At 42.6% G+C, this 57671-nt stretch carries 48 protein-coding genes and 2 pseudogenes (1 of these 50 running past the window's edge); 32 read left to right on the forward strand and 18 right to left on the reverse strand.

Features of this window, described 5'->3' with window-relative positions; all coding sequences use genetic code 11:
- The 4 genes and pseudogenes from JMX63_RS09080 to JMX63_RS09095 form a co-directional block, all read left to right on the forward strand.
- Positions 1 to 106: pseudogene (locus JMX63_RS09080) on the forward strand (IS1595 family transposase); the annotation flags it as partial.
- 87 nt (positions 107 to 193) lie between these two features.
- Positions 194 to 1864 carry an alpha-keto acid decarboxylase family protein gene (locus JMX63_RS09085; RefSeq protein WP_201572114.1) on the forward strand — a complete coding sequence of 557 codons (1671 nt, stop codon included), beginning with the start codon at positions 194 to 196 and terminating at the stop codon, positions 1862 to 1864.
- Positions 1865 to 2053: 189 nt separating this feature from the next.
- A complete protein-coding gene (locus JMX63_RS09090; protein ID WP_224737711.1) occupies positions 2054 to 2389 on the forward strand; it encodes a GlpM family protein in 336 nt (111 codons plus the stop codon).
- Between the two features lie 451 nt (positions 2390 to 2840).
- Complete coding sequence (locus JMX63_RS09095) at positions 2841 to 4634, forward strand: potassium/proton antiporter (RefSeq protein WP_102093382.1); 1794 nt, start codon at positions 2841 to 2843, stop codon at positions 4632 to 4634.
- Between the two features lie 14 nt (positions 4635 to 4648).
- Here JMX63_RS09095 and JMX63_RS09100 read toward each other — a convergent pair whose 3' ends face one another.
- Entirely contained in the window at positions 4649 to 5551 is a 903-nt protein-coding gene (locus tag JMX63_RS09100; protein WP_227522927.1) for a LysR family transcriptional regulator, read from the reverse strand.
- A 208-nt stretch (positions 5552 to 5759) separates the two neighbouring features.
- Between JMX63_RS09100 and speB the strand changes: the two genes are divergently transcribed.
- The 9 genes from speB to JMX63_RS09145 all read left to right on the forward strand — a co-directional run bounded on the left by speB (position 5760) and on the right by JMX63_RS09145 (position 17368).
- Positions 5760 to 6728 carry an agmatinase gene (speB, locus tag JMX63_RS09105; protein ID WP_057760617.1) on the forward strand — a complete coding sequence of 323 codons (969 nt, stop codon included), beginning with the start codon at positions 5760 to 5762 and terminating at the stop codon, positions 6726 to 6728.
- Between the two features lie 150 nt (positions 6729 to 6878).
- Positions 6879 to 8225: a purine-cytosine permease family protein gene (locus JMX63_RS09110; RefSeq protein ID WP_201572115.1), complete on the forward strand. Its 1347-nt coding sequence runs from the start codon at positions 6879 to 6881 to the stop codon at positions 8223 to 8225.
- Positions 8222 to 9022, forward strand: coding sequence for a carbon-nitrogen hydrolase family protein (locus tag JMX63_RS09115; RefSeq protein WP_201572117.1), 801 nt, complete (start codon positions 8222 to 8224; stop codon positions 9020 to 9022). The genes JMX63_RS09110 and JMX63_RS09115 overlap by 4 nt, the downstream gene beginning before the upstream one ends.
- Entirely contained in the window at positions 9019 to 9762 is a 744-nt protein-coding gene (locus JMX63_RS09120; RefSeq protein ID WP_201572119.1) for an MBL fold metallo-hydrolase, read from the forward strand. Before JMX63_RS09115 ends, JMX63_RS09120 begins: the two co-directional genes overlap by 4 nt.
- Positions 9763 to 9854: 92 nt before the next feature.
- Complete coding sequence (locus tag JMX63_RS09125) at positions 9855 to 11576, forward strand: 5-guanidino-2-oxopentanoate decarboxylase (protein ID WP_201572121.1); 1722 nt, start codon at positions 9855 to 9857, stop codon at positions 11574 to 11576.
- 105 nt (positions 11577 to 11681) lie between these two features.
- A complete protein-coding gene (dld, locus tag JMX63_RS09130; RefSeq protein WP_201572122.1) occupies positions 11682 to 13514 on the forward strand; it encodes a D-lactate dehydrogenase in 1833 nt (610 codons plus the stop codon).
- Complete coding sequence (locus JMX63_RS09135; RefSeq protein ID WP_201572123.1) at positions 13498 to 14904, forward strand: YjiH family protein; 1407 nt, start codon at positions 13498 to 13500, stop codon at positions 14902 to 14904. Before dld ends, JMX63_RS09135 begins: the two co-directional genes overlap by 17 nt.
- A 117-nt stretch (positions 14905 to 15021) precedes the next feature.
- Positions 15022 to 16533 (forward strand): aldehyde dehydrogenase family protein, encoded by a 1512-nt coding sequence (locus JMX63_RS09140; RefSeq protein ID WP_201572124.1) that lies wholly within the window; start codon positions 15022 to 15024, stop codon positions 16531 to 16533.
- Positions 16534 to 16756: 223 nt separating this feature from the next.
- The gene (locus JMX63_RS09145) at positions 16757 to 17368 is read left to right on the forward strand and encodes a TetR/AcrR family transcriptional regulator (protein WP_102093370.1); all 612 of its coding nucleotides are present in this window, start codon (positions 16757 to 16759) and stop codon (positions 17366 to 17368) included.
- Positions 17369 to 17418: 50 nt separating this feature from the next.
- Here the strand turns inward: JMX63_RS09145 and JMX63_RS09150 are convergent, their stop codons facing one another.
- The 7 genes from JMX63_RS09150 to JMX63_RS09180 all read right to left on the reverse strand — a co-directional run bounded on the left by JMX63_RS09150 (position 17419) and on the right by JMX63_RS09180 (position 25897).
- On the reverse strand, positions 17419 to 18045 hold the full coding sequence (locus JMX63_RS09150; protein WP_102093369.1) for a CDP-alcohol phosphatidyltransferase family protein: 627 nt from the start codon (positions 18043 to 18045) through the stop codon (positions 17419 to 17421).
- Between the two features lie 80 nt (positions 18046 to 18125).
- Positions 18126 to 18758 carry an ATP-binding cassette domain-containing protein gene (locus JMX63_RS09155; RefSeq protein ID WP_102093367.1) on the reverse strand — a complete coding sequence of 211 codons (633 nt, stop codon included), beginning with the start codon at positions 18756 to 18758 and terminating at the stop codon, positions 18126 to 18128.
- Between the two features lie 79 nt (positions 18759 to 18837).
- Positions 18838 to 20601 carry an ABC transporter permease gene (locus JMX63_RS09160; protein ID WP_201572125.1) on the reverse strand — a complete coding sequence of 588 codons (1764 nt, stop codon included), beginning with the start codon at positions 20599 to 20601 and terminating at the stop codon, positions 18838 to 18840.
- On the reverse strand, positions 20598 to 21896 hold the full coding sequence (locus JMX63_RS09165; protein ID WP_201572126.1) for an ABC transporter substrate-binding protein: 1299 nt from the start codon (positions 21894 to 21896) through the stop codon (positions 20598 to 20600). Before JMX63_RS09165 ends, JMX63_RS09160 begins: the two co-directional genes overlap by 4 nt.
- Positions 21897 to 22092: 196 nt before the next feature.
- The gene (locus JMX63_RS09170; RefSeq protein WP_201572127.1) at positions 22093 to 24246 is read right to left on the reverse strand and encodes an FAD-dependent oxidoreductase; all 2154 of its coding nucleotides are present in this window, start codon (positions 24244 to 24246) and stop codon (positions 22093 to 22095) included.
- Positions 24247 to 24503: 257 nt separating this feature from the next.
- Positions 24504 to 24908, reverse strand: coding sequence for a hypothetical protein (locus JMX63_RS09175; protein ID WP_201572128.1), 405 nt, complete (start codon positions 24906 to 24908; stop codon positions 24504 to 24506).
- A 455-nt stretch (positions 24909 to 25363) separates the two neighbouring features.
- Positions 25364 to 25897 (reverse strand): DUF2058 domain-containing protein, encoded by a 534-nt coding sequence (locus JMX63_RS09180; protein WP_102078489.1) that lies wholly within the window; start codon positions 25895 to 25897, stop codon positions 25364 to 25366.
- Positions 25898 to 26218: 321 nt separating this feature from the next.
- On the opposite strand from JMX63_RS09180, the gene JMX63_RS09185 reads away from it, so the two are divergent.
- Positions 26219 to 27082, forward strand: a complete 864-nt coding sequence (locus tag JMX63_RS09185) for a universal stress protein (protein WP_201572130.1) — start codon at positions 26219 to 26221, stop codon at positions 27080 to 27082.
- Between the two features lie 92 nt (positions 27083 to 27174).
- Complete coding sequence (locus JMX63_RS09190; RefSeq protein WP_201572131.1) at positions 27175 to 27852, forward strand: cupin domain-containing protein; 678 nt, start codon at positions 27175 to 27177, stop codon at positions 27850 to 27852.
- A 151-nt stretch (positions 27853 to 28003) separates the two neighbouring features.
- Here the strand turns inward: JMX63_RS09190 and JMX63_RS09195 are convergent, their stop codons facing one another.
- The 5 genes from JMX63_RS09195 to JMX63_RS09215 form a co-directional block, all read right to left on the reverse strand.
- Positions 28004 to 28972: an acyltransferase gene (locus JMX63_RS09195; protein ID WP_102094444.1), complete on the reverse strand. Its 969-nt coding sequence runs from the start codon at positions 28970 to 28972 to the stop codon at positions 28004 to 28006.
- Positions 28973 to 29503: 531 nt separating this feature from the next.
- Complete coding sequence (locus JMX63_RS09200; RefSeq protein WP_201572132.1) at positions 29504 to 30046, reverse strand: peroxiredoxin-like family protein; 543 nt, start codon at positions 30044 to 30046, stop codon at positions 29504 to 29506.
- 187 nt (positions 30047 to 30233) lie between these two features.
- Positions 30234 to 31121, reverse strand: coding sequence for a glutathione-dependent disulfide-bond oxidoreductase (gene yghU, locus JMX63_RS09205; RefSeq protein ID WP_201572133.1), 888 nt, complete (start codon positions 31119 to 31121; stop codon positions 30234 to 30236).
- Between the two features lie 70 nt (positions 31122 to 31191).
- Positions 31192 to 31845: a DsbA family oxidoreductase gene (locus tag JMX63_RS09210; protein WP_201572134.1), complete on the reverse strand. Its 654-nt coding sequence runs from the start codon at positions 31843 to 31845 to the stop codon at positions 31192 to 31194.
- A gap of 110 nt (positions 31846 to 31955) precedes the next feature.
- The gene (locus JMX63_RS09215) at positions 31956 to 32510 is read right to left on the reverse strand and encodes a carboxymuconolactone decarboxylase family protein (RefSeq protein ID WP_201572135.1); all 555 of its coding nucleotides are present in this window, start codon (positions 32508 to 32510) and stop codon (positions 31956 to 31958) included.
- 607 nt (positions 32511 to 33117) lie between these two features.
- On the opposite strand from JMX63_RS09215, the gene JMX63_RS09220 reads away from it, so the two are divergent.
- The 3 genes from JMX63_RS09220 to JMX63_RS09230 all read left to right on the forward strand — a co-directional run bounded on the left by JMX63_RS09220 (position 33118) and on the right by JMX63_RS09230 (position 35841).
- Positions 33118 to 33798 carry a glutathione S-transferase family protein gene (locus JMX63_RS09220; protein ID WP_101205248.1) on the forward strand — a complete coding sequence of 227 codons (681 nt, stop codon included), beginning with the start codon at positions 33118 to 33120 and terminating at the stop codon, positions 33796 to 33798.
- A 186-nt stretch (positions 33799 to 33984) separates the two neighbouring features.
- Complete coding sequence (tnpB, locus tag JMX63_RS09225; protein ID WP_201572137.1) at positions 33985 to 35139, forward strand: IS200/IS605 family element RNA-guided endonuclease TnpB; 1155 nt, start codon at positions 33985 to 33987, stop codon at positions 35137 to 35139.
- A 117-nt stretch (positions 35140 to 35256) separates the two neighbouring features.
- Positions 35257 to 35841: a TetR/AcrR family transcriptional regulator gene (locus tag JMX63_RS09230; RefSeq protein WP_101205246.1), complete on the forward strand. Its 585-nt coding sequence runs from the start codon at positions 35257 to 35259 to the stop codon at positions 35839 to 35841.
- Between the two features lie 115 nt (positions 35842 to 35956).
- On the opposite strand, the gene JMX63_RS09235 is transcribed toward JMX63_RS09230, so the two are convergent.
- Together JMX63_RS09235 and JMX63_RS09240 are read right to left on the reverse strand one after the other, a co-directional pair.
- Entirely contained in the window at positions 35957 to 36874 is a 918-nt protein-coding gene (locus JMX63_RS09235) for a haloalkane dehalogenase (protein WP_102094449.1), read from the reverse strand.
- A gap of 278 nt (positions 36875 to 37152) precedes the next feature.
- Entirely contained in the window at positions 37153 to 38448 is a 1296-nt protein-coding gene (locus tag JMX63_RS09240; RefSeq protein WP_201572138.1) for a siderophore-interacting protein, read from the reverse strand.
- Positions 38449 to 38641: 193 nt separating this feature from the next.
- Here JMX63_RS09240 and JMX63_RS09245 point away from each other — a divergent pair, with 193 nt between their 5' ends.
- The 10 genes and pseudogenes from JMX63_RS09245 to JMX63_RS09290 all read left to right on the forward strand — a co-directional run bounded on the left by JMX63_RS09245 (position 38642) and on the right by JMX63_RS09290 (position 51593).
- Entirely contained in the window at positions 38642 to 39406 is a 765-nt protein-coding gene (locus tag JMX63_RS09245) for an ABC transporter ATP-binding protein (RefSeq protein ID WP_101205244.1), read from the forward strand.
- Positions 39407 to 39523: 117 nt separating this feature from the next.
- On the forward strand, positions 39524 to 40447 hold the full coding sequence (locus JMX63_RS09250) for an ABC transporter substrate-binding protein (protein ID WP_227673300.1): 924 nt from the start codon (positions 39524 to 39526) through the stop codon (positions 40445 to 40447).
- A complete protein-coding gene (gene fhuB, locus JMX63_RS09255; protein WP_102094452.1) occupies positions 40444 to 42621 on the forward strand; it encodes a Fe(3+)-hydroxamate ABC transporter permease FhuB in 2178 nt (725 codons plus the stop codon). The genes JMX63_RS09250 and fhuB overlap by 4 nt, the downstream gene beginning before the upstream one ends.
- A 201-nt stretch (positions 42622 to 42822) precedes the next feature.
- The gene (locus JMX63_RS09260; protein WP_201572139.1) at positions 42823 to 44322 is read left to right on the forward strand and encodes an MFS transporter; all 1500 of its coding nucleotides are present in this window, start codon (positions 42823 to 42825) and stop codon (positions 44320 to 44322) included.
- A 350-nt stretch (positions 44323 to 44672) separates the two neighbouring features.
- On the forward strand, positions 44673 to 45701 hold the full coding sequence (locus tag JMX63_RS09265; RefSeq protein WP_201572140.1) for a TonB-dependent receptor plug domain-containing protein: 1029 nt from the start codon (positions 44673 to 44675) through the stop codon (positions 45699 to 45701).
- A 648-nt stretch (positions 45702 to 46349) separates the two neighbouring features.
- A pseudogene (locus JMX63_RS09270) lies at positions 46350 to 47108 on the forward strand (IS5 family transposase).
- Between the two features lie 169 nt (positions 47109 to 47277).
- Entirely contained in the window at positions 47278 to 48357 is a 1080-nt protein-coding gene (locus tag JMX63_RS09275) for an aromatic ring-hydroxylating dioxygenase subunit alpha (protein ID WP_201572141.1), read from the forward strand.
- A 73-nt stretch (positions 48358 to 48430) separates the two neighbouring features.
- Complete coding sequence (locus tag JMX63_RS09280) at positions 48431 to 49399, forward strand: PDR/VanB family oxidoreductase (protein WP_201572142.1); 969 nt, start codon at positions 48431 to 48433, stop codon at positions 49397 to 49399.
- A 302-nt stretch (positions 49400 to 49701) separates the two neighbouring features.
- Positions 49702 to 50667, forward strand: coding sequence for a PDR/VanB family oxidoreductase (locus JMX63_RS09285; RefSeq protein WP_201572143.1), 966 nt, complete (start codon positions 49702 to 49704; stop codon positions 50665 to 50667).
- Positions 50668 to 50684: 17 nt separating this feature from the next.
- Positions 50685 to 51593 (forward strand): LysR family transcriptional regulator, encoded by a 909-nt coding sequence (locus tag JMX63_RS09290; protein ID WP_102091433.1) that lies wholly within the window; start codon positions 50685 to 50687, stop codon positions 51591 to 51593.
- Positions 51594 to 51723: 130 nt separating this feature from the next.
- Here the strand turns inward: JMX63_RS09290 and JMX63_RS14680 are convergent, their stop codons facing one another.
- From JMX63_RS14680 to JMX63_RS09305, 3 genes are all read right to left on the reverse strand, one after another.
- Positions 51724 to 52209: a transposase gene (locus tag JMX63_RS14680; RefSeq protein WP_201572146.1), complete on the reverse strand. Its 486-nt coding sequence runs from the start codon at positions 52207 to 52209 to the stop codon at positions 51724 to 51726.
- Entirely contained in the window at positions 52184 to 52480 is a 297-nt protein-coding gene (locus JMX63_RS09300) for an IS630 transposase-related protein (protein ID WP_320157865.1), read from the reverse strand. The genes JMX63_RS14680 and JMX63_RS09300 overlap by 26 nt, the downstream gene beginning before the upstream one ends.
- A 99-nt stretch (positions 52481 to 52579) precedes the next feature.
- Positions 52580 to 54397, reverse strand: coding sequence for a sigma-54-dependent Fis family transcriptional regulator (locus tag JMX63_RS09305; RefSeq protein ID WP_102091435.1), 1818 nt, complete (start codon positions 54395 to 54397; stop codon positions 52580 to 52582).
- Between the two features lie 370 nt (positions 54398 to 54767).
- Between JMX63_RS09305 and JMX63_RS09310 the strand changes: the two genes are divergently transcribed.
- The 4 genes in view from JMX63_RS09310 to JMX63_RS09325 are tightly spaced (at most 60 nt apart) and all read left to right on the forward strand, a layout consistent with a single transcriptional unit that may run on beyond the window.
- A complete protein-coding gene (locus JMX63_RS09310; RefSeq protein ID WP_102091436.1) occupies positions 54768 to 55079 on the forward strand; it encodes a phenol hydroxylase subunit in 312 nt (103 codons plus the stop codon).
- A gap of 49 nt (positions 55080 to 55128) precedes the next feature.
- Positions 55129 to 56139 (forward strand): aromatic/alkene monooxygenase hydroxylase subunit beta, encoded by a 1011-nt coding sequence (locus tag JMX63_RS09315; RefSeq protein WP_102091437.1) that lies wholly within the window; start codon positions 55129 to 55131, stop codon positions 56137 to 56139.
- Positions 56140 to 56199: 60 nt separating this feature from the next.
- Complete coding sequence (locus JMX63_RS09320; RefSeq protein WP_102091438.1) at positions 56200 to 56469, forward strand: MmoB/DmpM family protein; 270 nt, start codon at positions 56200 to 56202, stop codon at positions 56467 to 56469.
- A gap of 50 nt (positions 56470 to 56519) precedes the next feature.
- Positions 56520 to 57671, forward strand: partial view of an aromatic/alkene/methane monooxygenase hydroxylase/oxygenase subunit alpha gene (locus JMX63_RS09325; RefSeq protein ID WP_102091439.1) — the 5' portion only. It continues 366 nt past the right edge of the window; 1152 of the gene's 1518 nt are visible here — the first part of the coding sequence; it begins with the start codon at positions 56520 to 56522; its stop codon lies beyond the right edge, outside the window.

A 57671-nucleotide genomic window follows, 5' to 3' on the forward strand; every position in this document is an offset into this window, starting at 1 on the left:
TAATAAGAAGAACTTCCATTTGTTTTTAAAAGAGTGCGAGTTTAGATTCAACTATGGCTCACCATCTAATCAGCTGAAAACCTTGAGAAAATGGTGTGATATTTAATCCTTATCTACTACAGCCCCTTATAATTTAACCGTAATCACATTCACAATTATCAATACTTACAAAGATAAGTCATAAGGATAAAAAATGAGTCAACAATATACCATCGCTGATTATTTGTTTGATCGTGTCGCAGAAGCGGGTGCATCTGAGATATTTGGTGTCCCTGGTGATTTCAATTTAACTTTTTTGGATAACGTACTTGCTTCTGACAAGCTGCGCTGGGTAGGCAACACAAATGAGCTAAATGCTGGCTATGCTGCCGATGGCTATGCACGCGAGCGTGGGTTTGCCGCCATGGTGACGACTTTTGGCGTAGGCGAGCTGTCAGCGATTAACGCAACTGCAGGTTCTTTTGCTGAGTACGCGCCAGTGTTGCATATCGTAGGTGCGCCAAGCACAGCGCTACAAGACTCAAAGCGCCGTATTCATCATTCGCTTGGTGATGGCGTATTCAATCATTTTATTAAGATGGTCGAGCCTGTGACGGTAGCACGAGCGCAGCTTACTCCTGAAAATGCTGCTTCAGAAATCGATAGAGTGATTCGCTTAATTCTCAAAAAGCATCGTCCAGGTTACCTATTGCTATCACCAGACGTTGCGCGCCAGCCTATTTATCCACCAACGACTAAGTTGATCGATAGCCAAGAAGATATTACTAGCCAAGCGGCATTATCAGATTTCAAGCAAGCACTAACCGAGTTTTTACCAAACAAAACCACGACACTAATGGCAGATTTGATGGTGCATCGTTTGGGCTTACAGTCACAGCTCAAAGCACTAATTGCTGATACCGATATTCCTTATACCACGTTATCTTGGGGCAAGACGTTGCTTGATGAAAATAGTGATCGTTGGGCAGGTACCTATGCTGGTGTTGCTTCGCGTCCAATTGTCAAAGATGCGGTAGAAAACTGCGAATGCCTCATCAAAGTAGGGGTGCAATATACTGACACTACTACCGCAGGGTTTAGCCAAGATATCAATGAAGATGTGGTCGTAGACTTGCATTATGAGCGTGCTTCTATCAGGGGTAAGAACTTTGCACCAATTGCGCTAAAAGATGCGTTGCAAGCCCTGCATGAAGTGATGACCTCTGGCATTAACATCGTGCCAAAACCTTTCTGTGAAGAAGTTAAGCCGCACGAACAAAAAGGTAAAGATAGTGAGGCTATCCGCCAAGATGATTTATGGCATATTATCGCTGACCGCTTAGATCACAATAACTTGGTGTTTTCTGAACAAGGGACGGCCTATTTTGGTATCAGTGATGTGCGCCTGCCAGAAGGGGTGACGTCATATGGACAGCCGATGTGGGGCTCAATTGGCTACACGTTGCCTGCCAGCTTGGGCGCGGCAATCGCATCGCCAGATAAGCGCAGTGTGTTATTGATTGGTGATGGTTCAGCATTGCTAACGATCCAAGAGCTAGCGGTCATGATTCAAGAACGCATCAATCCTGTGATCGTCTTAATTAACAATGACGGCTATACGGTAGAGCGCGCGATTCATGGCGAAAACCAATACTATAATGATATTCCTAAATGCGATTGGCAAATCATGCCGCGAGCGTTTGGCGCGACAGAAGAAAATAGCGTATTACTCAAAGCAGAGACAGCAGGCGAGCTAAAATCTGCTTTCGACAAAGCTGCTGCTACTACCGATAAGCTTATAATGATTGAGGTGATTGCAGACAAGCATGATATCCCACCATTGCTAGCAGACATCAGCGCGGCATTAAAGCCAAAAAAGGACTAAGTCATTCGTAAAAGCTTAATGAATAAAAGTAACAGCCCCATTTAGCAACTTAGCTAGATGGGGTTTTTGCATTTTTTTATCATACGGATTAATTAATCAGCGATTGCTCTTATATCAGTTTGCAGACTTTAGTATCATGGCGGATTGAGCTACGTTCAGCCTTGATAGTCAACAGGAGACAGACCCGTCGTGATTTGGTTAAAAATGCTTATCGGCGCATTGATGGTACTGGCGATTCAAATGTTCGCCCAAACCCGATTTTTCTATTTGGCGGCACTTGCGCCACTATTTCCCACTTTTACGTTAATCAGTCACTTTATCGTTGGTACTGAGCGCAGTCCCGCTGATTTAAAGGTCGCGCTGATATTCAGTATGCTTGGCGTCATACCGCATTTGATTTATACCTTTGTGGTGTTTTTTAGCATCAGTTATATGAGTTTATACAAGGCACTGCTATTAGGTGTGGTCGCTTGGACGGTTGCGGCTGCGATTCTGGTACTGACATGGCAATACATTCAAGGTTAATTAATATTAAGACGTAAAATTTTTTAGCACAGCAATGATATTTTATAAGCTTAACTTTAATATTTAAACTTTTTTTATTGAAGTCTTTTTTATTTATCTAGGGCGTGTCTTCAATTCACCCGATAGTCATCTAAATGGGCTAAAAATGGCTAAATCTTGCCAAACAGCGTCAAATAGCTGGTTAATATCCCGATATTATCTGCGCTATTTTTCTTGTTTGACGGCAATTTATCTCATTTTTATCACCATTTTTGAAATGAAGACACGCCCTAGTATTGGCTGCTAGTTCTGATGGTGATGTTAATATCATCATAAATAATTGTCATTCATATTTTGAATAACGGCCGCTTATGATAGGCTCACTGGTGTAATATCTACTAACAGCAAGATAACGAAAACCCCATCGTAATCAATTACTATTCTTAATAATAAAAAATAGGGCTCAAAAAAAATGGATACCTTAAATATCCTGTATCTCGTAGGCGCAGTACTAATTTTCGCCAGTATCATGGCGAGTACATTATCGGCGCGCTTAGGCGTACCATTGTTGTTGCTGTTTTTGATAGTGGGTATGTTGGCAGGCGAGCAGGGTATCTTGGGTATTGAGTTTTCTCAATATGGGCTGGCCAATTTTGTGGGACAAGCGGCGCTGGCTTGTATCCTGTTAGATGGTGGTTTACGTACATCCTTTAAATCATTTCGAGTGGGTCTAAAACCTGCGATTACCTTGGCTACTTGGGGCGTGCTGGTCACGGTTTTGGTGCTCGGGGTATTTGTTACTTGGTTGCTCGATGTCGACTGGCGTTTTGGTCTATTGATGGCAGCGATTGTGGGCTCAACCGATGCGGCCGCTGTATTCTCTCTACTGCGTAATGGCGGGGTCAAGCTCAATGACCGCGTTCAAGCCACGCTCGAGTTAGAATCTGGTGCCAACGATCCCTTGGCCATTTTATTGGTGACGGGGTTAATTGCTCTAAACGTCGACCCTGCTGGTCAGACAGCATTTGGCTTTTTGGTCTTACTGTTTCAACAGTTGAGCTTTGGATTGGGCATGGGCTTGCTCTTTGGTTATTTGCTCTCTCGGTTATTACCCAAGATACATCTGGCAGAGGGCATGTATGCCATTTTGATACTCTCAGCGGGCTTGGCGGTATTTGCTGCGACCAACTTGATTGGCGGTAGTGGGTTTTTGGCGGTGTATCTCACAGGGGTGCTAATCGGCAACCACAAGGTGCGCTCGACAGAGCATGTCATGCGCGTGATGGACAGCTTTGCGTGGCTGTCGCAAGCGGTGTTGTTTGTGGTATTGGGGCTATTGGTCACGCCATCAAACGTTCTTAATGTCTGGCATTATTCGGTGGCGATAGCGGCGTTCATGATCTTCGTTGCCCGTCCTATCGCGGTCTATACTAGTGTGAAACCATTTAAATTTAAAGATCGAGAGATTGGGTTTATCTCTTGGGTTGGTCTGCGCGGTGCGGTGCCCATTACCCTTGCGATTTTGCCCGTCATGGCAGGGATAGATAACGCCTTTATGCTGTTTGATATTGCCTTTGGGGTTGTGGTGCTGTCACTGATTTTGCAAGGCACGACCATTCCTACTATGGCGAATTTATTTAAGGTACGTATTCCAACCAATAAAGATCCCAAAGAAGAACACGAGGTTTGGGTATCGGATAAGGCGAGTATTACTTTGTATGAGTTTGAGGCGCAATCAGGCGCATTTGCTATTGGCCGCCATCCTATGGGAATCTCAAAAGGCATTAGCCCTGATGAGATTAGTATATTTGCGTTGGTGCGCGGTCAACAAATCGTCGTCGTTGATGAAAATACGAAAATAAAATTTGGTGATAGTGTTTGGTACGCCATGCGAGGTAATCACGCTAGCAAAATCGCTAAGATTTTTAATGACACAACGTTAGATCGTAAGGCTATTGATGACTTTTATGGTGATTGGTTGCTATCACCCAGTGTAAAACTCGGAGATTTGCCATTTTTTTCAGAAGCCATGGTCGCCAAACCTTTGGTAAAAACGCTGAAAACGACCGAAGCAGACAGTACCAAAGATATGTGGGAGCAGACAGTCGCTGAGTATGTGACCTCACATTTAGGTACCGCACCCGTTTCAGGCGATACAGTTGTGGTGAACGATGAGTGGTCACTGGTCATCAAGGAAGTAGGTGAAAAAGGTAAGCTTAGAAGCATTGGTCTCAAGCATCAACAACCGTCTGTAGTAGTGCAGTGATATTCGTATTCTCTTTATAGTAAGTTCATCATCTTATTCAAAAAGTCAGCCGCTTGTTTAGGCTGATTTTCTCGATATGCCCAATGGTGCTCGACATCATAGCTTGCCTCATCAGGCAGTAGTATTTTCATCAGGCCCATACCCTCATAACGCTTCGCTAAATCACGCGGCAAGTAGCCAACATGGTGACCTGCAAGGATAAGCTGGGCTGTCGCCTCCATATGATAAGTAGTCGCGCTTAATGTCTTGGGGCGAATATGATTGATATGATGCTCTACCACATAGCCTCTTTTTATCCACGGATAGTTCTGTTCTAAATCATCAAAAGTTAATCCGTCTGAGTTGTAAAACAATCTATGTTCGCGTCCACAGCAGACCACTTGTTTTTCAACAAATGCTGGCTTAAAGGTCAGTAAAGGTGGAAAGCTGCCAAAGTATCCCACGCCAATGTCACTCTCATTACTTAAGAGCTTTTCTAACATGCTCTCAGGGCTTTGTACGTCGATAGAAAAGTGTATTAACGGGTTATTACGGTAGCTGTTGGCTAGACGTTGTCTAAGTGCATCATAAAAAAACTTGGGCATTTGATCAATCAAGCAAAGCCTGATGTGCCCGCCGTGAACTGAGTCTAATTGTTTAATATAATGCAGCTGATGTTGAAAGCTGGCGACTGATTCGGTAAAGCCCAAACATGCCTCGTAAACAGCGGCACCGTCCTCTGTTAGCTTAAATCCTGCTCGACCACGGTGACACAGCGTCATTCCTAAGCGATCTTCTAAGTGGGTTAAGTGTCCACTGATCACAGAAGTAGTGACATTCAAACGCGACTGGGCGGCCGTCACGCCTTGGCACTCTACGATAGCCATAAAGCTGCGTAGTGTTTTGATGTCTATCTTTATCAGTTCATCCAATATCAAAAGCAGCTCCTCATTTATCAATCAATATCATCTTTTAATCGATACTTCTTTTCATAAACTTCTGATAGTGACCTATAAGCGCACTTTACTACGAAAAAATAGAAGTTTACTTCTAAATTTTACCATGGTTCCTTCTCTTATATTTATGTATTGTCAATGGCATGTAGCAAATTGTGTACTTAAACCAAATAGAACAAGGAAGTAACTTATGACATTCAATCAACCATTAAGCGGCAATGATATGCCAAGATTTGGCGGTTTCGCTTCTATGATGCGTCTGCCAACTCAAGCCGATGCTGAAGGGTTAGATGTGGCGTTCGTTGGCGTACCTTTAGATATTGGTGCATCCAACCGTAGCGGTGCAAGATTGGGTCCTAGACAGATTCGTGATGAGTCAAGAATGATTCGTCCCTACAATGTGGCCACTCGTGCTGCGCCTTTTGAGTCATTACAAGTCGCTGACATCGGCGATGTGCCTATCAATACATTCAACCTGCTAAAAAGCGTTGATATCATCGAAAAATTCTATACCGATAAAATCGTCAAACACGGCGCGATTCCTCTAACACTAGGCGGCGATCATACTATCGCGTTACCTATCCTGCGTGCCCTTGCCAAAAAACATGGCCCTGTCGGTATGGTACATATCGATGCTCATGCTGATATCAATGATGATATGTTTGGCGAAAAAATCGCGCATGGTACGCCGTTCCGCCGCGCTGTCGAAGAAAACCTAATTGATGGCAATCGTGTGGTACAGATTGGTCTACGTGGTACAGGCTATAGCGCTGAAGAGTTTGACTGGTCAACTGAGCAAGGATTCCGTGTGGTACCTGCTGAGGAGTGCTGGTATAAGTCGCTAACACCGCTCATGGCTGAAGTACGTGAAAAGCTAGGTGATGGTCCTGTCTATTTGAGCTTTGATATCGACGGTATTGATCCTGCATTTGCCCCAGGTACGGGTACTGCTGAAATCGGTGGTTTGACTTCTACTCAAGGCATCGAAATCATTCGCGGTATGCGTGGTCTAGACGTGGTGGGCGGGGATTTGGTCGAAGTATCACCACCGTATGATCCATTTGGTAATACCTCGGTATTGGCGGCGAACTTATTGTTTGAGATGCTATGTATCCTGCCAGGCGTACGCTATGACGACAAAGTTAAAGCAGTTTATTAATCGTTACGTCTCAACATGATAACCGTATGATAACCCTAAAAGGAATGGGTTATTGACAATCTCTTATTGGTTAGATGTGGAGCATAGAGTAGCTTTATCGGCACCAGTGCAATGACTGGTATTAATACAACTCGGTTAAGGAAGACACTAATGAGTAAACCTTCTTCGTTTTTTGGTCAAGATACGCTCTCTCCAAATGAAGCTGGACACAGTTTGGGTTCAATTGGTACGTTTGCGCTGTGGTTTGGTGCCAATATCGTAGTCACGACCATTTTAACTGGGATGTTGTTGGTACCAGATCTACGATTTACTACTGCTATCACGACCGTACTCATTGGTTCTTTAATCGGTGCAATTCCACTGCTTTTGGTTGGTCTGATGGGCCAACGTACCGGTTTGCCATCGATGGCTCTGACACGTAGAGCTTATGGGCCACTTGGTAGCCAGTTGATTTCATTGGTAAACATGGGTGTGCTCATTGCGTGGAGCTGTATTCAGGCGCTGCTCGCTGGCATGAGTCTGAATTACGCGATTGAGGCGACCACAGGTTATAGCAACCTACCACTATTTGTGATCTTGTGTGAGACAGTCGTGGTGCTAATTGTGCTACGTGGTCACCTCGGTATTGAGCTGGTCGAACGTTGGGCGGCACTAGCCATGGCCGCGCTTACCGTTATCGTGCTCTATCAACTAAACCAACATTATGATGTATCGACCCTGTTTGAGATGCCAGTTGAATCACGTAATGGTATTACGTTAGGTATCGCGTTTGATATCGTTATTGCTACTGCATTCTCTTGGATGTCTTCGGCAGCCGATTACAACCGTAACTGTAAGACTTCAAAGATTGCCGTATGGGGTACTTACTTTGGCTACATTATGGCGGCTATCGTTGCCATGGGTTTGGGTGCGACGATATCAGGACTTTCTATCTTAAACGGTATGGAACAGACTTACGATCCGACTCGTCTGCTTGCTGACTTTGGTTTTGGTTTGCCAGCTGCGCTAGTTATCTTCTTTTCAGTTATGACAACCAATGTAATGGCAGTCTATAGCGCAACGCTATCCTGCATGAACGTTGCTCCTAACATGAGCTTTTGGAAACCTGCACTTATCATTGGTTTGGTCACTATCTTTGGGGCGTTGATACCAGGTATTTTAGACCAATTCCAAAACTTCTTATTGATCGTAGGTGCACTATTTATCCCAGCATTTTCAGTCATGATTGTCGATTATTACCTTGTTGGTCAAGAAGGCTACACCGTAAAGCTGCTTGATTCTACCAAACAGTTAGGTCGTCCTACTGCAAAGATTGCTATCGCAGCCTATCTAATCGGTGCAGCGCTCGCCGCATACTGGACTTTGATAGCGCCTCCATCTTTCGGTGCTTCATTACCTGTCTTTATTATTACTGGTGGACTTTACTGGTTAGGTGCGACTCTGTTCACTCGTCCTAGTAGCGCTGTCACTTCAGCTAAAAAGGAGCCGTCATTATGAAATTGATGATTGCTCAAACCAGCCCTTTACTGGCTGAAACGACGGCCAATCTAGAAGCTTTAGAGTCGCTTTGTCGCCTAGCAGTAGAGGCAAAAGTAGATCTGATCGCGTTGCCAGAGCTTGCATTCACAGGCTACAACATCTTTGAGCATCTTGATCGCTTAGCGCAAACTATCGATGGTTCAATTGTCACTGAGGCAGCGAGACTTGCTGATAAATATAACTTGCATCTATTGTTTGGTCTCGCTGAGCGCCAGTCTAATGATGAGTTAAGCAACTCTGCCATACTGCTAGATGACAATGGGCAACACCTTGCGACTTATAACAAGCGTCACTTATGGGATCGTGAAAACGAGTTCTTTACAGCAGGTAAAAAGTCCTGCGTGGTTGACACTCGATTCGGCAAGTTAGGTTTAATGATTTGCTACGATAATGAGTTCCCAGAGGTAGCAAGAGAACTGGCACAAGCGGGGGCAGAGGTCATCCTGTCACCAACAGCAAATATGTTGCCAAATGCAGAACGTCAAGTGCTACAAATCCGCGCTCGTGCCATGGACAATCAATGCTTTGTTGCTTGTATCAACCGCTCAGGCATAGAAGATACCCTTCATTACTGTGGTAATAGCATCGTTGCTGGTCCCGATGGTGAGGTAATCGGCAGGCTTGGTTTGACCGCTGGCACGATGATAGTAGATATCGATCTCGCCCGTATTGATGAGAGTCGCACGCACCAAAATTATCTTAAGGACCTGCGTGTTCTTAAAGATACTCATGTCGTTAATGGAGCTGACTTATGAGTGAGCAGTCATTACCTCGAATCAAGCCAGAAAACTGGTATCGAACCACCACGCTCAGTGACGGGATCACACTTATTGATGAGCCATGGATTAAGCCGTTTTTTCGCTGTAATTTATGGCACGTACGGGGTAGCGAACGTGATTTATTAGTAGATTTTGGGTTAGGTGCTGTACCATTGCGCCGCCATGTCGCTTTGCTCGCTGATCGCGATATCGTTGGTGTAGCCAGTCATACCCATTTTGATCATATTGGTGCAGCAAACGAGTTTGACTGCTGTCATGTCCATTCTGCTGAAGCACACATTTTGGCTGAACCAGACAATGCTCGTACTTTGGCAGATATATTTGTTAACGATGAGATGTTTGACGCGCTACCGCCTGAACCTTACGCCCATTGCGGTTATAAAATTGCGGCACCAGCGAAAATTATGCAGCTTGAAGACGGTGACGTGATTGATTTGGGCAATCGTCAATTTGAAGTGATTCATACGCCGGGTCATTCTCCAGGTGGTATTGCTTTGTGGGAAGCTGCTAGCGAAACACTGATTTCTGGTGACCTTATCTATGATGGCCCATTAATTGAAGATACGTGGCACAGCAACATGGCTGACTACGCCAAGAGTATGCGCCGTTTAAATGCACTGCCGGTGCGTGTCGTTCATGGTGGTCATTTCCCTAGCTTTTCAGGTAAACGCTTAAACATCATGATTGATGATTGGTTACGGCACCATGACTTGTAATGAATAGCATTTAATAACGATTAAAAATAAACCATTAGCCAATATAAAAATTTTAAATTAATACTAATTATATTTTTTAGGATGACTGATCCATGACCCAATTGACGCAAATGCCTTCTTCTTTGTCTGACACTTCATCACTGACCTGTGGTGAGCTATTGGTGCAGTGGCTAGAGTACTATGGTGTAGAGACCGTTTTTGGTATCCCTGGTGTACACACGGTAGAGCTGTATCGCGGTCTGCCCAATACTAATATCCGTCATGTGACACCGCGTCATGAACAAGGTGCTGGGTTTATGGCAGACGGCTATTATCGTGCCTCTGGCAAGATTGGCGTATGTTTCATTATTACTGGCCCTGGCATGACCAATATCATGACAGCGATGGCGCAAGCACTGGCTGATTCGATACCGATGCTAGTGATTTCTAGTGTCAATAAAGTCAAAGACACGGGTAGTGGCGAAGGGCATTTGCATGAGTTGCATGATCAGCAAGGCATGATTAGCAAAGTAGCGTTGACGAGTAAGACCATTTGGCAACCTGAATCGCTACCGAAAGTCATCGCAGAAGCTTTTGCCTTATTTAACGGTGCACGTCCTGGCCCTGTACATATTCAGCTGCCTATCGATGTCATCACTGCTGATGCCAGCCACGTTGCTAAGCCGCCTAAGTTAAATGCTGTAGCAAATAGCGAAGCTAGTACAAATAATTTGAGCCTACCACAGGTCACAAGACCATTGCCGAATCCTACGCAATTAGACCTAATCGTGCAGTCATTACAAACCGCGAAAAACCCTGTAATACTTTATGGAGGCGGCTGTGTTGATGTCGATCAAGATGCACAACGATTGGTAGAGCTGATAGATGCGCCAACGTTTTTGACGATTAATGCAAAAGGCTTGCTGCCACCTGGTCATCCATTAAGTTTGGGTAGCAACCAGTCATTAGACGCAGGCCGAGCCGTGATTACCGAGGCCGACTGGGTGTTAGCGATTGGTACTGAGCTTGGTGAAACTGACTATGATGTGTTCTTTAATGGTGGTTTCAAAATCAACGGCACGCTGGTACGTATCGACTGTGATGCCCAGCAATTGCAGCGTCCATTTAGAGCAGATATCGCGGTACTGTCCGACGCGCAGATGGCGATTAGTGGTTTATGTAGTCGCTTAGAAGGTCAGACATTCGATCATCAAGCACTGTCACGTGTCAATGAAGCAAAACAAGCCATCTTGAAGGATGTAACGACAGACTTTGCGGGTCAAAATGCATTACTAAAACTGATCAGAGATGAAGTGGAAGACGTCATTTTCGTTGGTGATTCAACGCAGCCTGTCTATAGCGGCAACCTTGGTCTTGAAGCCTTGGCAACGCGTAAATGGTTTAATTCATCGACGGGTTTTGGCACGTTAGGCTATGGTTTGCCTGCTGCTATCGGGGCCATGGTTGGCTCAAACCTACCTGTCGTCAGTCTAATGGGTGATGGCGGTATTCAATTTACGATTGCCGAGCTTATCTGCGCAGCCGAGCTTGAGCTACCATTGATCGTCTTACTATGGAACAACCAAGGCTACGGTGAGATTCGTCGTTACATGGAAGAGGGCGGTTTACCACTGATTGGTGTCAATATCAAAACGCCAAATTTTGAGCCACTAGCAGCAGGATTTGGCGCTGGCTATCGTAGAATAACCGATAAGCAGCAACTGCTAGACGCATTAAAGGCAGACATAAAGGGTAAACAACCAATCATTTATGAGATTGATGAAGCAGACGACTTTCTAAAAGAAATGGCTGAGACAGTGACTTATTTTAGTTAATAGTAATACTGGCTCTAATGCTACGGATAATCACGAGACCGATAGTCACAGTTCTAAAAAACGACAAAAAAATGACAAACGCTGGTTACGCAAGGAAGCACCTTCATGACGCCCAATGCTAGAGAAATGTCAGAAAGTAGGCATGAGCAAATACCGCGTTTGTTGACGGCGCTTGCTATTGTCGTTGGTACGACCAATGTATTGACAAAACCTAGCCAACAGCAGTCTTATGTGCAAGGTGCGATTGAGGCTATCACAGACGCTACCGTCGCAGTTGTGATACCGCACTCTCTTGTGGCACTATGGCGCGTCATTAATATCTGTGCCGCTTTTGATGTGATTATCATTGCTCAAGCGGCCAATACAGGTCTGACAGGTGGCTCAACTCCGAATGGAGATTATGACAGGCCACTAGTCGTGATCTCTATGCAGTTATTGGGCGGCGTGCATTTACTCAACGATGCAGCAGAGCTGATTGCTTTGCCAGCCGCTACTTTGCGGCAATTAGAGTCTACCCTTGCGCCACTAGGACGTGAGCCGCATTCAGTACTAGGCTCTAGTTGTGTTGGCGCCTCAGTGATAGGCGGCATCTGCAATAGCTCAGGCGGTATGTTGGTGCAGCGTGGACCTGCCTATACTGAGATGGCTTTATTTGCCAGACGCAATGCCTCAGGAGCGTTTGAGTTAATCAATCACTTAGGACTGGATTTGGGGTCGCATCCAGAGGAAATACTTGAGAATTTGCAGGCTGGCACGTTCAATGAAAATCTGAATAGTACGAACAGTAAAGCCTGTACCAACCACCGTTATCAGCACAAAGTCCGTGATTGTGAGGCAGAGACACCTGCTAGATTTAACAATGATCCCAACGGTCTGTATGAAGCATCTGGTTCAGCTGGCAAGGTCATTGTATTTGCGGTAAGAGTGGCGACCTTTGCCAAGCCTAAGCGAGAGCAAACGTTTTATATCTCGACCAACGACGCTGATACCTTCACCACACTCAGGCAACAATGGCTAAAAAGCGAGTTGAAATTGCCCGTGTTGGCAGAGTATATGCACAAAGACTATAACAACATCACAATGCACTATGGCCGAGATACTTGCTTAAGCATGCGCTTATTAACCGCTAACAAAATAGGGTCGCTGTATCGAATGCAAGCAAAGATTGGCTACTATCTGGATAAATGGCATCTCCCAAAGACGCTGCCAGATCGGATATTACAGATGACATCTAGGTTTATGCCGCCGTCGTTACCAGCCACTTTGACCACGCAGGCACTCTCATATAACTACCATTTGATTATAAAAGTCGCAGATGGTTTTGTTAATGACTTTGATAATGGCATTAATAAAAATTCAGATAAAGATTCTAATAAAACTGATGGCGAAAATATCGCCGCTGCGCAGGATTTTTTGCAAAACTATCTACAGCAGTATCAAGGTACGCTGCATGTATGCACAGAGCTTGAATCGCAATCGTTATTAATATTTCGCAGTGCCGCGACCGCTGCTATGTTCCGTTATCATAATTTAAATCAAGATAAATTTGGCGAGCTGCTATCGACCGATATTGCCTTACCTAGAAATGCCGTAGATTGGGACGAGACTCTACCTAAACACTTGCAAGAACAAGTCAGTAAAACCTTTTATCTGGGACATTTTTTCTGTCATGTCATGCACCAAGACTATTTATTAAAACCTAAGACCAATGCCAAGCAATTCAAGGAAGACCTGCTGGCATTTTATGATAAGCGTCATATTGAGTATCCTGCTGAGCACAATGTGGGGCATGTGTATCCTGCTAAAGCTGAGCTACATTATTTTTATAAAAAACTGGATCCAACCAATTCGCTTAACCCAGGTATTGGTCAGACAGAGAAATGGAAAAACTGGCAATCATCGCCCATCAAGGAGAAGTTAAATGACGAATACTATTGATAAATCGCAGCAGCCGATTTTAGGAAACAATACTGTCGATCCAGAGACCCCAAAAGCCGCTCAATGGCGTGCAGCTATGTGGAAATTTTTATTATTTTCAGCACTGGGTATCGCGCTGTTTATCATACCGTTTGAGTGGGATGGTAAAGTCACAATTTTATTAGGTGTGTTGACTGATACGCTACAGTCCGTGTTAGGTGGATTTGTGGCCTATATCGCGATGGCGATAGTGACTATCTCCGCTCTTGGTGCGCTAGCAGTCAAAGCATTAAAGCCCAATTTGCATGAAGATTCACTGGTAAAAAAGCTCTTTGATGTTGATTGGTTTTGGCTGTCCACGCGTTTTTTAGGTATGTTGTTTGTTTGGATGATTTTCCTACAAGTCGGCCCTGAGTTTATTATCAATCGTAATACGGGCGGTGTCATTTTTGAAGATTTGATTCCTATTCTGATTCCGTTGTTTTTCTTCGCCATTTTATCGCTGCCATTTTTGACAGACTTTGGTTTGATGGAGTTTTTGGGTACCTTAGCCAGTAAAGTATTTATCAAACTTTTCAAACTGCCTGGTCGCTCTGCTGTCGATGCAATGTCTTCTTGGTTTGGTGCCGCGTCTATCGGCTTGCTAGTTACTATGCAGCAGTATGATAAGAGCTTCTACAGTCAGCGTGAAGCCGCCATTATCGCGACCACATTTTCAGTCACTTCTATCGCCTTTACCTATGTGGTTGCCAAGACCATCGGTGTAGACAATAACTTCGTCTTCTTTTATCTGACCATTGCGCTAACTGGTTTCATCGCTGCGATCATTATGCCGCGTATTCCGCCGTTATCACTCAAGCCTGACACTTATCATTCGGGCAAAAGCATGCTAGATGAAGGCATCCCTGCTGAATACACAACGTACCAATGGGCAGTCAACCGTGCCGTCACTCGGGCGCACTCTATGCCGAGCTTGGGTTATGTGTTCAAACGCAGCGTACACAATCTGTTTGATATCTATTTTGGACTGATTCCTGTTATCTTTGCTATCGGTACCATCGGTCTTGGCCTAGCAGAATACACGCCAGTCTTTAATTGGCTTGCGACACCACTTGTACCATTACTTGAGTGGTTACAGATTCCAGAGGCGGCAAAGGCTGCACCTGCCATGATTATGGGCTTTGCGGATATGTACTTGCCAGCGCTAGTCGGCAAAAGCATTGAAAGTGAGATGACACGTTTCATCGTTGGTGCTGCTTCAATTACTCAGATTATCTACATGTCTGAAGTAGGTGCGCTAATCTTAAAATCAAATATTAAGCTAAATGTATTAGAGCTATTTTTAATCTTTATCCTTCGCACGCTTATCAGCTTGGTAGTTATCACGTCAGTGGCGCATCTACTGTATTAGTGGTGCGTCTAGTATTTATTCACAAGGCATCTAGCCTGACGACCATTTAGCCAATGACGTTACGGACGTTACGCACATAAAGACAATTTGATCAAAAATATAAGGCGATTGACCATTATGGAAATGCTGAACTCTACAGATTTAACCAGAGAAACTGCCATACAAACGGCTCAAAACGAAGTTGTATTAAATGCCGCTTATATCAATGGTGATTGGGTTACGATTGCAGCACCTGTGACCGATTCTAATCATTCAAATAACCATGCGTTGTATGATCCAAATTCAGGCGAGGTGATTGCAACGACACGTCTGTGCACCAGTGCCCATGTAGAGCAGGCAGTTGAAGCAGCTGATGAAGCGTTTGCTAGCTGGTCACAGACTAGTGTAAGTGAGCGCGCCCGCTATCTAAATGCAATTGCAGAGTCTATGGAGCAGCAATTCGATAATTTGGTTGGGCTGTCTGTATTAAACAATGGTAAGCCAATTGAAGAAGCAAAGATAGACGTAGGGGACGCCATTGCTTGCTATCGCTACTATGCCAATCTCATCACAGAGCAAGCAACATGGTCTAAGGTATCAACGCTTGAGTCGGGTATTCGATTGTTAAAGACATACTCGCCAGTAGGTATTTGTGCGCTGATTACCCCTTGGAATTTCCCAATGGTGACGACCTCTTGGAAGTTGGCGCCTGCGCTAGCGGCAGGGTGTACCGTGCTATTAAAACCGTCTGAAGTGACATTATTACCAGAGCTTATGCTAGGTAATATCTTATCGGAAATTGACTTGCCAAAAGGGGTGGTTAATATTTTACCGGGTGCTGCTGAAGTGGGCACTGCTATGACCAGCCATCCGCTGATTGACAAAGTGTCTTTTACTGGCAGTAATATAGTCGGCGAAAAGGTGATGGTTCAAGCAGCAAAAGACATCAAAGACATTAGCCTAGAGTTGGGTGGCAAGTCTGCTATTATGGTCTTCGCAGATGCTGATATTGATTACGCTTGTGATTTAATCATTGGCGGTATATTTACCAATGCAGGTCAGATATGCTCGGCCACGTCGCGTTTAGTTGTCCATCAAGATATCGCTAAACAGCTGTTTGACACATTAAAAGCAAAAACGGAAAGTTTGCAGATTGGTGATGGTTTTGCGACAGAGACGCAAATGGGTCCATTGGTTAGTGAGCAGCAATTGAACCAAGTTAAGAAATTCTTTGATATTGCGACAGCTGAAAATCTAAATTGCTTAACCGGCGGTGAGTTATTAGAAGCATCTGGCTATTTTACGATGCCAACTGTCTATACGAATGTGCCAACGACCAGTCAATTATGGATGGAGGAAGTGTTTGGACCTGTATTAGTCTGTGCAACCTTTACTGACGACGCAGAGGCTATCCGTCTAGCCAATGATAGCAAGTTTGCTCTAGCAGCAACCATCGTGAGCCCCGATGAAACTGCTGCGCTTAAGATGGCGCTACAAATCAAAGCCGGGCATATCTGGATTAACGAGCAACAAATCGTACTGCCAGAAGCAGGGTGGGGCGGGTTCAAACACAGTGGTATCGGCCGTGAGTTGGGCGGTGATGGTTTGTCTGCTTATCAAAAGAGTAAGCATGTATTGCTGACTCATTAACCAGATTTTCACGTTTCTCGCTAGCCGTTATAAAGATTTGCACCTAGCTATCATTAAGGTTGTTGATAGCTAGGTCGCGCTCTAACATTACGTTTGTTTACCAGTGCGTTTGTTATATTAACTTTACTGTTATGCCCATTCAGGATAAAATTGAGCAATCATTCAAGTTTTATAGCCGTGCCCATTTTTATATGAGGTCACGGCTTTTTAAATGGGGCACATTATGTCACGCACCGCACTTTACAACCGTCATGACGCCTTGGAGCGTGCGCTACAGCTTTTTTGGCAAAAGGGCTTTCATGCCACCTCACTGAAGGATATCGAACAAGCGCTTGATATGCGTCCAGGCAGCATTTATGCCGCTTTTGGAAGTAAAGACGGCTTGTTTCAAGAGGCCCTAGAATACTATGCGCGTCTAGGATTGACTGAGCTTGAGCGAGTATTGAGCCATCATGAAACGCCTTTATTAGGACTGGCCGCTTATATACGTCAGCTTGGCGGGATTCGTGATAAAGCGTTACCGAGCCGAGCCTGCATGTTGGTCAAGAGTTTACTAGAGCTGGGCGCGCGTGAGCAGACAGCGTTAACCAAGGTGGAAATGCTGCTGGCAGGTATGGAGACACGTTTTATAGAATGCTTTAAGGAAGCGCAGAATGTCGGTGAGATGGATAGTGAGCTTGATCCGGTTAGGCTTGGACGCCGTCTACAGGCAGAAGTTATGGGGCTACGTGCCTTTGCCCAGCGTGACATAGAGAGCTCGACGGTACACGCCCTTGCTGAAGATATGGCTTTATCTATAGAAGCACTGCGACTCGATGATTCAGTAAATGCTTAGCGGTATGATTATGATGGCTGGGTTTTGATATGGTGTATATCTTCAAATGTTTACTTGGTAGATTCGAGCTCCTTGAGGGTATGATACCCACCATGTATACGAGTAAAAATAGTAACAGCGCAGGCAGTAGCAAAGATACCAGCAAGTAGCACAAAATGCTGAGGCCAAATGCAAAGAGCAATAAAAAGAGCAATAGTTTCGGTGCCTTCGGTGAGACCATTAAGATAGTAAAAGCTTTTATATTTAAACTGCGGCTTGTCCAATTTAAATTTTTCTGCAGAAATTGCAAAGGCCAAAAAGCTCGAACCTGTCCCGATAAATGCCGCTAATAACAACGCACCTGCAATAGCATTTTGTGCAGGGTTGGCCAAAATAAACCCAAGTGGCACAGCGGCATAAAACAAAAAATCAAGCGTGATATCTAAGTAGCCGCCAGCGCTTGAGCTTTGCTGTGCGTAGCGTGCCATTGCGCCATCAAGTCCATCAAAAATACGATTCAATATTATCGCTGCCAGCGCGCCATACCATAGCTTAAACGCGAGTAGTGGTAATGCCAATATACCAACTAAGAATCCAGCTACCGTAAGCTGATCAGCCGTGATGCCGAGCTTATGTAATGTCGCTACTATTGGGGTTAGCAGCGGCTTGATGACGGGCGTAATAAACTTGTCTAGCATGCGAGCTGCCTTTTGTATTTTGCTTGTTTTGATACTTTGTTTGGGTATTTAGCGTTAATATTTGACTCTGATATCTAAAATTATCGTCCTACATAAATAACTTTGCCATTGGCTGCTTCAGCGTCACTTTGGTCGTGCGTGACCATAATAGCAGGCAACTTATGAGTACGAATCTGATCGAATACCAATTGTCGCGTATCCATTCTCAATTGAGTATCAAGTTTGCTAAACGGCTCATCAAGTAGTATCGCTTTGGGCTCACTCAGCAGCGTGCGCAGTAGGGCGACACGTGCTTGTTGACCACCTGATAGATTATCAGGATGACGATCTCCCATCCCCTCTAAACCCACTTGCGCTAAAGACTGCGCTATTTTTTTAACTCGCTGTTTTTTGTTTCCTTTTGGCATGGCAAAAGCAATATTGCCTGCGACTGATAGGTGCGAAAACAGCAGTGCGTCTTGATACAGAACACCAATACGGCGCAAATGCGCAGGCAGGTGAGTCACATTTTTATCGTTTAACCAGACAGTACCCGTCGCGGCAAAATCACTCGCCAAAGTGCCTGTTAGCCAGTTTAGTAAGCTGGACTTGCCACTACCAGAAGGGCCCATCACGGTTAGGATGTCGCCACCAGCGATGTGCTCATTGATACTCAATAACTGCTCGTTTTGACGAAACAGTTGTAAGTCTTTTATCTGTAGAGATGATGGCATCAGGAACCCTTTATTTGTATTTTTCACGACTGATTATTTTAATGTTTGATAACGTTTGCTTTTGTTTGTGACCAGCCTGCTATCGTGCGCCACTTCTAAAAAAATATTTGGGTAGCATCCAAGCCAATATAAAACCTATAAGCGGTAGCGCCATTTGCATAATCGCATAGACAGCACTGGTACGCCGACTGGCACCATTCGCCAGTGTCACTGCTTCAGTCGTGATAGTGGCAATACGTCCGCCACCTGCCAATAGAGTTGGTAAATACTGACCAAAGCTGATCGCTAGACCGAGTGCTATAGCAATCAAAATAGGGGCAAATAGCTGCGGCAGTTTTATCTGAAAGAACACTTTAATTGGTGCAGCGCCAAGGCTGGCGGCCACATGAGCGAAACGAGGATCTAGGCGTCGATAGCTACTGGCCAGTGATAAAAACACGTACGGTAGCACGAATAAAAGATGGGCAAATGCCACATTAAAAAATTCTGATTGATGATTGGCCAACTGCTGTAACCATACTAAGCCGAATAGAAACGCAATACTTGGCACTAGTAGCGGTAAGTAAATAATAAAACTGGTGAAGTGTGACAATGGTTTAGCACTTAATTGCTCAGCTTCCAAGCATAGCAAAGTTAGAAAAACAGCAAATGCAGTACTGACGGCACCAATGCTAAGCGTATTGACCAGTGGTGTGCTCATTTGGGTAAAGGCGCTTTGAAAATGTAGTAGCACGAATTGCTCTGGTAGCATCGCCGGAAACCGCCAAAACCCTGCAAATGCCCATAACACAAGGCCGGCGAGTGACAGCAGCATAAAACCAATCACGCCTACGGTAAGTATAGCGGTGACTTTTTGCCAGATAGTATCTGCATAATGACGCTTGCCATTGATTGACGAAACACTAAACATGGCTTTGATCGTTTTTTCGCCGCCCAGCCAAAAGGCAACTAAACCTGCTGTCAGTACGAGTTGTAATAATGCGCCTGCTGATGCTTTGATACGCAATGTCAGGTCGACATCGTTGAACCATTGTATGATAGAGACGGCAAGCGTTGGCGGTGTATTAGGACCCAATATCAATGGCATCTCGACACTCGCACTGGCATAGGCCAACACGGCCAAAATCGGTAAACGTAGAAAAGGATATAACAAGGGCAAGACCACCTTAAAAAAAGCAGTAATTGGGTAATAACCTAAATTGAGCGCAACAGTATATTGTTGGCGCAATTTTTTGCCAAGTTCAGGCTGAGCAAGCGCGCCCAGTGCCATTAATAATAAAAACGGCAGCTCTTTTAAGGTTAAACCCAAGATGATACTGATACCGTATGGATCATGCGGAAACATACCATCGGGTGCCATCTCCCAACCAGTTAACCACGAAGAGATGAGCCGTGCAAACATGCCTGACGGCGCAATCAAAAACCCAACGGCAATGGCGGCAGCTGCATGAGGAATGACCAAGATGGGGCTTAATAAATGCTCAATACGCTGCAACCAAACACTGTTAAAAAACGCGGCCAATATCATCAGGGCAATGACAAAAGCAAGCAGGGTGCTGATAAGTCCTGTAGCAAGACTTAATGCAGCCATCTGCGTGATACCAGGCGTTTGCCATAGGTCTATAAACCCTTGCAGATTCAGAGTCGTTTTTTCTAGAGCAGGAACCCAGCTCAGGGCAGGCAACAGTACACAGATGAGGCCACAGAGTACCGGTAGTATTAGTATTAGAATTAAGAGTTTGGGACTAAAAGACACGATACGCGTAAACAGATCTTTTTTCTCAAGCGTAATAGGTCTAGGGCTATCACCTTTTTTAGTTATTTTGTCAAAACCTGGGCTCATGGACTCACCCCATAACGTGCTTGCCAGCCTTGCTGGATGGCCTCTACCCAACTTGGATGCGGCTCGCTTACCGTGCGTTTGACACTGTCAAAGGGCAGGGCGCTTGGATGAGGCTGTTTGGTTTTGAATAATGCTTGTTGTGCAGGGCTAAGTGTAGATTGGACCAGTACGCTTTTGTCACCCCATACCGAAGGGGTTTGTTTCTTTGCTTGGGCTTCTGGACTCATTAAGAAGTTGGCTACTAATTGTGCCGCCTGAGGATGACTAGCGTTATAAGGGATAGCGACAAAATGAGTATTGCTTAAGCTGCCGTCACTCATGGCATAGCTGCGAATGCTCTGGGGTAAGTCATAACGCTGTACGGCTGCAGGAACTTCTGGTGCTGAAAAGGTAAAGGCCAGACTCAGCTCAGTATCATCGACCAAGCGCCGCATCTGCGCACCTGTCTGCACGAACTGCTCGCCATTACGCCATAAGGTTGGATGAAAGTCATCCAAAAAAGCCCATAGCGGGTCTAATACGAGCGCGGTGTTTTCTTCAGTAGCTGGGAGACCTAATTGGGCGCTAGTATCCTCACCTGTACTGGCATCTTGTTGCTCATGTAGCATGACTAAGGCGTACTTTAAGAAACTCATACCCAAAAAGTCCGGCGGTTTAGGATAGCTAAAGCGGCCAGGGTTTTTTGCTGTCCAAGCGGTCAACTCATTTAGCGTTGTTGGCGGTTTACTGGTTGATAAGCTGTCGTAATAAAACGTCAGAGAGGCTTGTCCCCAGGGTGCTTCCATCCCATCGGTTGGTACACCAAAGTCAAAATTAACCGTTGGGTTGTTTTTCGGATCTGTCAGCGCAAAATTCGGCAGCTTGTTTGCCCATTGCTTAAGTAACAATGAGTTCTCACTCATGGTGGCAAAGTTAGCACCATTAATCCAGACCAAGTCAACACTGCCTTGATCGTCATTATGAGCAGACTTTTCTGCGAGTACCCGACTGACTGCTTCGCTGGTGTCGCTCAATTTAACATGGACTAAGTTGATATTATATTTATCATCGACTTGATCGGCGACCCACTGTAGATAAGTATTAATCTGTGGATCACCGCCCCATGCATAGAAATAAACGTCTTGATTGCTACCTTGGGCTTCTATCTGCTGCCAAGGTGATAGGTCTTGGCTAATATTAGAAGTAGTAGGTGATGCCGTGCTTGCTGATATACCAATACAAATGCTCATCACCATAGCGTAAGTGCTATAACGCGTAAGACGTTTGAGCATCGGTAAAGCGGTAATAACGTGCATTCAAGTTTCCGTTATGATTTAAATGTTAGTAAAGCCGGTAAAGATCTCGTAGTCTGCCATGTCAAACCAAACAGATACCACAAAATCTAAACCAGCTTTATTGGAGTCTTTTAACACTTTGCTACCAGTCGCGTCATTTAATGACGTTGATCAGCAAACTGTCCTTAATTAACTGATATTAACTAACCGTCATTAACTAATCGCGACGCCAAGTATGGTATTTCTCCAGCCAGTTTAATACGGTCTCAGGGGCATGGGCACGTTTCCAATCACCAGCGGCATATTTGTTGCCTTCTGCCCAAGTAGGGTAGCTATGAATGGTGCCCAATATTTTATTGAGACCCAGACCATGTTTCATTGCTAATACAAACTCAGCGATTAGGTCGCCTGCATGTTCAGACACCACCGTAACACCCAATATTTTGTCTTTACCTTTTGGCGTGATGACTTTGATAAAGCCTTTAGCTGCGCTATCCGTAATGGCACGATCCAGCTCTTCAAACTCAAAACGAGTAATCTCGTAATCGATGCCTTTATCAATGGCTTCTTGCTCGTTAATACCGACACGAGCGACTTCTGGGTCGATAAACGTAACCCACGGAATCACACGATAATCTACTTTAAACTTTTTCAGATTGCCAAATAAACCATTCACGGCGGCGTACCAACCCTGATGGGCAGCGACATGAGTAAACTGGTATGGGCCAACGATATCGCCTGCAGCAAAAATATTAGGATATAACGTCTCGAGATATTCGTTGGTCACGATAGTACGATTGGTTTCGATACCTAGTGCCTCTAAACCATAACCTTCAAGGCGTGCGCTACGACCAACGGCACAAAGTAGCTCATCATACTCGATATCGATTTCTGTTTCATTGTGTTTGACGATAATGTATTTTTTGCCATCACGCATCTCGCAGCGCATTGCTTGATGTGAGGTCAAAATATTAACACCGCTATCAGTAAGCGATTGGTGAGCAAAGGTAGACACTTCAAGGTCTTCTTTACCCATAATGCGATCGCTCATCTCAATTTGCGTCACATTAGAACCCAGTCGAGCAAAGCTTTGTGCAAGCTCGCTACCGATGGGGCCACCGCCCAGTACGACGAGCTTCTCCGGGGCTTCTTCTAGCTCAGCAAATTTGGTCCATAGCGTGTCACTGGTCACGTAACCTGTTTCTTCTATACCTGGCAGAGGCGGTATAAATGGACGGGCGCCAGTGGCAATGACAATGGTGCGCGCTGTTAGGGTCTGCATGCCGCCGTCGTTCAGTTTGATTTCTACTGTCCACGGGTCGACCAATTTGGCATAGCCTTTGACCACATCGACGCCCAGATTGGTATAACGCTCAACACTATCGTGCGGTGCGATATCAGCCACAACTTGCTGTACGCGTGCCATCACTTTTTTGAATGAAAACTGCGGTACAGTGTTCTCTAGACCATAGTTTTCACCATGACGAATTTGGTCAGCGATTTTTGCGCTTTTAATGATGGCCTTACTAGGTACACAGCCATAATTTAGACAATCACCGCCCATCTCACCTGCTTCAATCAGTGTGACTTTCGCTTTTACCGCGGCGGCAATGTAGCTTGTGACCAATCCGCCAGCGCCAGCGCCAATCACAATCATATTGCGATCGAACTTTTTAGGTTTGGTGTGGTTTTTATAAACACGGCGTTTTTTAAACATATTCAACACTCCTTTTGCTATTAAGGGGAAGAAACCTAATAACGCAAACGAGACAATTAAGTTGAAAGATAAAATACCCGATAAGCTGTCTATCTGTGCCAGCTGTGTCCCTGCATTGACGAAGACAAAGGTCCCAGCTAGCATACCGATTTGACTGACCCAGTAGTAAGTCCATGTTTTAATAGACGTTACACCCATCAATAGGTTAATCAAAAAGAATGGAAATATAGGTACCAGACGTAAGGTAAATAAATAAAATCCACCTTCTTTTTCGACACCTGCATCAATAGCTGCCAACCGCTCAGGAAAGCGCTGCTTGATGGTATCACGCAGTAGATAACGCGATGCCAAGAAGGCAATAGTAGCACCAATACTCGATGCAAATGACGCGACGAGCAGCCCTTGTACCAAACCAAATAGTGCACCAGCGGCTAGCGTTAAAATCGCAGCGCCTGGTAAGGAGAGGGCAGTGACGACGACATATAGTAAGAAAAACCCACCGATAATCAATAGCGGTGACTGCGCTTTGTATTCATTAAATTGCGCCATCGACCCTTTTAAGCCATCAAGCGTCAATAATTGATTTAGGTCAAAATAAAAAAAGCTTGCCGCTAATATCAATATTAATAGTATTAAAAATATTCTTTTAATCATGGAAAATCCGGCCAAATAAGGGAGCAAAGGCTAAAATCGTAGTTATTGCTCAAGCAGTAGAACACTCATCGTCTGAATAACTAAACTTAAGTAACAATACTTAAGTAACTATATTTGAGTGACGTGGCTATCAAATCGAATTGTCTGAATCGCTTAACTACGATAAAAAATTTAAGTCGGCAGTCTTAATAGTATATAAATTATGTCTTGCTGTCTGACATTTATACTACTTAAACAATAAGCACAGCCGCTGACATTTATACTGGCGACGCATTTTTACCCAATGTTAGGGTGTCATAGTCTCTCATTAAGAATAGCGCCAAACAGGCTGCTAGCATTGGCCATGCAGCAAAGAACAACAAGTTATCAAAAGGCGTTAGGTAAAGACCAAAAGATGCAAAAGTAGAAGCGGCATGTAGTAATAAGATAATGCCGTATGTCCATTTTTTGAATAAACCCATGACAAACGAGAAGATAAGAATAATTTGCAAGCTACCAATCAGGTAAACAATAGTGATGCCTAGGTTTTCTAGTGCGTAGAATTTAGCAAACACATTGGCGGCATGCTCAGGATTTACGAATTTGTCGAGTGTCCAGAAGAAGAATACGATGAAAACACCAAGGCGAAGAAACAATAGTGAGAGTGGCAAATGTTTTGGCATGAATTATCTCTTTTTGAGAAAAAGTAAAAGTGAATTGGAACAAATTAAGCAAATAAAACGAGCACGATGGCACCGAACTATCAGGTAACAAACATAGGTAAAATATGAACAATGTTGAGTGATTACTCAAAAATAAACAAAGTATTACCACAAAATGTACTAAAAACGCATTGTAGTGGTTATTGAATAACTGTTCAAGTTGATTGTATCTATGTTCTGGCAATTAGAGCGCTAGGTTACTTTCTTTAACCAAACCAGCAATGTTAGGTTAAAGAAGCCCGATTTGTGTACGTTTGATTGAGTCTATCGACACATTTAACGTTTATTTTGCGCTATAAAGATTTGCCTAACCTGTATAAATGCAAAAAGCCCTTTATAGAACATCAATTCTATAAAGGGCTTTTGGGGGAATACTTATAACACTATAGTAAAGCCAACAGCAGTAGAATAATGCCTTACCACATCAAGTCATCTGGAATCACATAAGCGGCATACGGATCATCTTCTGCCAATGCTTCCTCAGCAGTGTCGTTGGATACAACCATAAAGCCTTCCATTTTTGAATCAATACGATCCGCCAATGGACGAGGAAGTAGCGCGTAGCTTTCTTCCAAGCGTGCGATAACCACGTGACCGGCCACGATTTGATCGTACAGTTTCTGAGTGATAGCGATTTTCTTTACCTTGGACTCATCGACAAACTGATAGCTAACCTCACCTTCTGTCTCAGTAATCTGATGCTGCTTAATCATTTGGACGATATTGGCCTTTAATGCTTTCTCTTCCAATACGCGCTGTTTTTCTTGATTAAGCTTTTGATCCTTTTCTAGCTTTTGGGCTTGCGCCTCTGCCAACGCTTTTTTTGCTTCGACGCTTTCTGAGTCACCAGTACGCTTAGCATGTTGCGTTTGCTTGCTGATCTTCTTGGCCTTTTTGCTATCAACCAAGCCAGCCTTTAATAATTGAGCCTGTAGGGCATTTTTTGCCATAATCCAATCACCTAAATAACGATACCGAAATCATAAATGCTAAAAAATACATTGTAGCAAACTTTGCTAGCGCATGTGGTTAGACAATGACCAGAGTTTATAGAGGCATCAATATAATACTCTTGCAAACCATAAATAATGATAGGGCTAGCACACTTCTGATGATGGCAAAAGCGTATACATCACTGGATGAAGCCGCCCAAATTGGTTATCATCGAATTAAGAAACATATTTTCTGTAGATGTCTCCCCAATAAAAGGCATAGCTTGGTTAAGTATGACCAGCTTTATAGGATTAAATAACTCAATCTAAGGACAGATTATGACAACATCACAGCACATTTTGGCCTGTATTGATGGCTCGGCAGTGACTGAATCGGTTTGTGACTATGCAGCGTGGTATGCCAGTAAATTAAACGTACCTGTTGGATTATTGCATGTCAGTGACATACCAGCATCGACTAGACGGGATTTATCAGGTGCTATAGGCATAAATAGCCGTCAGTTTTTATTAGAAGAGTTGTCCCAATTGGATGAGCAAAGAGCAAAAGTCGTCAACAGCTATAGTAATGCATTGGTACAAGATGCAAAAAGCCACATTCAAAGCAGTTTCGCTGATGTCAATGTTCGCGTTTATCAACGCCACGGCAAGTTGCTTCCTAGTATTGAGCATTTCAAAGAAGAAAATCGTGCGATTGTGATGGGACGCCGCGGAGAGGATCATAAGAACAGTAGGATTAATATTGGTAGTCAGATCGAGACGGTCGCTCGTGGGTCAGATATTCCCATATTGATTTGCTCAGAGAAATTTGAAGAGCCAAGCTCCTATATGATTGCCTTTGATGGTAGTAAAACCTCTATCAAAGCGGCACGAATGGTGTCAAAAAGTCCATTATTAAAAGGTCTAAAGGGCCATATCGTGATGGTAGGTAATCAGAATGACGCCGCCAAGCAAAGTATGAGCGCCGCCGCTGCACAGTTAGAAGATGCTGGGTTTGTCGTTGAAGCCCATCACTTATCTGCTTCTGATGCGGTAGATGGGTTGTTAAAGTTTCAGGTAGAGAACAATGTCGACATTATGGTGGTGGGTGCGTACGGACATTCGAAATGGCAGCAACTGTTTCTCGGAAGTACAACGACAGAAATTATCGCTAGCACGTTATCACCGGTCATTCTAGTGCGGTAATAACGTCATATATTTGTGTTTATCGTCTAGGGCGTGTCCTCAGTTTTATATTGTGGGTACGCCCTAATCATTTAATACTTTTGGAATATTTTATGCTAATTAATGCAGATTTTTCACAACGTGCTTCACTGACCCCTGAAGCACATCAATGGATTAAGTCACCACAAAATGGTGTGGAGCGTGTCATGCTTGATCGTGTAGGCGCGGAGAAGGCTCGCGCTACCAGTCTTGTGCGTTACGCGCCAAACTCTTACTTTCCGCATCATCTACATCCAGGCGGCGAAGAGATTTTAGTATTATCAGGCACTTTTTCTGCAGATGACACTCATTATCCAGCAGGTTGGTATCTACGTAATCCACCGTCTTCAGGTCATCGGCCTTATAGTGACGAAGGTGCTGTCATTTTTGTCAAGTTGCGGCAAATGTCGTCTGACGAAACACAGCACGTGGCTATCGACACTTATAATGATGCTAACTGGCAGCAACAAGGCAACCGTACTGTCTGCAAGCTTTTTTCCGATGGGGTAGAGCGCGTTAGTCTACAGCGTATCGATGCAGGCGAGTTGCTATTCACTGAGACAGTTCATGGCGGTGCAGAAATATTAGTTGTAGCAGGCGAGCTAATAGAGGGTGGACAGTTATATCAGCAGGATAGTTGGATACGCCTACCGATAGATATAAGCGTACAAATAAAAGCAGGGGTGGAGGGCGCAACCATATACTTAAAAACTGGCCATCTTAATCATGTCATCGGTTTAAAGGTTAAATAAACCTAAATAGCACTTATTAATTGTATAGACAAAATATAAAAATAATTTGGTGCTTCTAATTCCCAATTATGACGTACCAAATTATCTGTATTAGAACTTACTGCACTATGAAAAACTCTTATCTATATATGAGTATCTTTAGGTAAAAGTATCAAAGATCACTTGTTTTGATAGCATCTTTGCTCTCAAAGTCAGCCAACATTTCTGTGATTAGTTGATCTTTTTGATGCCATATCTGTTCTACCCAATCAAACATCTGTGCTTTTATCGCTTCATCTGTTTCATAGCCACCGTTTTTGATCGCCGTAAACAGGTCTTTGGGTATCTCAATATGTCGTACATCGACACCTAAACGCTTGATATTGCCTTTCCATAGATCACTATAAGTGGGAACACCGTCAGGGTAGACAATCGTCATGTCCAAAATCCCATCAATCTCTTCCCCTAATGCACTCATAGCCAGTGATAACCCGCCAGCGCGTGGCTTAAGTAAATGCGTATATGGGGATTTTTGTTTATCATGTTTGCTAGGAGTGAAGCGAGTCCCTTCTAGATAGTTCAATAGTGTAAAAGGCTTGTCCTTGAGCAATGCACATGCTCGTTTCGCTTCTTCGATATCCTTACCCTTTAGAGCAGGGTTTTTGGCGATGGCTTCTTTAGAGTGTCGACGCATCATAGGAAAGTCGAGAAAGTAGAAAGCTTGACCAATGACAGGAATATATATGAGCTCAAACTTGGTAAAAAAGCGCGTCAATGGCAAGCGTTTTTCGCTGATATATTGCACGATACTGGTATCAACCCAAGACTGATGATTGCTAACCAGTAGATACTTACCGTTGGTATGCACATCATCAGGTAAGTTAATGCGCCAATCTTTGCGTGGTAATACGTTGTCGATCAATGCGTTATTGCTATTGATCCAATAGTTCGTCACGTCGATAACGGCTTTGTCAGCGATGGCAGCACCGGTGATAGCCTTGGTAGCACCCATTACCCAGACAGGTAAACCAGCTAACATACTATTAAAAGTGATAACGCTGGTTGCTGTCGTCAGTGAGGCAGCTTTGCCCAATTTTGGAGCGCGTTCATGTAATTTTTGAACGATTGATTTCAATCGCATATCGAATCCTTTTACTCATACCTATGATGAGATATTGATAATGTTGCTGCATGATTTTAGCAGAAATTAATCTCAGTGTACGAGTGTTAACAACAAATAATAAACAGCATTGGTGAATTAGAACGTACAATTATATCAAGATTTTGCCAAAGCGAAATACGAACCAGACCATAAACACAGTCTGTTTTATTTATAAAAACTAACCGATGAAAAAAGAAATATAGCTTGCTCAAAGGTAAAATGTTTGTAGATGATATTTTGAGTTCAAATATAGCCCTTATATGCTGGCTAGTCTATGAATTTTGTACAGAACCTCTTTTTATAGATTCACAGTGCTACTCGCACATTAGTACTGAGCAAATACTAAGGAAGTTAGATATGAAGCGACTACGTTTGATAGCAGATAGGTTATCAATAAATAAAAAAAGGGCGTATCAAGAATTATCTCAATACGCCCTTTGCAATTTAACTGGTTAGATATTAATCAGCCAAATAATCGAGTGAATCAACACTCTATATTTACTATATCAATTAGCCGTGCATACCACGGATAGGGTAGTTGTTTTCTGGGTTTCTAACAAAAGCCAAACCATTTGCCAAGGCTTCAAGATCTGGTCTAGAGAACGGTGCGTTCGAGATATCAACGATATGTACTTTTCCTTCAGCATTGATAACGAATACAGCAGGTTCAGCGAAAGGATGATCAGTTTCTTTTTCTGAACGTGGGTCAGAGATATATAGACCTAGCGTATTCATCTGTTCGATAGTCAGAACATAAGCCATAGGGAAGCTAACATCTATTTGATCTAGATGACCTTCTAACTGCTCTTTGCTGTCTGCAGATACTGCGATGATATCGACACCAACGTCATAGAAAGACTGTTTTACTGTCTCTAAGGTATTTAGATATTTTGTGCAAATTGGGCAATGCTTACCGCGGTATACAACGACCAGTTTCCAATCATGACCGTTTTCAGGTTTGCCTAATGAAGTCATTTCACCATTTAATACTTGTACTTCCATTTCAGGAAACGTAGTACCGGCCTGAATTTTTTGAGCATAATCTGTTGACATAGTTTTTATCCTTTTTGATAGTATTTTTGTGGTTAGTTGGTATTTAACAGCCTTACAGTAGCAGTCTTAAGTGCAAAAGTATTGGATGTTTACAGTCGTCCCAAGTAGTAACAGGAAAAATTAACATTACCTTTAAAATCGACCAATAAGACTACTTAAGTAGGCTAGTAAGTCATAGACAAAGCGTCTATTTTTTTGCTTCTTCAGTTGTTTGAGCATCTAGTTTATCTTGAGTTTTTAGCTCAAAATCAGAGGCATCATGACGTTCGTGTAATTGCTCAGCAGGTTCACCCCAAGTGCGGTTTACCTTGCGACCACGTTGCACAGCAGGACGCTCTAAAATCTCAGTTGCCCAGCGACGTACATTTGGATAGCTCTCAACTTGTAGGAACTCTCCTGCATTATATGCTTCACCTAGTATTAGATTGCCATACCAAGGCCAAGTGGCGATATCTGCAATCGTATACTCATCGCCACCTAGATAGCGATTTTCTGCAAGCTCTCGTTCTAGTACATCTAACTGGCGTTTTACTTCCATCGTGAATCGATTGATAGGGTACTCAAACTTTTCTGGTGCATAAAAGTAAAAATGCCCAAAACCGCCACCCAAGTAAGGAGCAGAGCCTTGTAACCAGAAGAGCCAATTCATCACTTCAGTACGTGCTGCTGCATCTTTAGGCAGTAGTTTTCCGAATTTTTCGGCAAGATAAAACAAAATAGCGCCACTCTCAAACACACGACTACCAGTCTCTGTATCCAAAAGCACAGGGATTTTTGAGTTTGGATTTAGCTCAACGAAACCTGATGAGAACTGTCCGCCTTCACCAATTTGAATCAGGTGCGCGTCGTACTCAGCGTCTGTCACACCTAATGCCAATAACTCTTCGACCATAATGGTGACTTTTTGGCCGTTAGGGGTGCCCATTGAGTAGATCTGTAACGGATGTTTGCCGCGAGGTAGTTCTGCTTCATGCGTTGGGCCAGCGATAGGGCGGTTGACGCTTGCCCACTTACCGCCGCTTTCTGCATCCCATGTCCAGACGCTGGGTGGCTCGTAATGATTAGAGTTTGACATAATGATGATACCTTTTTATATACTGTGCTCAGTAGGGTGTAATTGGTAAATCAGATCCAGTTTATTGTTTTTATTCTGGCATGTCTGCTAGTTGCTTTAAGATGTTTTTGTAGTTTTCTACACCTTGTGCACCGCTCACCAGATGCCGACCGTTGAAGATAACGGATGGTACGCTTTGAACACCTTGCTGCTTTGAATGCTGTACGGCTTCACGTATCACATTGGCAAAGCGTTGATCTGCGATAACGGCGAGTGCTTCATTACGATCTAGTCCAATATCTGCTGCGACATCTGCCAGTACGGTACTGTCAGCCACGTTTTTATTATCAACGAAGTGTGCAACGAATAATGCTTGTTTTAGGTCGTGCATACGTCCTTGCTGATCAGCCCAATGCAGCAACTGATGCGCATTAAAAGTATTGTAGGTACGGAAATCATCGGTAAACTGAAAATTAAATCCAGCTTCTGCACCTGCTGTTGTCATTCTAGCTCGGCTCTCTTTAACGTCTTCAGCAGTTGTACCGTACTTCTCCATAATATGCTCACGATAGTTTCGTCCTCCGTGCGGCGTATTAGGATTTAGTTCAAATGGGTGCCAGTGAATCTCGTGCGGCGTGTTGGTGTGTTTTAATGCCTCGGCCAATTGACTATAACCGATAGCGCACCAAGGGCATACAATGTCTGACACGATGTCTATTTGTAAGGGTTTTTTTACCTGTTCCATAGGATCTCTCATTAGCGATGAATTAAAATGAAAAACTGCTGCCCGAAGATGTTTCGAACAACAGCATGAAAACATCAAATAGACTGTGTCAGCGTTAGCTGAAAAACGTATTAGTCAGCTTTATGCCATTCAAACTTCTGGAATGGTTTGTCGACTGGTGTGTTAGCTATGTGGTTCGTGTAGTTGCTCATTACTTTTTGAGCAGCACCAAGGATAACTTCAAGAATCTGACGCTTAGTGTAACCTGCATCTAAAAACGCTTGAACCGCGCTGTCATCAACGTTACCACGATTACGGACTACAGATAGTGTGAAGGTACGCAATGCTTCCAGTTTTTCAGTTGGTAGTGGCGTTTCATCACGTAATGCATCAGTGATAGCGTCATCTACTTTCATGCTCTTAGCAATACCAGTATGCGCAGGCACACAGTAATGGCAAGCATGCTCAACGTTGATAGTTTGCCATACAACAGTGGTCTCTTCATCATCAAAGCTACTGTCTAAAAACAGTTGATGTAGCTGTTGATAGCCTTCAAGCAAACCAGGCGCTTCAGCCATCACAGCGTGTAGGTTAGGTACCATACCAAATGCTTTGATAGAAGAATCAAGTAAGTCTTTGCTTTCTGCTGGGGCTGTGTCTTTACCGTGTAGAGTAAATTCGGTCATAATATAATTCCTGATAATAGGTTTAAGATTTAGTGTGTTTTAGAGTTTTCATGCCCGCTTCAAAGCAGTCGCTGATTTACATTTAATTATTGGCTTGAGTAATTACTCAAAATTAGCAACTTTGCTTAGTAAGCGAGTCAATAGAGACTACTATAAATGATATTGAGCAGTCGCTCAATAATTATTTGAGTAATCGTTCAAGTAAATTGTAATGGCTAAATTACATTACTCTGCTTAATTCATACTACTCTATTAATATCAATATCTTAAGAAGGTAATACTGTGTAAGTAGTAAGAAAAAACAACGATAAAAATATTTTTTAACTTTAGTGGCTCTGTAGTACGAACAAGACTTATCGAAATGGAGCTGATCGACTTCATCCATTGCATGTAGAGAAAATAGTATTGATATGATGCTTATTATATCAATATATAACATTACTTGAACGACCGTTCATTTGCGTTTATAGTGTATGTCAGACAATAAAAATATGCTTCAAACTTCGACGTCTATTTTTGTTATCTCATTACAGCTTTTATAGTCATTAGTATAGTCACTAGATTTGATAGTCATTAGACGACTGTCTTCATATAATAGGATAAAGTTATGCTTAAATTTTATTTTCATCAAACGCCAAACCCAATGAAAGTAGCATTGTTTCTTGAAGAAACTGGTCTGCCTTATGAGCTTGTGGCAGTAGATACGCTAAAAGGTGAGCAGCATACACCTGAGTACCGTGCTATCAACCCAAACGGCAAAACACCTGCCCTAGAAGATGATGGCAAACGCGTGTTTGATTCTACGGCTATCTTGATGTATCTTTCTGAAAAAACAGGCAAGCTGGCAGGACAGCCAGAGGATCGTAGCGAGATGCTATCGTGGCTAATGTTTGTAGCATCTGGATTGGGCCCTTTTTCTGGTCAATCTGTTCACTTTAGACATAAAGCGCCAGAAAAAATCCCATATGCAATTAATCGCTACCTTCGTGAGGCTGAGCGTCATTATGAAGTGCTAGATACGCACCTAGAAGGCCGTGAATATATGGTTGGTGATAGCTACTCAATCGCTGATATTTCTACTTGGGGCTGGATTGATAAGGCGACAGTTGTACTAAGCGAAGGCGGCTTGGATAATTATCCGAATCTAAAGCGCTGGTTTGATAGCATTAATGCTCGTCCAGCGGTACAAAAAGCCCGTGACATTCCTAAAGGTATTGATTTCAAAACTGAGTTTGACGACGTTGCTGCACGCGCGCTTTATCCGCAAAACTTTGATAAAAATAGTTAATCGAAGCAAAGAGACTCAATAAGTCTTATAATATAAAAAGTGATTAAAACCAGTAACTAAGGTTGATTCTACAAACTTTGCCTTAAAATAGATTTTAATGACTATGTGCAGAATTCCTCTACCTTTAAAGTAGAGGGATGAGTATATCATTATTTTTTAGTATAGCTTAAGATGTTATCATACCTTATGCCCAAACAAATCTTAAAAGCTTATAAAGTGAGATTATATCCAAATGACGAACAGCAAGTATTCTTTGCTAAATCATTTGGATGTACCCGCTTTATTTGGAATAAGATGTTGTCTGATAAGGTTAATCATTATAAAGCAAATAAAACGATTCTAAACAACACCCCTGCTCAGTATAAAAAAGAGTTTGAATGGCTCAAAGAAGTAGATAGCTTAGCGTTAGCTAACGTGCAGCAGAACCTTCGCAGCGCCTATAAAAAGTTTTTCGAACAAGGCACAGGCTTCCCTAAATTCAAGAAAAAAGGTATCAAAGACAGCTACACCACTAACAACCAAAAAGGGACGGTTGCACTCACATATAACAGTGTCAAACTCCCTAAAATTGGTCATATCAAAGCAAAAATACATCGCCGCATTAATGGGCTTATTAAAAGTGCCACTATCAGCGCAACTCCATCTGGTAAGTACTTTGTCAGCCTATTGGTTGAAACAGTAGTGGAGCCGCTACCAAAGACTTATTCTAATATAGGCATTGATTTAGGATTGACCAACTTTATTGTCTTATCAGACAGTACTAAAGTTGCTAATCCTAGGTTTCTATCGAAGCTGAAAGACAAGCTTGCGCGTGAGCAAAAGATTTTAGCCAAACGTAGAGAGGTTGCTAAAGCTCAGCAGCGTAAGCTGTCAGACAGTCGTAATTATCAAAAGCAAAAAGTTAAAGTCGCGAAGATTTACGAAAAAATAACCAACCAGCGTCTTGATTTTCTACATAAACTCTCATTCAATATCATCAAAAACCACGATGTCATTGCTATAGAGGACTTGAACATTAAAGGGATGGTTAAAAACAGAAAGCTTGCCAAAGCTATTAACGATAGTTCATGTTCAGTCTTTACAATTATGCTTGCTTATAAAGCAGAATGGTATGACAAAGCGCTTGTGAGAATAGACCAATGGTATCCGTCATCTAAAACATGCTCAGGCTGTGATTATGTCCTTGGCAAAGATGACCTTAAACTCAGCGATAGATTATGGGACTGCCCAAGGTGTCTACAGACCCATGATCGAGACATCAATGCCAGCATCAATATCTTAAATCAAGGATTGATATTGGTTAAACAATCAAAAACTGTCGGTGCGATAGGGTTAGCTTAGTAAATTCGCTTAACCGCTGATACAGAATAGCGTATTAAGTAAGAGCGTTACCTAAGAAACCTCTACCTATAAGCAAGGTAGTGGATAGTTCATGGCAAAGTTATTAAGGTGAAAATTATGAGTGCTCCGATAAAGTTCAATCGTGAGGATGTGATCGAAAAAGCAAAAAACCTCTATTGGGAAAAAGGCTATCACGCGACATCAATGCGCAATTTGCAAGATGTGGTGAATATGCATCCAGGTAGTATTTATGCAGCTTTCGGTAGTAAAGATAAACTATTTACAGAGTCACTGAATCGCTATGCTGCAGATGGTGCCAAGAGATTGGCCGACTGTATTGAGCAAAAAGACACAGTGCTAGATGGCTTAAAACATTTTATCCATACGGTGATTGTCTGTAATAGTGCTACTGCGCCTAGCGGTATGTGCATGATCGTCAAGACAGTCGCTGAGCTTACTCAAAATGATAGTCCAGATTTGCTCGCACATGCAACGAATATCTTAGAAGGTATAGAGGCATCGTTTGCTGTGCTCTTTGGACAAGCCATTGATAGCGGTGAGATTAGCGCAGAAAAAGATCCCGTTGAGCTGGCGCGTTATTTCCAAATTCAAATTATAGGTCTCAGGACTTATGCGCAAGTCACTAACGACAATGATGCAGTAGAAAAATATATCGATGATATTTTTAAAAATATCGTATAGCAAAGTTGTATAATCTGATTATGACAGCTCGTATATTTTGTCGTTGACCAATCATCATAGTATTACTAAAAACCCTGATTGCTAGTACATTAGCAATCAGGGTTTTTGTTATCTATTACTGTGCTTTCGGATTGTCATTGATGAATTTCAGTAGAAGCTCAGCCAACGTTTCACCTTGGTCTTCTTGTAGGAAATGACCACCGTTAGTGATAGTCGTATGATTTTGGCCTTTGGTACCAGGAATTAGCTTTTGCATGATGCGATCGCCGCCCCCAGTTACAGGGTCGGAATCACTAAACAGTGTAATAAATGGCTTGCTCCATTTGCTTAGCACGACCCAAGCTGCACGGTTGTTTTCTGAAGCAGGATCATCTGGTGTCGTGGGCACTAGGATAGGAAACTGTCTAGCACCTTCTTTATAGGACTCATCAGGGAAGGGTGCATCGTAAGCATCCAGTACGGCTTGAGACAATGTCGTTGTGGTGCCGCTTTTGATGGTGCCTGCTACATTGAACTGCGGCGTCTCCTGAGAGAACTTCTGCCACTTGCGAAAACCTTCGCCAGGATCATGATCTCCAGTCGGTAGCATCGTGTTGCCTGCTGCGACGCGATCGAATTTATCAGGATGCGCTGCTACTAAGCGTAGGCCGATTAAACCGCCCCAATCTTGACAAAACAGTGTGATATTTTTTAAATCTAATTGATCAAGTACCGATTGCATCCAATCGACATGGCGCTGATAAGTGTAATCAGTACGCGATGCAGGTTTGTCTGAACGTCCAAAACCAGGAAGGTCTGGCGCGATAACGCGGTGTCCTGCTGCTGTTAGTATTGGAATGACTTTACGATACAGATACGCCCAAGAAGGTTCGCCATGTAATAACAAGATAGGGTCGGCATCGCTTGGGCCTTCATCAAGGTAGTGTACGCGCAGCTCGCCACCCTCTGTATCATCGACCATCAAATAATTCGGTTCAAAATCGTAATCTTGCAAGTTAGCAAAATACGAATCAGGCGTCCTGAGTTTTTTCATATATCATCCTTGGTTTAGAAAAATAACAGTGCATTCTGGCACTGGTGTTAGACAATCTATTAAAGGTGGGTCTCTTAGTGCTACTCGACTATCACTGGTAATCCTAGCGATAAGGCTATCTGCCTATAGTTTATATTGATTAAACGTTCAAAATGAAAACTATACCCTACATGCATTCGTTGCTGCAAACATTAATAGTGGATGCGTCAGTAGCATCCACTATATATAGGATAAGTTTTGATAAGGGTAGGTTTTGAGTTTCATTTTATAAGGCTAAACTAATCGTGACGCCAGTAGACCTTTACCACGACATCGGTACGACTTAGTCCAAGTAGGTCTTTCAGTAATGGGCGCAATGCTTTGGCAGTATTTGCTTCTAGTGCTCCCCAAATTTTATCAATTTGTAGAGGGTTATTAGTCAAATAGTCGCCTAACTCTCTGTCGATTAGCGTGGCTAAATCTGCCCCTGAGTTAACCTGATTGGTCACTATAGGCAATATGGTAAAGTGGTCGTTACCATTGTTTTCAGTATCGCAATCAATGCCACTGCGCATTTTTACAGTATCAAAATAGCTTTGATCGCCTGCATCTTGCGTCACACAAACGACCAATGGTGGCGTAGGGTTGTTCCATAGCTCCAGCAGTCGTGCTGCCGTTGGCATCGAGGTCTCATCGACAATCAGTACCGCTTGACCGTTTCGTAAGTGCTCTACCTTTTCTGGAAACTCTCGTTTTGTAACGACGGTCTCGCCCGCTTGTAGTGCTGCTGCCCAGTTGCCACCTGGTGTATCTCCATGCAAAAAAACATCGACCCATGCTCGTATTCCATTATCAGCTTGCCATGCTTTTCTCAAAGTGTAATAGCAGTGAGGACGAGCAGGGCGTACGTTTTCCTTATTGCTACCATTAGTTTTATAGTCACTAGCTTTATTGCCATCAGTGCTGTCAGTCATCAATGCATCGGTCATTGCATTGTGCTCTAAATCAAACAAGTAAGCGTAACCCGCTTCGTTGGTAGGTACTGACGTCGAGCTTGTGACGCCCTTAGCATTACTTAACTGAGCGGTATTATTTAATGGCGTATCACTATTTAATGACGGCATGCTCAATTCAAGGCGCAGCATATTTTTGCTGACTCTATAACTACTTTGCACATCAAATACTTGCTTGGTCAGTTTGATTGTTTTTTTGCCTAGCTTTTTATCTGCTCTTTGTTTTAGCAAGATATATTGGGCTTGCAAATCATCAAGCTGGGAGATAGGTGCAGCAAAAGCGATAAAGAAAGTCTGGTTATGAAGCGAGTTATTTTGAGCGTCAGTTGATTGATTCTCTACGCCTTTTGGACAAGTCTGTATGGCAATACCTTCAGCATAAATATCAGTTATTTGGGCATCGACCAGATCCGATTCGGCGGTAGATAATGAGGTAAATGCACTCAAAAATCCAAGCAGTTCGTCGAGGTGCTCTTCATTAATATGAGCGACCACACTTGCTATTTCAGGATCGTTTAGAGAAGTGTATTGGCTGTTTTGGTTATCAGTGTTTTCTGTAGTAGCTAAAAGAAGGTTGGTCATATAAATACTCGCAATCAACAGAGCGTTGAAATTAAAGTGAATGAGTTTATAGTTAATGATAATTGTTTTTGTTATCATTTACGAGTAAAATCAATTTTTATTGTGGTTTGATCGTCAAAAATTGGTCTACAACCGATGGCCGATGAACCATCATTTTTATGACATATTATTTTTATCAACAATGAGTGCTTATATGCTACGTGCAAACCAGCTGACTATCAGCCGTCAAGGAAATACTCTATTAGACAACGTGACTTGTGAGATTGATACCAATCAACTGGTGGCTTTGGTTGGGCATAATGGGTCTGGCAAGTCGACTTTGATCAAGGCGCTAGCGGGTGAGATGGCAAGTAGTAGCGGCAATGTCACTTTAGATGAGCACAGTATCAATGACTACGGCAGTAAGGAGTTAGCGCGGCAAATGGCATATTTGCCGCAGCAATTGCCAGAAGCTGCTGGATTCACGGTGCGTGAGCTAGTCATGCTAGGGCGCTATCCCCATCAAAAATGGCTGCAAAAGCCAACTCAAATAGATAAAGACAAAGTCGCGCAAGCATTAAAAGTGACTCAAACCGAAGCGTTTGCTGATCGAATTACTGCCACACTATCAGGTGGTGAGCGCGCTCGTGCGTGGCTTGCGATGTGTCTGGCACAAGATACCCGTTACCTATTGCTCGATGAGCCACTTGCTGCGCTTGATATGCATTATCAAATCGAGGTCATTCAGCTAATTCGTCGTTTGGTGGATGAGCAAGGCTTGAGCGTGGTAATTATTATCCATGATATTAATTTGGCAGCGCAATATGCCGATCGAGTCATCGCGCTGAAAAATGGCCAAATATGTCACAATGGCGATATCGCCAGTACCATGCAACCTACCGTGCTACACGATATCTTTAATGTCGATATGCAGTTGCTCAGTCATCCTATTACTGGACAGCCTGTCGCAGTCGCTTAACGTTTGGTTTCTGCTCCTTCTTTCTTTTTAATTCGCCTACAAAGATACGCTTCTATGCCTCCCGTTTTTTATATAGATAAATTATCGAAACTTCCAATAGTTACGTCAGTATCAGTAATGACAACATTGAAATGGTTCGCCCTCGCATTGTGCTTGGTATTGACGGCCTGTAATAGTCAGACATCCACGCAAACAACTGCTACCTCAGAAGCAGAAAACAGTCACAGCGATAGAATGAATATCGTTTCTCCTGACTGGGGTAATGCAGCGACTTTGACGGCGATGGGGCATGCACCAATTGCGACAGGTGATGTCAGGGTTTGGGATAGATGGGTGGGTAGTCCCAAACTGCCAACATCGATCACGGACTTAGGAATCCGTTATCAGCCCAATGCTGAGCTAATCGCCCAACTGCCTGTCGATATGGTCATAGATAATTATTTTTATGAGCATGCACGTAACTTATATGGCGATGTCCCTGCAGAATCTGTGATGTCTGCGGCAAAAGGAGAGACAGCAACTTGGGCTGACTATACCGAGCCGACGCGGGAGCTTGGCATGCTGATCGACAACCCGAAGATGGCTGAGGACTATATTGTACAAAGTCAGAAAGACATACAGCTGGCCAGTCAGCAATTCAAGCAGCGCTATCCAAAAGCCAAGAAATTCGCAGTGGTACAGTTTGCAGATGCCAATAACATGCGTATGTATGTGGCAAATAGTTTATTTCAGCCTGCGTTAGAGCAGATGGATAGAGAGCTTGTGGTATTGGGCAAGGGTAATCAGTGGGGGTTTGTGCCGATACGAATGGGAGATTTGGCGCAATTAGATGATGAGACTTGTTTATTAATTATCGATCCACTAAGCCCAATCACTCGAGCTGAAATTGATGATAGCTTGATTTGGCAGCGCCTAGGTTATGGCAAGACCCGCTGTGTGGGAGAGCTACCACCAGTATGGATTTATGGCGGGATGTCATCATTGGTCAGCTTAGCAGATAACTTGTCAGAAGTTTCACTAAAAGGCGGGGACGTACTATGAGCACCAATGCAGACACTCACAACAAAAACAATAATATCAATAACCACGCCGACAGTTCTCATAACGACAGTGCTCACACGATAACATTAGCCTCTCAAGCAGCAACGGTTTCAAAACCCTCATCAACGTCATCGAAACATTCATCATCATTGAATCAGCCACCGAATCAACCCAGTCCCCAAACTTCTTTATTTGCCAGTATGTCTTGGCGACTATGGGTCATGCTCATCGGATTAGCGGCTTTGTCATTATGGAGTAGCTGGGCGTTGCTAGATCAGCAATGGACGCGCCCACTGAGTGACTTGCTTATACCAAGCTCGCAATTAGATATTGCCAGTATGGCGATACAGCTACATATAGTGGCAACCAGCGTAGTGGCGTTGTTGGCTGGCGGGCTATTAGGCGTGGTCAGTATTTTACTACAGCAATTGGTAAAAAACCCATTAGCATCAGATACAACGCTAGGTGTGGGCGTGGGTGCACAGTTGGCCATGCTTATCGTCACGTTGTTTTTGCCAAGCTTGGCAATTTATGGCGGACTTTATGTAGCCTTTGTAGGAGCTATCATTAGTATGGGTCTGGTGTTTGCCTTATCAGCACCCAGTCGATTTAATCCATTAATTTTGATATTGGCCGGTTTGGTCGTCAATATTTTGCTGGCCGCAGTAGCCAATGTTCTAGTACTGTTTTTTGCTGAGCGTAGTAATGGCATGCTGTCATGGGCGGCTGGGTTTTTGGCACAAAACAGCTGGCATACCAGTATCGCGCTAGTCATCACTGCTATTTTGATGGCGGTTGTATGTCTGCCACTATTGAAACCATTAACGCTAATGAGTCTAGATGACACGCAGGCCAAACGTTTGGGTGTGCCTATTAATGGGATTCGGGCACTGGTTGTATTGGTAGTCGCCGTTGTGACCGCTTTAGTGATTAGTGAAGTTGGTTTAATTGGTTTCATTGGTCTTGGTGCGGCAAGTTTGGTCAATGCGCTGGGCATCTCCGCGATTGGTAAGCGTTTGGCCACTGCCTTTGGGTTGGGGGCGCTGCTGTTATTGTTGACCAGTAATGTCGCGTTACTGCTTGAGCCAATGCTCGATATGCAGATTCCAGCTGGTGCCATGACAGGTATCTTGGGTGCGCCGCTGATTATTTGGCTGATTTTGCGTCAGCGCCGCGCGCGGATAGAGACAGTGACGCCGATGCTTGCGGGTAAGCATACATCTATTGCCTTTTGGCGATGGGGCGTTGGTGTGATCGCTATCATCATGCTGGCTTGTCTTTTTGTACAAGATATCAATGGTTGGGGGCTCAGTACGGACTGGGCGCTCACGCAGCAGTACCGCTTGCCTCGCAGTTTGAGTGCTGCAGCAACAGGCTTGATGTTGGCAGTCGCCGGTGTGCTACTGCAAACCTTAACGCGTAACCCTATGGCCAGTCCTGAGGTGCTAGGTGTCAGTTCAGGTGCTGCATTGGGGGTTATTTTAGGGTTTTTATTATTACCAAGTTTAGGGCTATATGCGGGAGCAGGGACGTTGCTGGTTTCAGGACTGTCAGGAGCGATGGCCGTGCTGCTATTGATTATTTGGCTGGCACGCAGGGTCAGCTCAGGTTATTTATTGTTAGTAGGTATAGGCATTGCCGCCATGATGGATGGGGTGATGCATATGGTCAAGCTTTCAGGAGATCCGCGTCTAGAAGCGATGCTCAGCTGGCTGTCAGGGACAACTTATAGCACGCAGCCCAGTACAGTATGGTATCTCATTGGTATTGCATCTATCTTATTTGCACTCAGTCTACTGCTGATTAAGCCTTTGCGTGTCCTTGGTTTAGGCACAGGTGTGGCACGTAATCTAGGTGTGGCAGTTACACCAGTGACTTTGTCGTTATTGGCATTAGTAGCAGCGCTTAGCACGGCCAGTACGCTTGCCGTTGGCCCATTGAGCTTTATTGGTTTGATGGTGCCACATTTGGCTACTTCACTGGGAGCTGTGAAGCTTGAACGGCAATTGCCACTAGCTGCACTCTTAGGGGCAGGGGTGATGGTGATAGCGGATTGGATTGGCCGTTATGTTATTTTCCCTTATGAGCTGCCTGCTGGCACGATTGCGGCGATTATCGGTGGTGGCTACTTCTTATGGCTCATTCGTAAGGTGCCAGCTTCAGCAAGTAGGTAGTTCATGTCTGCAAGCATTGAATAGCCTATAATTTTGACTTTATTTAGCAGAAGCGTATCGAACCTTACTTGATCAGCAGTTTGATAAGAATAACGATGTTAAGTTTCAGCTAGATTGGATGACGTGCTCGGCAGGCTAGCAAAATAATAACTAGGAACAAGTCATGCTGACCATCACCCAATTTTATGGTGCCACTGCTTAATGAGCAACGCCCCTATAAATAAAGCCCCTATAAACAAGGTATCTACAAATGAGTCTTCTATAAACGAAACCTCTCAGAGTAGTAGTGATGGCTTGAGCAACAAACAAGTACAGCAGGTATTACTGACGCTATTACTCGGCGGTACGGTTGTCAGCTTTAGCAATAGTGCGCTTAATCCAGCCATTGCTGTTTTTATGTCGGTGTTTGATGTCGATATTGTGATGGGCGGCTGGGTGCTAAATGCTTATGTATTGGCCATGAGTGTGGGGCTGATGCTAAGCGGCTACTTAAACAAAAAGTTTCCTTTTAAGCATGTTTATTTGGCGGCAATTTTTGGATTTATGCTGGGCTCAGTCATTGGGATGCTGGCGTCTAGTATGAGCTTTGTCATCATTGCCAGAGCCATACAAGGACTGAGTGGCGGTCTGATAATCCCACTGTCTATTGGTATGCTGTATCAGATTTATCCGCAGCAGCAGCACGGCAAAGTAATGGCGCTATGGAGCATTGTTATTATGATGTCGTTGGCGTTTGGCCCTTTGGTCGGTGCTTATTTGGTTGAGCAGTTTGCGTGGTGGACACTGTTTGCCATTACGTTACCACTTAGTATCGCGGTCATGGCGATGGTATGGTGGTTAATACCTGATATGAGCTCACATGATGAAAAAAGCCCTTTCGATACCATCGGGTTTATCAGCTTACTCACTTGGCTGCTTGCGATGATGGTTTGGCTGAGCACGCTGAAGATAGACTTCACTAGTGGATTGCTCAGCAGTGACGGCCTATTAAAGATAGCCACGTTGGGTTTGTTGTCTGTCGGATTCTTGCTGTCCGCGATGGTTTGGTGGGCATATGAGCGGCGGCAGAAACATCCATTATTAAACGTGCGCTTGTTCCGTAATAAAACCTATTTGCACAGTAATATCATCAGCATTACCCAAACAGTCGGTTTGATGTTGTGTCTATTGCTATTGCCTGTGTTAATCCAAGATGTGATGGGCGAGAGTGCTTTATGGACAGGTGTTGTCCTGATGGTCGCGACGATCGTGGCCAGTATCACCACGCATTACGCTGGCAAGATGGTAGATAAGCAAGGTGCCAGAGGGATTGGCATCGTAGGAATTGCGATTAGTGCGCTGTCTACCTTGATGCTGGCATGGTGCTTGTATCAGCCCACACTTTGGCTACTCATATTGACGATGAGTGTGCGCGGTGTCGGCGTGGGTTTGGCGTATCTGCCAACCACCACAGTGGGTTTTAGTAGCTTACCTAAAGACTCGGTCACTGAGGGAGCTGCACTCAATAATATCAGTCGCCGTATCATCTCTACCATCGTTATCACGTTGACAACCCTTTATATCCATAGTCGAAGCGCGCAGCTACTAGCCGCAGGTAGTGATGTTGGCATAGCAAGCGCTATCCAAGAAATACTGGTGATAATCGCGTTGATGCTATTGTTCACACTTCCTTCTGCCTGCAAATTACCCCGCGCGCCATAACGATCAACTTCATAGTTGGTCAGCATGTAGATTACCGGTGTCAATGACGATCTGCTTGAAGGCTTATCCCTTTTATCTATTTATTTGAACAAACTTTGAGACAAGCCGCTTATGTCACTGTCTAACCATTTCGCCAAATTTACCAAAGAAACGGACGGTAATTGCAGTAAGTCAGTCAACATGGTCACTCGCTACTTATAAAAACCTATTTGTAAATACTTATAGAAATAAAAATCATTATCATTTAGAATGTCATTCACAAAGTTAGTACATACAGTATTATTTGCTAAATATAACGCGTATCACTGTCCACCTATCCAACTAAGTGAAATAACCTAAGTGAAGTAATTATGAAAAGCCACCATCATGTTGCTCTATCTCTTCTTACCCTTTGTATCAGCCAGCAGTTATACGCCCAAACTAATACCAATTCAGTGCAAAGTGCATCAGGTGTGCAGGCCACCGCTGCGGCGACCCCGAATGCATCATCAAGCGATGTACCTAGTGTGACTTTAGATGCTATTACAGTTAGTGCCAATGCCAAAACAGGCACAGCGCTGGCACAGAAAATCAGTGAAATGCCTGCTGTCACGCAAGTGATTTATGAGGCGGACATTCAGGCGCAGGCGACAGGTAACCGCACGGTTGGGGACATCTTAGCCCAGCTCGTGCCCAGCCTTGGCGTGAGCAGCGGCTCGGTTAGTAACTACGGCACGACCATGCACGGGCGTCCTGTACAGTTCTTGTTGAATGGTGTGCCTTTAAGCAGCTCACGCAGTCTTTCACGCGAGCTAAATAGTATCGATCCTGCGCAGCTTGAGCGGGTAGAGGTACTCTCAGGTGCCACCAGTATTTACGGTGCTGGTGCAGCAGGTGGCCTGATTAACCTTGTGACCAAATCTTTGGTAGGTTATGGCCCTATCAGACAGACTAGAGTCGGTGTCAGTAGCAGTCGTGGTTTTGAGTCAGACTCATTGGGTTATCATGTAGGACAAACCTTAGGATATGGCGGCGAGCGAGTGTATGGTAATGTCGATGTAGACTACGAGACCACAGGTGGCAAGTTTGACAGTCATGGCGACCGCATCAGCCCTGATGCCAACCAAACCGACAACCAAGACACCGATACTATCGGCGTCAACGCCAACCTTGGCTTTGATATTAGCGATACCAAAACCATGAATCTTGCGGCGACTTATTATGACAGCGAGCAAGATACCGATTATGGCGTCGATTACGGCAATGATCTGTCTGTACTGCTAGTAAAAGGTACTATACCGTCACTACGTGCTATCGATGGCGCCAATATCGAAAACCAGCCCTACAATACCAAAAGCTCGGTCAACCTAAACTACGATGTAGAAAACCTGTTTACCTAAGAAAAGCCTATCTATATTAATAGTTAGGCTTTTCGGGTCTAAAACTAGTACATTACGCTGTAGCAGTTCGTAAAAGGTCTGAAAAACACAGCACTACAAAATTATCAATAATTATCCGTTGTCAGCGAAGAGGCTTGAATAAAGTGCCTATATCTATGCTTATACACATAGTTGTTATTTACTAAAAAAACAACAGACAATAAAAAAGACCTCCAATCTCTTGAAGGTCTTTTTTATTAAAACTTAAATATGGTGGGCCCAGTAGGACTTGAACCTACGACCAAAGGATTATGAGTCCTTTTTTTTACAACAACAATACACAATGGATGGCGATAATTAGCTGCAATTATTGTCTGAAAGCCTTTCCCATTAAAGGATGGGATTAAAAGATAAATATACCTATCAACAAGTAGATATGCGTATCAATAAATTTAGAGTATCAAAATAGTATCAAATTAATAGTATTGATACTCTCTAAAAGTCTAAATAGTTATGGCTGCTATCTACTGATACTTAACAGTAAGGGACAAGTATTCAGTTCAAGGTATCAAAAAAGCTAGCTGCTAGCTGGCTTTATTTATATGTGGTTGAAATAAAGATATTTTAGGGTGTGTTGACATATAGAGAATAATTGATAATCATATTGTTATGACAAGATTAACACTAAGTGATGCCCAGTGGGCAAAGATAGAACCGTATTGTGCAGGTAAAGAGACCGATGTTGGTAGAACAGCCGTAAATAATCGACTATTTATCGAAGCTGTTCTATGGATTGTCCGAACAGGTAGTCCGTGGCGAGATTTACCCCCTGAATTTGGTAACTGGAACAGTGTTTATAAGCGCTACCGTCGATGGGTAAAAAGCGATAGATTCAGCAAGCTATTTAATGCTCTGAATGACTCAGATTTAGAGTATGCCAAGATTGATGGCACTATTGTTAAGGTACATCGTCATGGACAAGGCGCAAAAGGGGGGCTTGCCATCAGGAAATTGACAAATCAAGAGGCGGTATGACCACTAAAATCATGGCAATGGTTGATGCATGAGGCAACCTTGTTGATTTTACTTTATTGAAAGGACAACAGCATGACATGGCTGGCGTTAACCCTTTAATGAAAGACAAAGAGTTTGATGCATTGCTTGCTGATAGAGCCTTTGACACGGATTGGCTACTGCTAGACTGAAAAGAGCGTGGTAGCAAAGCGGTCATACCCCCTAAACGCTCTCGTTTAAAGCAACGAGCGTTTAAAGCAACGAGATTTCGATAAAGAAATGTACAAGTGGCGTCATTTAATCGAGAACTTCTTCTGTAAGCTGAAAGATTTCAAGAAAATGGCCATGCGTGCTGAAAAAACGGATGAGTCGTTTGCTGCTAATATCTATTTAGCAGCGACGATTATCCATTGACGGTAATTGTCAACACACCCTAGTTAAATCTACAATTTAGAATTAATACCTTTAAAGTATCCAATTAAGAGATATTTGATATTGGAAAACGTTTCTAAACTCATTTATAAAGTAATTAGCTAAACGGAATAGTTCAATAAATATTGTCAATATAGCAAGGAGATGCTAAATGAATAAGATGATTTTTAAAACGCACACGCAGTCTGAGGATGTTTTTTTAAAAGAATGCTGGTATGTTGCTGCGCTTTCAACCGAGGTTGATGCATTTAATCTATTTAAGCGCAAAATTATGAATATCAACATGGTAATTTATCGCACTCAAGATGGTACGCCTGTTGCGCTACATGATCGTTGTCCTCATCGTTTCGCACCTTTAAGTTTAGGGAGAAGAGAAGGCGACCAATTGGTTTGCCCATATCATGCTTTAAAATTTGATTGCACTGGTCAATGTGTACATAATCCTCACGGGAAAGGTCACATTCCAACTGCGGCGAAAATACAATCTTTTTCTTTGATAGAACGTTATGGTTTTATTTGGATTTGGATGGGTAACGCAGAAAACGCCGATGAAAATTTAATCCCAGATTACAGCGAACTATTGTCAGGACATCCAAATTCGGTTGGTCATACCTATATGCATGTAAAATGCAATTTTGAGCTCATAACCGATAATGTAATGGATTTAAGTCATATCGATCATGTACATGGTGAAATTATTACAACGCGTGGCAAGCTGTCACCAATTATTCCACAGGTTACAGAAACATCTAATAGTATTTCTGCACGTTGGGAATGGGAACAACAACCTGCAATGATGATTTTTGCACCATTGTTACCAGATCCACAAGCCTCAGCTCAGCAATATTTTAACATTACATGGACGGCACCTTCGCATATTCAACTTACTGTTGCTGCTGTACAAAACGGAGAATTTGGCGTAGATGATTTAAATCAATATGATTTACATACTACCACCCCTGAAACTGATACCACAACACACTATTTCTTTGCGACACGTCGTAATCATATCGAAGAAGATGCAAGTTTTAATATGATGAAAATTCAGAATATGCATCGTGCATTTGAAGATGAAGACGTACCGTTACTTGAAGCCGTACAGACAGAGATGGAAACTACCGATTTCTTCTCTTTAGACCCAGTATTAATGTCAAATGATATTGCACCTGTACGTGTACGTAAGAAACTTTTAGAGCTGATTAGCCAAGAGACACAGCAAAATCAAGCTTAAATATTATCAATACATCGTGAAGTACTTGTTGAGAAGTACTTCACGTTCATTCCACTAAAAGGAGGTGGTGGTTATGACAGTAGGAAAATTAAAGCTCAGAGTGACAGATATCCAATGTGAAGCCAAAGGTATCCTGCTCTTGGAGCTTAGAGATGAAAAGAAACAAGCACTTCCATCATTTACAGCAGGGTCGCATATAGAAATTTATCTTGCGAATGGACTGACGAGACATTACTCATTGTTAAATTCATCTGTAGAGACTGATCGTTATGTATTTGCTGTGAGTTTGGATCCAAATAGCCAGGGTGGTTCAGCTTTTATTCATCAAAAGATAAAGCTTGGTGATATGCTGAGCGTAAGCACACCACGTAATCATTTTGAGTTGGTTGATGCTGAACAATATTGTTTCATTGCAGGAGGGATTGGGATTACTCCAATTCTTTCGATGATTCATTGGTGTATTGCACATCAAAAAAAATGGACATTGTATTATTCTGTACGAAATCGACAACGTGCTGCATTTTATGAAAGTCTATGTGCGCTTAATCAGGAAAAAAATATTCATTTCCATTTCAATGATGAACAAGCAGATTTGTTGAATTTACAAAAAATTGTACAAGATAATGCTGAAAATACCCATATCTATTGCTGTGGTCCAAATCCACTGATGCTAGCACTCAAAGAGGCTTCAGCTGATATTGCAGAAAGAGTACATTTTGAATGGTTTAATGCGCCGAAACTGAATACGTCAGAGAATAAGACAGAACTGGCTATATCAGACTTTACCGTAAAATTAGCAAAATCAGGACGCGACATTCTTGTAAAACCTGAGCAGTCAATCTTGGAAGCAATCGAAGCGCAGGGCGTAGAGGTACCATTTTCTTGCCGTGCGGGTATTTGTGGTGCATGTGAATGCAGAGTACTTCGTGGTGAACCTGAGCACTTAGATATGGTTTTAAGTGATACTGAGAAACAAGGTAACCAACGGATGATGATTTGTGTTTCTAGATCACGTTCTCCTGTTCTAGAATTAGACCTTTAAACTAATTGATTTTATACAGTACAATGTGCATTAAATCAATAAGGATATTCATCATGAAAAAAATCTCAATCATTCGAAAGAAAATACAGGGTTAAGGGTTGCTATAAACTTGAAGAATGAGAATCATAGGCTGACTTTTAGAATTCATCTGCCAATGCGATTCGTGCCATTTTTTCCTGTTCTAAATTCTATAAATTTAGGCGTAGTTTGGCACTTTTTATCGCATTTTTGAATTAGGGACACGGCCTAATAAAGATATATCGAATCATAATTTTAAACCCTGTAGAAGATATGGATTGAATGTGAATAACATCATTGATGTGCGCATAAAGCAAATGCGCTATGAATCTGACAATATCCTAAGTATTCAACTTGTTCCAATTCATACCAAGTTATTACCTCATTTTAATAGTGGTGCGCACATAGACTTCCATTTTCCTCATGGCAAAGTACGTCAATATTCACTCATTAGTCCACTACAAGACCGTAGATATTACGAAATAGGTGTTTTAAAAGAGCCGCAATCACTAGGTGGATCTCGTTATATTCACGAGCAACTTAGAGTGGGCGACCTTATTAAAATAAGTGAACCACGTAATCTATTTGAACTCGATGATACTGACCAAAAAGTTCTGTTGATTGCAGGTGGAATCGGCATTACACCTATTTTGAGTATGTGGTCAAGCCTTGCTATCGATCAACGTAAATGTGATTTACATTACTGTATACGTCAGCCGAATATCCCATTTATTGACCGTATTGATGAATTTCATATCATGAACCGTAATAGCCATTATGTGACCTATATTGGTAATCAACAAACTAACGGCTTTGATATCGCAGCAGTTTTACAGCAAGAAAAAGTCAATACACACATTTATGTTTGTGGCTCTGCACATTTTATTCAATATGTTGAAAGTCAGGCATTAAAAATGCAATGGACTAAACCTTTTATTCATAAAGAGTGCTTTAAAAATACTAATACTGCATTGCAGTTGGCTCCTTTCCAAGAACACATCATAGAAATTGCATCTACAGGTCAAAAAATTTCATTATTACAAACGGATAATATTGCCGAGGTTTTAAATAAGGCAGGTTATGTAGTACCAATGTCATGTGAACAGGGTATTTGTGGCACATGTACGCTGCGTTATACCGGAGGTGAGTTACATCATCAGGATATGATTTTAAATGAAACAGACCATTTGACTATGTTTACACCCTGCTGTTCAAAAATAAAATCACAGCACCTTATTATTGATCTTTAAGAGGACAGCCGCACAATATGGATATTCGCCAAATGAAATATTTCATTGCTGTAGCTGATGAGATGAGTTTCACAAAAGCGGCTGAAAAATTATTTATTGCTCAGCCACCATTAAGTCGTGCTATACAAAATTTGGAAGAAGAGTTAGAAGTGTCGTTATTGGTACGTAATACTCGATCCATAGAATTGACAGAGGCAGGTAAATACTTCTATGAAAATTCTAAAAAAATTGTGCAGAGTGAAATGCATCTTAAGAAGATGACTCAGCAAATTGGCGGAGCCAATAATACACTGCGTATTGGATTTATTGGTTCTGCCATGTATAGCGAACTGGCAGAATGCATCAAATATTACCGATTAAAGTATCCTGATATTTCCATTCATGTCGAAGCCATGAATACTCTTCAACAGATTGAAGAATTAAAAAACGGCAAGATTGACATAGGAGTTGGTGGGCTTAAAATTATAGATCACGAGATTGAGCGTATTATTCTGAAAGAAGAAAAACTTTATGTTGCTTTATACAAAGAGCATCCACTGTTACAGCTAAAAGTTAACCAGTCTCTGTCTTTAGAAGATATCGTTAATGAACCGATGATTTTATTTCCTGATACTCCACAACCAAATTTCCTATTAATTATTCTTGAAATTTTCGAAGTCAAAATGATGTCACCCTCAAATTTATTTGAGCCTGTACGTGATATTCAATCTGCTTTGGGATTAGTGTTGGCTGGATTTGGAATTACAATAGTGAATGAGGGGGTGGTTAATCTTTATAGTAAAGATCTGGTATTTCTTCCTCTAAGTGAAGAGTTTGCTTTTAGCCCAATTATTCTCAGATACCGAAAAAAAGAAAACTATACCGTCGTTGATAATTTCGTTAATGTAGCTAAAAAAATATTTAATCATAAGTTAAAGTCTACTTAATCGTATCGACTTATTGATGAAAAGAATATGTATCAAAGGTAGAGGACGTTCAAAACTCTGTGTCAGCTAAATTAAAGATTCATAACGCTATAGTCAGTTCAAAATAAAATTGTTATGGTTAGGACAAACATCATAGAACAATTTGGATAAGTCGTTTTCCATCCAGCCTTGGCGTAGAAACTTCACCTGAGCCCATTTCTTTTCGATAGTTTAGATCAGGGCTGTACGGTGGCAGCCATAAAATACGATGACCATGTCTATTCAGTAGCTTTTGAATACGCTTGCTCTTATGAAATCTGGCATTATCCATCACAATCACGCATTTTGTTTTAAGACTTGGGATTAGCTTGTGTTTGCACCAGTGATAGAAGACGATGCTGTTGATGTTTGTCTCAAAGTAATCTAGGGCAAACAGCATCTTTTCATATAGAGCACCGATAACGTTGGTTCGCTTTTTACCTTGCCAGTTGTAGCTATCGATACAAGGCTTACCAATCGGTGCATAACCATGAGAGCGAATGGTTTGACTCTCAAAGCCGCGCGCGTATATATAAACGATAGGATAGCCTTGCTGCCTAAAGCTATTAAGCTTACTGTGGTATATCGCTCTTTTGATCGGACAGGCTTTTAGATGTTCTAAAGTCTTTTTTTTGACTGATGCCTAGGCACTTTAGGGCATGATGAATGCCTGTTTTACTACAGTTCAAACGACGTGCTCGCTCATACTGGTAATCATCAGGATGTTCTTTGACATCATTAAGTAGCACATCATCTGGTATTTTATAGGGCTTGGTTTGCCTGGTTGTTTTGCTATGAACACGCCGCTTCCAGTTTTGTATGGTGGTTGGGCTGAGGTTATAAAACTCAGCTGCCTCGGCAAGGGTCATACCCTCGTCTAAGCTTTTTAGTACTTGTTTGCGATAATCTAGCGAGTAAGTCAGTGGGATTGACTATAGTTTTAGTTACTTTGCATATAACAATCACCGCTAATTGAGCTTGCGTAGTCGATAGTCAAGTTTTGCGCGGCTGATATTTAAGAGTCGTGCAGCCTTTGATACATTACCATCACACTGACTTAAAGCGACACGAATAAGCTTGTCGTTAAACACTTCTAAATCAAAGCCACCATGGAATAAGGTGGCAAGTGCGGTATTACTATGGTCGTCAATGCTAGAATGCTGTAAACCACCACTTTCAGCCGATATTCGAAGCTTATTATCATTCATATTATTATCTTCGATATTGGATAAAAGTAAATCACTAGCATCAATCCACTTGTGGTTATCATTGAGTATGACCGCTCGCTCGGTGACGTTTTGTAGCTCTCGTATATTGCCTGGCCAATTATATAAACTCAGATATTCTCGCGCTTGATCTGTAAAACCTTGAATATTTTTTTGATACATATCCGCATATTTATGTAAGAAAAACTTGGCTAGTAGAAGTATGTCCTGCTTACGCTCTCGTAAAGGAGGTAGGTAGATAGGAAAAGTGTTTAATCGATAATATAAATCTTGACGAAACTTTCCTTGAGCTACGGCCTGTTTTAGATTCTCATTGGTGGCTACCACCACTCGAATATCAACAGCTATATCAATGTAGCTGCCGACATGGTTGAGTATACCTTCTTGTAATACGCGCAGTAGAGCTGCTTGCGCCCGCGATGATAACTCAAAAACCTCATCCAAAAAGAGTGTCCCTAAATGTGCCGCTTCAATTTTGCCTTTTCGAGATTGCGTAGCGCCAGTAAAAGCGCCTTTTTCAACACCAAACAGCTCAGACTCAATAAGATCGGTAGGGATGCTGGCACAGTTTATAGCGATGAAAGGGTTGCTTCTGCGATCACTAGCATCGTGGAGCGCTTGAGCAAACACCTCTTTACCAACCCCAGTTTCTCCTTGCAATAAAACAGTCGCTTTGGTTTTTGCGACCTTTTTCATCAGCGCTGTTGCCTTTTTAAAAGAAGGCGATTCACCAATAGCAGAAAAAAATCCTTCAGGGTTGATACGTAAATCAGGGTTTTGTCTTTTTATCTCATCAAAATTACTGCGCCGCTCAAACAGTTCAGTATTTAAGCGCTCAGTGTTGAAAAACCTTTCAAGATCCGTTTCTTCCTCCCAGTCCTCTAATGGTCGCCCTTCAATACGACAATGATCAAAACCCATTGCCGCGCATTGTACTTCTTTAAAAGCAATCTGACGGCCAAAGAAGGAGCTGGTATAGCCGCTGGCGTAACCCAGTGAGCTAAAACATATCGGCTTATCTGAAACCCCATGGAACTTTTTATGATAAGCGGCTTCAAAAGAGTTATACCAATCAAAGCTTGCAAAGAATCTACCGTTGTCGAAGTCGACACTCATTTTATCAGGAACGACCTTCACCATACCGCGTATGGCATGCAGCTGTGGACCAGATAAAAACACCTCTTTCCAACTGCCTTCTGGCCGTAATTTCTTACTAATCTCAGCGTCTTGTTCCCCAGCAAAATGACCGTAACGAAAAAAAAGCCGCTGCATAATATCGCTACCCAAAGTCGACTCGACATCCTCTCGTAGACGCCATAGGGCATGAGCATGGCTTAATATCATGCGTTGACCGCCGAACCATATTTTCCCTGAATGCAAATCAAACTCAAGATGTGTCAATAAATCTTCGATTCTCTTTGAGAATTCAGTTTTCTCTTTATTATTTTTTTTATTAAGTTTGATTGGCTCAGGTATAGCCTTGCCATCGAGAAATTTAGATGGATGAGGGACTGCATTTACTTCAGGAGTATCATCTTTATAAGAGGTTTGTTTTGACATAGCAGGTGCGTTCCTTGTAAGGAGCTGAGTAACATCTATCCTTAGATGGTTAAGCCAATCATCATTACACATCCATCTAAATCATGCAATTTTATCATGCTAAATACATGGCCTATCAAGCTATATCAAACTATGAGCAGCGATTCTAAATTTAATAATTTAAGTATTTCATGAAATTTTGAAAAATGAATGACTCAAATCATGAAATAAAACTATTGAGCTTAGATGGTTAATGCGTAGTGTTATTTAATAATTTTATTAAAATCAAAAACTTAAGTCAATAATTATAAAGTTGGCATACAACTTGTAAGGTAGTAAATACCGGATAAGGACTGTCTATATTCATACCATTTAAGAAAAGGAGTTGAGAATGAATTCACCTAATACCTCATCAAATTATCATCAAGAGTCTAATCTTTCTTTTAATGACTTGCCCAAATATGTACGAGTAAGAAGTGAGCCAGATGCTAAATTCGTAATGTTTGACTTTGCTATCGGCGACTCTAGTCTATTTGTCGAATTAGTCTTACCTCCTAAAAGCTTTGAAGATTTCTGTATTAATAACAAAGTTATTCCAATGACTGCAGAACAGATGGTCTTCAATGATGAGGAGGAAGATAAGTGGCGTTATGGCACAGAGGCTACTTTGATTAGTAATAATCGATCTGAAAGTAGTCACTAAACCTTTTACCATTTTCAAGAATTATTACATTCAAAAAGGAGCAGTAATCATGTCTTTAGAAATTAAAACCTCGAACCTTGAGCCTATCCGTCATACCTATGCGAACATCGCTCGGCGTTTTGGTGACAAACCTGCAACTCGTTATCAAGAGGCAACTTATGATGCGCAGGGCACGGCTAACTCTCATTATCGTCCACTATGGAATCCTGACAAAACATTGAACGATGAAAACTACACGATTATTCAGATGGAAGATTGGTACGACCTGAAAGATCCTCGTCAGTTTTATTATGGAGCTTATGTGCAAAATCGTGCACGACTGCAAGATACCGCTGAAGGTAGTTATAAGTTTTTTGAAAAGCGTGATTTAGTTGAAAACCTTGGCGAAGATGTAATAGACGCAGTTACATTTGGACTATTACCGTTACGTCATGTTGAACAGACTGCTAACTTAAATTATATGTATGGTGCTGCTTATGGTTATGGCACAGCAATTACCCAAGCGTGTTTGTATGCTGGCATGGACAGACTGGGCATGGCGCAATATCTATCGCGGATAGGTTTATTAATAGATGGCAACTCTAGTGATTCATTGACTCAAGCCAAAAACTATTGGATGGATGATGAAGCATGGCAAGGTATTCGTGCATTGTGTGAACATACCTTAATTATAAAAGATTGGTTTGAGTTATTCATTGCACAATCTTTAGTTATGGATACTTTTATTCATGTGGTTCACTACCAACATTTAGATGAGTGGTTAGTCGAAAACAATGGTCGTGATGTCGCTATGTTAACTGAGTTTATGCAGGATTGCTTTAAAGATCTTACTGGCTGGAGTAACAGCACTATTAAGATAGTAGTTGCCGAAAGTGATGATAACAAACAGAACTGTCAGCGATGGTTAGATAAGTGGCAAGAAAAAGTAGTCACCGCCTATCGTCCCTTAATTGAGAAAATGTTTAGTGAAGAGCAAGTATTAATCGCACTAGATGATATTCAAACTCAGTTAGCAAAACGTTGTAAAACAGTAGGGTTAAGTGTTCAAATTGCTGCTTAATTGCTTTTAACCGTATTTAAATTGCTCATTAATATTTATTAATTTTCTAAGGGGAAGCTTATGTCAAAAGTATACTTGGCGTTACAAGACAACGATATGTCACATTATATTGTTCAGGCAGTAGAAGAAGATAATCCAGAAGTAACGGTGATTTATCAGCCAGCTATGATTCGAATGGAATGTGAAGGCAAGCTTGTCGTCAATCGTGCCACGGTCGAAGAAAAAATCGGTCGCGAATGGGAAATCCAAGAGTTGCAATTAAGTCTAGTCACTTTGGGTGGTAACGTTGAGGAAGAGGAGGACTCACTGACCTTAAGTTGGAATCAGTAATTATTCAAACTTATTAAATTAATAATTTAGCATTTGCTAAGGAGCACAGCATGGCTACTACTAAAACAGCTAAGAAACTCAATTTAAAAGAGAAGTATCGTCTCTTGACGCGTGATCTTGATTGGGACTTTTCTTATGAAGATAAAAAAGAAGCCTTTCCTCATGAAGAGTTTGAAGGTATTAAAATCACTGACTGGTCAAAATGGGAAGATCCTTTCCGTCTGACGATGGATACTTATTGGAAGTATCAGGCCGAAAAAGAGAAAAAGCTTTATGCTATTTTTGATGCATTTTCTCAGAATAATGGTCAAATGAACGTCTCAGACCCACGCTACCTTAATGCTATCAAGCTTTTTTTGACAGCAGTTACTCCTTTAGAGTATCAGGCCTATCAAGGCTACGCTAACGTAGGTCGTCAGTTCAGTGGTATTGGTGCACGCATTGCTTGTCAAATGCAGTCTATCGATGAGCTACGTCATGTTCAAACCCAAGTTCATGCAATGAGTCACTTTAATAAGTATTTCAATGGTTTTCAAGATTGGAGCCATATGCATGACCGCGTTTGGTACTTATCTGTTCCTAAATCTTTCTTTGAAGATGCGCGTTCAGCAGGACCATTTGAGTTTTTATTGGCAATATCATTCTCGTTCGAATATGTCTTAACCAATCTGTTGTTTGTACCTTTCATGTCTGGTGCAGCTCACAATGGTGATATGGCTACCGTCACTTTTGGCTTTAGTGCCCAATCGGATGAAGCACGTCATATGACATTAGGGCTTGAGATTATCAAGTTCTTGCTAGAACAGCACGAAGATAACCTGCCAATTGTACAAAAATGGATTGATAAGTGGTTTTGGCGTGGCACCCGTCTACTGTCTATCGTGGGCATGATGATGGATTATATGTTGCCAAATAAAGTTATGTCATGGAAAGAAGCATGGGAAGTCTACTTTGAAGATGCAGGTGGAGCGTTATTCGACGATTTAGCTCGCTATGGTATCGAAAAACCAAAATATAGTGAAGTGATTGAAAAAGAGAAAGAACATATATCGCATCAAGCGTGGTGGATCTTCTATAACTTCGGTCATGTTGCTGGCTTTCACACTTGGATTCCATCAGATGAAGAGATGGATTGGTTAAGCGAAAAGTATCCTGAGACCTTCGATAAATACTATCGTCCACGTTGGGAGTTGGCAAAGAAA

Origin of the sequence: Psychrobacter nivimaris (assembly GCF_904846365.1) — a bacterium.
Lineage (GTDB): Bacteria > Pseudomonadota > Gammaproteobacteria > Pseudomonadales > Moraxellaceae > Psychrobacter > Psychrobacter nivimaris_B.

Bases quoted from the DNA above. Each gene is read 5' to 3' on its own strand.
- JMX63_RS09265 (WP_201572140.1), top strand. From the start codon at position 44,673: ATGAAAAGCCACCATCATGTTGCTCTATCTCTTCTTACCCTTTGTATC.
- JMX63_RS09320 (WP_102091438.1), top strand. From the start codon at position 56,200: ATGTCAAAAGTATACTTGGCGTTACAAGACAACGATATGTCACATTAT.
- JMX63_RS09115 (WP_201572117.1), top strand. From the start codon at position 8,222: ATGAAATTGATGATTGCTCAAACCAGCCCTTTACTGGCTGAAACGACG.
- JMX63_RS09140 (WP_201572124.1), top strand. From the start codon at position 15,022: ATGGAAATGCTGAACTCTACAGATTTAACCAGAGAAACTGCCATACAA.
- JMX63_RS09190 (WP_201572131.1), top strand. From the start codon at position 27,175: ATGCTAATTAATGCAGATTTTTCACAACGTGCTTCACTGACCCCTGAA.
- JMX63_RS09275 (WP_201572141.1), top strand. From the start codon at position 47,278: ATGAATAAGATGATTTTTAAAACGCACACGCAGTCTGAGGATGTTTTT.
- JMX63_RS09095 (WP_102093382.1), top strand. From the start codon at position 2,841: ATGGATACCTTAAATATCCTGTATCTCGTAGGCGCAGTACTAATTTTC.
- JMX63_RS09180 (WP_102078489.1), bottom strand. From the start codon at position 25,897: ATGGCAAAAAATGCCCTACAGGCTCAATTATTAAAGGCTGGCTTGGTT.
- JMX63_RS09210 (WP_201572134.1), bottom strand. From the start codon at position 31,845: ATGGAACAGGTAAAAAAACCCTTACAAATAGACATCGTGTCAGACATT.
- JMX63_RS09250 (WP_227673300.1), top strand. From the start codon at position 39,524: ATGACAACATTGAAATGGTTCGCCCTCGCATTGTGCTTGGTATTGACG.
- JMX63_RS09150 (WP_102093369.1), bottom strand. From the start codon at position 18,045: ATGCTAGACAAGTTTATTACGCCCGTCATCAAGCCGCTGCTAACCCCA.
- tnpB (WP_201572137.1), top strand. From the start codon at position 33,985: ATGCCCAAACAAATCTTAAAAGCTTATAAAGTGAGATTATATCCAAAT.
- JMX63_RS09300 (WP_320157865.1), bottom strand. From the start codon at position 52,480: ATGACCCTTGCCGAGGCAGCTGAGTTTTATAACCTCAGCCCAACCACC.
- JMX63_RS09290 (WP_102091433.1), top strand. From the start codon at position 50,685: ATGGATATTCGCCAAATGAAATATTTCATTGCTGTAGCTGATGAGATG.
- JMX63_RS09160 (WP_201572125.1), bottom strand. From the start codon at position 20,601: ATGAGCCCAGGTTTTGACAAAATAACTAAAAAAGGTGATAGCCCTAGA.
- JMX63_RS09145 (WP_102093370.1), top strand. From the start codon at position 16,757: ATGTCACGCACCGCACTTTACAACCGTCATGACGCCTTGGAGCGTGCG.
- JMX63_RS09125 (WP_201572121.1), top strand. From the start codon at position 9,855: ATGACCCAATTGACGCAAATGCCTTCTTCTTTGTCTGACACTTCATCA.
- JMX63_RS09260 (WP_201572139.1), top strand. From the start codon at position 42,823: ATGAGCAACGCCCCTATAAATAAAGCCCCTATAAACAAGGTATCTACA.
- JMX63_RS09305 (WP_102091435.1), bottom strand. From the start codon at position 54,397: ATGTCAAAACAAACCTCTTATAAAGATGATACTCCTGAAGTAAATGCA.
- JMX63_RS09110 (WP_201572115.1), top strand. From the start codon at position 6,879: ATGAGTAAACCTTCTTCGTTTTTTGGTCAAGATACGCTCTCTCCAAAT.
- fhuB (WP_102094452.1), top strand. From the start codon at position 40,444: ATGAGCACCAATGCAGACACTCACAACAAAAACAATAATATCAATAAC.
- JMX63_RS09085 (WP_201572114.1), top strand. From the start codon at position 194: ATGAGTCAACAATATACCATCGCTGATTATTTGTTTGATCGTGTCGCA.
- JMX63_RS09215 (WP_201572135.1), bottom strand. From the start codon at position 32,510: ATGACCGAATTTACTCTACACGGTAAAGACACAGCCCCAGCAGAAAGC.
- JMX63_RS09280 (WP_201572142.1), top strand. From the start codon at position 48,431: ATGACAGTAGGAAAATTAAAGCTCAGAGTGACAGATATCCAATGTGAA.
- JMX63_RS09175 (WP_201572128.1), bottom strand. From the start codon at position 24,908: ATGCCAAAACATTTGCCACTCTCACTATTGTTTCTTCGCCTTGGTGTT.
- JMX63_RS09200 (WP_201572132.1), bottom strand. From the start codon at position 30,046: ATGTCAACAGATTATGCTCAAAAAATTCAGGCCGGTACTACGTTTCCT.
- dld (WP_201572122.1), top strand. From the start codon at position 11,682: ATGACGCCCAATGCTAGAGAAATGTCAGAAAGTAGGCATGAGCAAATA.
- JMX63_RS09230 (WP_101205246.1), top strand. From the start codon at position 35,257: ATGAGTGCTCCGATAAAGTTCAATCGTGAGGATGTGATCGAAAAAGCA.
- JMX63_RS09195 (WP_102094444.1), bottom strand. From the start codon at position 28,972: ATGCGATTGAAATCAATCGTTCAAAAATTACATGAACGCGCTCCAAAA.
- JMX63_RS09155 (WP_102093367.1), bottom strand. From the start codon at position 18,758: ATGCCATCATCTCTACAGATAAAAGACTTACAACTGTTTCGTCAAAAC.
- JMX63_RS09165 (WP_201572126.1), bottom strand. From the start codon at position 21,896: ATGCACGTTATTACCGCTTTACCGATGCTCAAACGTCTTACGCGTTAT.
- yghU (WP_201572133.1), bottom strand. From the start codon at position 31,121: ATGTCAAACTCTAATCATTACGAGCCACCCAGCGTCTGGACATGGGAT.
- JMX63_RS09245 (WP_101205244.1), top strand. From the start codon at position 38,642: ATGCTACGTGCAAACCAGCTGACTATCAGCCGTCAAGGAAATACTCTA.
- JMX63_RS09170 (WP_201572127.1), bottom strand. From the start codon at position 24,246: ATGATTAAAAGAATATTTTTAATACTATTAATATTGATATTAGCGGCA.
- JMX63_RS09185 (WP_201572130.1), top strand. From the start codon at position 26,219: ATGACAACATCACAGCACATTTTGGCCTGTATTGATGGCTCGGCAGTG.
- speB (WP_057760617.1), top strand. From the start codon at position 5,760: ATGACATTCAATCAACCATTAAGCGGCAATGATATGCCAAGATTTGGC.
- JMX63_RS09220 (WP_101205248.1), top strand. From the start codon at position 33,118: ATGCTTAAATTTTATTTTCATCAAACGCCAAACCCAATGAAAGTAGCA.
- JMX63_RS09120 (WP_201572119.1), top strand. From the start codon at position 9,019: ATGAGTGAGCAGTCATTACCTCGAATCAAGCCAGAAAACTGGTATCGA.
- JMX63_RS09240 (WP_201572138.1), bottom strand. From the start codon at position 38,448: ATGACCAACCTTCTTTTAGCTACTACAGAAAACACTGATAACCAAAAC.
- JMX63_RS09135 (WP_201572123.1), top strand. From the start codon at position 13,498: ATGACGAATACTATTGATAAATCGCAGCAGCCGATTTTAGGAAACAAT.
- JMX63_RS09315 (WP_102091437.1), top strand. From the start codon at position 55,129: ATGTCTTTAGAAATTAAAACCTCGAACCTTGAGCCTATCCGTCATACC.
- JMX63_RS09235 (WP_102094449.1), bottom strand. From the start codon at position 36,874: ATGAAAAAACTCAGGACGCCTGATTCGTATTTTGCTAACTTGCAAGAT.
- JMX63_RS09310 (WP_102091436.1), top strand. From the start codon at position 54,768: ATGAATTCACCTAATACCTCATCAAATTATCATCAAGAGTCTAATCTT.